Here is a 41,613-nt window from a genome sequence, read left to right as displayed (position 1 = left end):
GATCGCCGGCGTCGACCTCAGCCTTCTTCACCCACGTCCGCAACGCTTCGGGATGAATCCCGAGCTGATCAGCGATCCGCCGGATCGCCCCGACGCTGGATGCCGGATCACGGCGGGCCTCGACCGCCAGCCGGGTCGCCCGCTCACGCAGCTCATCGGGGTACTTCTTCGGTGCCGCCATAGCGAGATTCTCTCCCAGGTTTGGATGTCTCCATCAAACCCGGGGCGGAACAGAGACCGGTGCCGGAGCCTTTCGGTTTGGTGGTGTAGAACGGCTCGAAGGCCCGTTCGATGACCTCGGGTGGCATCCCACTGCCGGTGTCGCTGACGCGCAGGCGCACGTACCGGCCGGGTGGCAGGTGCCTGCCGGTGCTGTCGTCGTCGGCGATCTCCGCGTTGCTGGTATCGATGGACAGCGTGCCCCCGCCAGGCATGGCGTCGCGGGCGTTGACGGCCAGGTTCAGCAGGATCTGCTCGACCTGGCTGGCGTCGGCGTGGATCGGCAACAGTTGCCGGTCGAGGTTGGTGATCAGGTGAATGTGCTCGCCGAGGGATCGGCGCAGCATCTGTTCGACGTCCCCGATGACGTGGTTGAGATTGAGAACGGTGGCCTGGGTGATGTCACGCCGGCCGAAAGCCAGCAGTTGCTTGGTCAGCCGGGCGGCCCGTTCAGCGGCCCGGCCGACCTGGCCGAGATCGTTGCGGATGTCGGCGAACTCAGCCGGCTCCAGGCGGGGATCCTCCAGGACCATCTCGGTGTAGTTGCTGATCACGGCCAGGATGTTGTTGAAGTCGTGTGCTACGCCACCGGCGAGTTCACCGAGGCTTTCCAGCCGGCGGGCGTGCTGCAGGCGGCGTTCGCCGGCGTCGCGTTCGGCTTGGGTGATCAAGCGCTCCCGTTCGGCCTGGGCGATCAGGCGGCCGGTGACGTCGCGGATGGCGGTGGTCACGATCATGCCTTGGTCCGTATCGACTGAGGCGAGGCTGATCTCGGCGGGAAACTCGGTGCCGTCCTTGCGGACGGCGGTCAGCGCGGCACCGGCGCCCATCGGGCGGTTACGCGGATGGTGGAAGTAGCCGTCGCGTTGGTGCACATGGGTGGCGCGTAGCCGCTCGGGGACCAGCACGTCGACCGGCTGGCCGACCAGCTCGGCGCGCGAATACCCGAATAGTTGTTCGGCCTGCGCGTTGATCAGCGTGATGGCGCCGTCGCGGGTGACACCGATGATCGCGTCCGGAGCGGCTTCCAGCAAACCTTCGAACATCGCTTCGGCGCGTCGGCGTTCACTGATGTCCCGGGAGATCGAAGCCACTCCGGTGATCTGGCCGGCGACGTCGATGACGGGAGAGAGAGTGAGCGACACGGCGATCGCGGTGCCGTCCTTGCGACGGCGCGTCACCCGGCATTGGTCGATGTTCTCGCCACGGGTGATGCGCTGTATCAACTGTCCCTCGGCATCCTCGTGTCCCGGCGGGAACAGAAAGGACGCGTGCCGGCCAAGAGCCTCGTCCCGCGGATAGCCGTAGAGCTGTTCCGCTCCGGCGTTCCAGCTCGTGATCACACCGTCGAGGGTCTTGCCGATGATCGCGTCGTGCGAGGACTCCACCATCGCTACGAGATTCTCCCGCTCGGCCAGCGTCTGCGCCCGCCCGGCCAGCACCGCGGCATGACCAGCGAGTTCAGCGAACGCCTGCACGTCATCCTCGACGAACAAGCTTCGATAGCGATTGAGCAGGAGCAGCGCACCCCGCCCACAGGGAGCGTCCACCGGTCTTGCGATGACGAACCGGGTATCGCTGGCCTGAGCGAACGCCACAGCCGGCACCGGCGGACGCATCCACCCCGCCAGGGCGTCGATCGGGTCATCGGCGGCCAGCACCTCATCCAAGCCGGCCGGTGTGCACTCGATCATGGTCAGCGGCTCGGCGGCGCAGCCCACTACCCGCACCGACCGATCCGGTGACGGCATCAACACGACCACCGCATCGGCGCCCAGGACCGCCGAGGCATCGTCGCAGAAGCTGTGCCACGTCCGGCTCGATTCGTTCGCCGGCACAGCCAGCAACCGGCGCATCGGCGCGTGTGTCGCACCCTCCGACCACACCCGCCGCAAACCGCCCGGCGGCACGAACGCCACCAGATACACAGCGCCGGAGACCAAAGCCAGCAGCCGGGACTCCATCTCCCGGCCGGTTGCGGACACCGGCAAGGCGACGGCCAGCAGACCGGTGCCGAGCGCGGCGGACCACAGCCGTGCCCGCGCTGCCCCGCCACGCCGCTGGGCCTCGACGCCCAGCAACCACCCCGCAGAGGCTTCCACGACGAAGAACACGAGCACCGAAGGCCACACCACAGGTCGCGGCACCGGCCGTGTCTCCGACGCCAGCACCGGCACCGTAGTCAGCGCCCACGCGGCCGCCGCCACCGGCCACCACCACGCACGCAGCGGACGCAACCGGCCCATCAGCCGCAACGTGAACAACGGTTTCGCCAGCAACAACGCGATAGCGAAGGTCATCACGGACCGTGGCGGCGCACCGAGGAAAACCCTGATCAGCCCGATCAAGAACAGCATCGCCACCGACGCGAACATCCACATCACGTCACGCAGCAGTGGATCCCTGCGACGCAGGTACCGCCACGACACCCACAACAAGATCAAGGCGAACAGCGAAGTGACCACGATCAGCGCCATGAGAACCTCTGTCCTGCTGAAACGCGAACCGACTATCACGGCATTTCCGACCAGGATATGACAGAGCATCATGAGAGATGCTCGAAACAGCCGGCCGTTCGCCCAAGCTTCTGGCGAGCCGCACAGACTCGTTTCGATGGACCAATGCACTTGTCCCGGCAAATCAGTACGCGGCTCGACCTTCTCCCGCGGCCTTCCCCGAGCTTCGGGATCTCACGGTCGTACGCAGCCGCATCCGCTGCACGCCGTCGATCACGTGGTGGTGCTCCGCCGGGAGTAAGTGCCCCGTTTCGCCGCAGCTGGCCCAGCCGAGCGGCCCGCGCGCGCCGAGGCCCGTCGAAGCGATACGAAGGCGCCGTCCGAGTGGGTTCACTCGGACGGCGTTCCCGGATTGTCCCTGCGCTGCGGTGGCTTGGTGTCGCCGGCGCCGGCGGTGCGGCCGGCCGGTTCGACGATCGATGCGTGGCGCAGGCGACGGAGCTCATCGACGGTGATCGCGATGAAGTCATCTGCGCCTATTCGTGGTCAAGACGGTCGCGGCGCGATGAAGGCGCGAGCAGTGCTGGCCCTGGTGTTTTCGGTGCTGTGGGGCAGGGCGATGAACTCCCGGCCGTGGCAGGGGCGGCCCTCGGCCCTGCGCCCCGGCGGAGGAGCGCCGGCGACGTGCGTCAGTCGGCTGGTCTGCGGTTCTCGCGACGGATGACCAGTCGCAAACCCGACCATATCCCGTCGATGGCGCATACCTTGTTGTCGACCAGACCGGTCGGCAACGTCACTTCGCGGATGACGTCCCCGGTGACATCCGTGGGGACTTTCGACGCTCGCTTCGGCCAGGCGATCCAGAGGCCGCCGTTCTGGGCCATGCCGTGTCTGAGTTCGCCGAGGCGGGACTGCAACTCGTGGCGTCCGGTCACGAACAGCACGATCACGTCGATGGGTGCGGCGGCGGCCAGGCCGTGCAGGACGGTGACCTCGTCGGGCATACCGTCGAGAGCGGTCGCGAAGCCGACTGGTGCGTCGAGCAGCGCGACTCGGTGACCCGGTTCGATGCCGAGCTTGCGGTACAGCGGCGTGCCCGAGTAGCCGGCCATGTCAGCGTTCCGCCCTCGCCATTGTCAGGGGTTACCTACGGGGGAGGGTAGCCGTACGACCGAAGCTGATGCTGGTCCCGAGCCCGCCGGATGCGGTGCAACTTGCGGAAACGCGGAGTCACCAATCCGCCCGAAGGCGATGATGGGTGCGTGCCCGGTGCCCCGGCGGCGTGCCCCCGACCGGCTGACTTGTGCGCTGATGGTCGCGCCGCGCGTGCTGTGTCACGTTGAGTCGCGTGGTCCGACGGCGGAGAAGTCCCCGACGGCCGATGGGGGGATCTGACGATGTCGAACAGCATTGGGCGACGCCTGGCCGCGGGATTCGCCACACCGTTGGTATTGATGGCGATAGTCGGAACGATATCCCTTCTCAAGGTGCAGGCGGTCAATGAGAACCAGAAAAGGGTCGCGCACACCTATCAGGTGCTGGAGGCACTGAACACGGTGCTGTCCACGCTGAAGGATTCCGAGACCGGCCAGCGCGGCTATCTGATCACCGGAAAAGACGGCTACCTGCAGCCCTACACCGACGCGAAGAACAGCGTCACCGGCACCATCGATGCAGTAGCTACCTTGACCGCTGACAATCCGCGGCAGCAGGAGCGGATCGCCAAGCTTCGGCCCCTGGTGACGGCGAAGTTCGCCGAAATGCAGGACACGATCGACCTGCGCGGCTCCACGGGCTTCGAAGCCGCTCGCGCCGTGGTGCTGCAGGACAAGGGCAAAGCGGTCATGGATCAGATCCGCACACTGGTCGCTGAGATGGATCAGGAGGAGCGGTCCCTGCTCGGCGTTCGCACGCAGGCGAGCGAGTCGGCCACCCGGACAACCCAGACCGTCGTCGTCGTGGGCATGGCGGTGGGGATCGTGCTGCTGTCGGTGGTCGGGCTGGTCCTGACTCGCAGCATCACCCGGCCGGTGGGACAGGTCCGGGCCGCCTTGCGGGCGTTGGCGGCCCGGGACCTGACCGCGCCGGTCGAGGTGACCAGCCGGGACGAGATCGGCCAGATGTCCGACGACCTCAAACGAGCCCAGCAGTCACTGCGCGAGTCGATGCGCAGCCTCGCCGAGTCCTCCACCACGCTGGCCTCCAGCGCCGAGGAGTTCACCGCCGTGAGCAACCAGGTGTCCCACAGCGCCATCGCCACCTCGGAGCGGTCGTCCGGCGCGGCCGCAACTGCTGAGCAGGTGTCCCGCAACGTGCAGACGGTGGCCGCCGCCGCCGAACAAATGGGTTCCAGCATCCGTGAGATCGCGTCGAACTCCGCCGAGGCCGCCCGGATCACTCAGACCGCCACCGATGAGGCCGTCGCAGCCCAGCAGACGGTGGCCAAGCTCGGCGACTCCAGCCGCGAGATCGGCGAGGTGCTGAAGGTGATCACCTCGATCGCCGAGCAGACGAACCTGCTTGCGCTCAACGCCACGATCGAGGCCGCACGTGCCGGCGAGATGGGCAAAGGCTTCGCGGTGGTGGCCAGTGAGGTCAAGGACCTGGCGCAGGAGACCGGCCGGGCCACCGAGGACATCTCGCATCGGGTGCTCGCCATCCAGGACGACACCGAAGCCGCCGTGCGGGCGATCGAAAAGATCTCCGACATCATTTCCGGAATCAACTCGTACCAGGCCACCATCGCGGCCGCGGTGGAGGAACAAACCGCGACCACCGCCGAAATCGCGCGCAATGTCAACGAGGCCGCAGCCGGCTCGTCCGGCATCGCCGAAAACATCTCCAGCGTGGCCGCCGAATCGCAGACGACCACGGCCGGCGCCAGTGAAACGCAGAAGGCCGCAGCCGAACTGGCCCGGATGTCCGCCGAGCTGAAACAACTCGTCGACGCCTACCGCTACTGAGTGGTCGGACGCTGCTGCTCGGGCCAGGAGCCGGTTCGCCCGGCCGGCGGGTGTGCTCGGCGGTGGAAAATCTGTTGTGAAGCTGCTTCTTCGGGGGCATAACCTCTCAGGCGACGACTGACCGCGATCGGACGGGGAGCCTGTGCAGAACATCAGCACCGGGCTGGTGCGACGACTGGTCGACGACCAGTTCCCGGAGTGGGCGGGCCTCCCGCTGACGCTCGTCGACCCGGCCGGCTCCGACCACGTCATCCACCGGCTCGGCCCCGACCTGTCGGTGCGGCTCCCGCGGCACGAGGGCGCGATCGGTCAGGCCACCAAGGAGCTGGAGTGGCTGCCCCGGCTCGCGCCGCACCTGCCGCTCGCGGTGCCGGTGCCGGTCGCGGTCGGCCGGCCCGGCCTCGGTTATCCGTGGCACTGGGCGGTCGCCCGCTGGCTGGACGGCGAGCCCGCGACCACCGCACTGGACTCGGCCGAGACCGCGGAGACGCTCGCCGGTTTCCTGCGCGCGCTGCGGGCACTGCCGGTTGACGGTGCGCCCACCGGCAACGACGGCCTGGCCGCCCGTGACCCGTGGACCCGCGCCGCGATAACGAAGGCCGCGGACGCCTTCGACGCGGGGCCGATGACCCGGCTCTGGGACGAGGCCCTGGCCGCGCCGGGCTGGGAGCGTCCACCGGTCTGGTTCCACGGGGACTTCCACACCGGCAATCTGCTGGCCGGGAACGGCCGGGTCAGCGCGGTCATCGACTTCGGCGGCCTGGGTGCGGGCGACCCGGCGGTCGACCTGATGATGGCGTTCACGCTGATGTCGGCCCGCACCCGTCCGGCGTTCCGGGAGGCGCTCGCCGTCGACGACGCGACCTGGCTCCGCGGCCGTGGCTGGGCACTCTCCGCGGGCCTGATCGCCTACACCGCCTACGCCGCCACCGACCCGCACATCGCCGCCGTGACGACGTACCAGATAAATCAGGCCCTCGCCTGAGCTGCCCGGCGATCGATTCCAGTAGATTGCCGGGACGGACTCGGATCACGGGGAGATCTTCTTGGAATCGATTCATCCTGCTCGGAAGTACGGCTCGTTCCTGCTCGCCGGCCTGACCGCCGCCACCGCCTGGATCGCGCTGCCCGCCCAGGCGGCGTCGGCCGCGGTCGCGGTGACCGGCACGAAGACCATCGCTCCCGGGCTGACCTTGAGCACGGTGACCGGCACTGGATCGTCGCTTCCGGTCCAGGTCCTCGCGGCGGACCTGACGACGCCGACGCTCGGAGTGAAGTACCTGTCCGGGCCGACCGTCAGCCGCAGCATCGCCACCGTGCCGACCATGGCGCAGAACGCCGGCGCGGTGGCCGCGGTCAACGGCGACTTCTGGGACCCGAACCCGGACGGCACCAACGCGCCCAACGGCACCGCCATCAGCGACGGGACGCTGCGCAGCGCGCGTGCCGCCACCGCCGGCTACAACGGGGCGGCGGCTTTCACACCCAACGGCACGGGGACTCTCGCCGCGTACACGCAGCTGTATCTGAAGGCGACCGTCACGCCCGCCGGCGGCCCGGCCTTCACCGCGGACCAGCTCAACTCGCCGCTGCTGATCGCCAACGGCGTCGGGGTGTACTCCGAGCTGTGGGGCAGTTCGCCCCGCACGACCACCACCGGCACCGCCACGCGGGTCCGCGAGGTCGTCGTCAGCCAGGGCAAGGTCATCAAGGTCAGCGACACCGTCGGCAGCACCGTCGCGCCCGGCTCGGTCGCGCTCGTCGGGACCGGCACCGGGGTCGACCGGCTTGCCGGGCTCACCGAGGGCACCCCGGTCACCGTCGACTATCAGCCCGTCGACGGGTCCGGGCAACGGACGGCGGCCACGGTCGCCATCGGCGCGCACCCCGACTGGGTCCTGCTGGTGGACGGGAAACCGAGAACCTTCACGAACGTCACGACCCGGGCCCGTACGGCGATCGGGTTTTCCGCCGACGGCACGAAGATCTGGATGCTCGCCGCCAACGGTGACGAGGACAGTGGCATGACGTTCGCCCAGGCGGCACTGGCTCTCCAGCAGCTCGGGGCGGACGACGCGATCAGCCTCGACGGCGGCGGGTCGACCAAGCTGGTCGCCCGGCTGCCCGGTGCCACCGAGGTGTCGGTGGTCGGCGGGGCCGAGAACGAGCAGCGCCCGGTGCCGAGCGGCCTCGGCCTGACCTCGACCGCGCGCTCGACCGACTGTGCCACCAGCGCTTCCGTCTACGCCGTCGCCCCCGACGGCAAGCTGTACCTGTACGGACTGCACCAACCGGCCACCACCAGCACCACCTGGGAGTACGTGAACGACAAGAAGGCGATCGGCGCCGGCTGGAACCAGTTCGGCAAGGTGCTCGGCGGGCCGGGCGGCCGGGTCTACGGCATCAAGGCCGACGGGCTCTACCAGTATGTCTGGGGTGGCCTGACGGATCGCTGGACGTACCCGGTGCGCTCGCTCGGGGCGCAGTTCGGCCAGTACGCACAGCCCGGCTGGAGCGACCGGATCACCGTCGACCGGCAGGGCGACTTCTACCGCATCGACAGCGGCGGGAACCTGATCTGGTCACGGCTGGACGAGAGCACCTGGACCTGGCCGATCGAGCAGACCATCGACACCGGCTGGACCAAGTTCGACAAGGTGATCGCCGCCGACGCCGGGGTGCTCTACGCCCGGGCCGCCGCCGACGGCAAGCTTTATCGCTACCACTTCGACACGACGAGCCGTACGTGGAAATCGAAAGAGGTGTGGGCGGGCGCCGGATGGCAGCAGTTCACCGGCGGCGTGTTCTCGGTCGGCGGCAACACCCTGTTCGGCCTGCCGGGCAACGGTGACCTGCTGCAGTACCGGCACCGCGAGTGGGACAGCGCGTGGGCGATCTCCGGCCGCGACATCGGCGACGGCTGGCAGCAGTACTCCGACGTGGCCGCCTCGCCGGACACCTGCCGGCTCACCACCAGCGTCTACCGGCCCTGAGTGTCGGGCCGGGGCCCGGACCGTCCCGGCCCCGGCCCGCGCTCCGTCCGGCTGAGCACGGCGTAACGCAGCAACGGAAGGTAGATCCGCGCCGAATCGGTCAGCCCGCTGAAGTGCGAGCCCGCGTTACCGCCGAGATAGGTGGCCGGGATCGGCACCTCGTCGATCGGGTGACCGGTTGCCGCGGCGTCCAGCAGCACATTCATCTCGTACTCGAATCGCTCTCCCGGCACCTCGCAGAGCCGGCCGATCAGGTCGGCCGGGTAGGCACGCAGGCCGGTCTGGGTGTCGGTGACGGTCCGGCCGGTCGCCGCCCGGAACACGGCCTGGGTGACGGTGTTGCCGAACCGGCTGCGCGGCGGCATCCGGTCGAAGCAGCGCACACCCAGGACGATGCGGCCCGGTCGGACACGCTCGGCGACCGCGCGGATGTCGGCGACGCTGTGCTGACCGTCCCCGTCGGCGCAGACCACCGCAGAACCCGGAAATTGTGACCGTACATGCTGGAAGCCGGCCTTGAGGGCGACACCCTTGCCCTGGTTCACCGCAAGCCGCAGCACCGTGCAGCCCAGCGCCTCGATCTCGGTCAGCCGGTCGTCGGCGGCCGAGCCGGTGCCGTCGTCGACGATCACCACCCGGGCCGGCTCGGGAACCTCGGTGAGCAGCGCGGTGACCAGTTCGGACAGGTGCGGGCCGGGCTTGAACACCGGGAGCAGGACGATCGTCTTCTCGAGGCGTGGCACCGGTTCTCCTTCACTGCTGTTCAACGGTGCGGCGTCTATACCCCGGCCGGCCGTTGATCACCCGCCGAGCCAGCTGACCGGCAGCGACCATCCCCCGTTCGCGGTGCAGGAGCCGATCAGCGCGTACGCCGAGGAAGCCGAGCCGGGCCAGCAGCAACGCACCGCGGTCGTCGTGCACCTCCCCGCCGTACGCCGGCACGTCCAGCAGCGCCGCGCCGGTCAGCCCCAGAACCCGGCCGGCCAGGAACCGGACCCGCGGCAGGTGCCAGTCGTGCGTCACCAGGCCCAGCGGGGTGCGCGCGTCGAACGCGTACCCGCTCAGGAGCCCGTCCTCTTTCGTGTGCAGCAGGTTCTCCAGGGTGCTGCGCGAGCGCGTCTCGGCGTACAGATCGGCGTGCTCGCCCAGCCCCGCCGCGTGCGCGGCCCGCAGCATGAGGTCCCCTTCGCGCGCGCCGACCGGTGGCGGGGCCTCGCCGGTGCTCGCCTCCGGCCAGCCACCGCTGAAGACCACCCGGAACCGCTCCCCGCCGCGGTGCTTCGCCACGTAGTCGGAGGCCGCACGCACCCGGGCAGCCCCGCCCGGCGTCAGTCCGAAACCGTCCCCGGTACGCACGACGCCGCGCCCGAACACCAACAACACCCTGGCCGGTGCCGACATGGTCCCCCCTCGATCCGCGGGCGCACCCGGTCGCTCGATCCCGGTGTAATCGTGCCCGCGCCGGGTAGGCGGACGCCCATGCGTATCGGAAACATGCAAGTCCGGTTCCTGGGCGGGCCGGCCGGCTGCCTCGGCATGATCGTGGTCTCGATCCTGCTGTCAGTCGGCTTGACCTTACTGCTCAACCTCTTCCTACGATGACGCGACAGCTACACCGTCCGGGCCTCGATCATCGGCTGACGCGCGCCCGTTGGTTCACGGGATCGTCACCGGTGTGCCGGGCAGCACGATGCGGGTGGCGACGTGCGGCGCGAGGCGGGCCGGCGCGTCGGTGCAGTGGCGGGGGTCCTGGTCGCCCTTGGTGATGATCCGGTCGCCGAGCTGTCCGCTGTGGAACGCGTAGTGGTGCGGCAGCGCGACAGCCGGGTCGAGCGCCGCGGTCAGGACGGCGGCGGGCTTGCGCGGGACCCGCGCGCCGCCGCGATGGGGGACCCTGTAGGGCATGACCGACTACGCGTACGCGAGCGCAGCCCGACTGGCCACGGCGATGGAGAACGGTGAGGTGTCGGCGGTCGAGCTCACCACGGCCGCGATCGCCCGGATCGAACGGCTCGACGGCGACATCAACGCGATCTGCGTGCCCGACTTCGACCGTGCGCGTGCGGCGGCGGCCGCGGCCGACGCGGCGAGGGCCCGGGGCGAGGGCGGGCCACTGCTCGGCGTCCCGATGACGATCAAGGATTCGATCGACATCGCGGGGCTACCCACCACCTGGGGGTTTCCGCCCTTCAAGGACTACGTGGCAGCGGCTGACGCGGTCGTCGTCGCCCGGCTCAGGGCGGCCGGCGCGGTCATCCTCGGCAAGACGAACGTGCCGCTCGCGCTCGGCGACTTCCAGTCCTACAACGGGATCTACGGCACCACGAACAACCCGTGGGACCTGGGGCGTACGCCGGGTGGCTCGTCCGGTGGCTCGGCCGCCGCCCTCGCCGCCGGCTTCGGGGCGCTGTCGATGGGGTCGGACATCGGTGGCTCGCTGCGCGTGCCGGCGCACTTCTGCGGGGTGTACGCGCACAAGCCCTCGATCGGTCTGCTCCCGTTGCGGGGGCACACGTTCCCGGGCACCCGGCCGCTGCCCGAGCTCGGCGGCGACCTGGGCGTCGTCGGGCCGATGGCTCGCAGCGCGGGCGACCTCGCGATGATGGTCCACCTGCTCGCCGAGCCCGACCACGCCGGCCTCGGCCGGGTCTACCGGGCCGCCTTGCGCCCACCACGGCACGACGACCTGGGCGCGTTCCGGGTTCTGGTGCTGGAGGGGCACCCGCTCGTCCCGGTCTCGTCCGAGGTGCGCGCCGCGCTCGACGAGCTGGCCGAGCGGCTGGAGGGGGCCGGGGTGACGGTCCGGCGGCACAGCCCGCACCTGCCGGATCTGGCCGAGGGCGCCCGCTCCTACATGCGACTGCTCCAGTCGAGCCTCGCGGCCAACTTCCCGCCCGAGGTGTACGCGGCCGTGGTGACCGCCGCGGCCGCCCTCGACCCGGCGGACACGTCGTTGTCCGCCGAGCGGGCTCGGGGTATGGCGTTGAGCCATCGTGACTGGGTTGCGGCCGACACCGTTCGCGCCGTCCAGCGGGCCCAGTGGGCCGAGCTGTTCACGGACGTCGACGTCGTGCTCGCACCGGTGACCTCGACCCCGGCCTTCCCGCACGACCACAGCGAGCCGATGGCGGCGCGCACGATCACGATCGACGGCGAGGAGCACGACTACTTCGACCAGTTGGCGTGGGGCGGCGTCGCGACGGCGCCCGGTCTCCCGTCGACCGTCGTGCCGGTCACCCGGTCGGGGCAGGGACTGCCCATCGGTGTTCAGCTGATCGGGCCCCTTTTCGAGGACCACACACCGATCCGTTTCGCCGGGTTGCTGGAGCGTGAGTTCGGGAGCTTCACCCCGCCACCGGCCGCCCGGCCCGCCCGGCGGTGATCACGGCCGGGCGCCGCCGGGTGACTTCGACGCTGTGGGCCGGGTGGGGAGGCGCACCGAGAAGACGGTCAGGCGGTCCGCGGGGTCGCTGACCTGGATGGTGCCGCCGTGCTGCTCTACTACGGCCCGCACCAGGGTGAGACCCAGACCGGAACCGGGTATGCCGCTGTGCCGGATGGCGTCGCCGCGGAAGAACAGGTCGAACAGGCGGTCCCGTTCGTCCGCCCGGACCGGCTCGCCGCTGTTGGACACGCTGAGCACCGTGGCATGCGCGTCGGCGGTGATGCTCACTGTGATCGTGGAGGGTTCCGCCGCCCAGGTCAGCGCGTTGTTCAGCAGTTCGTCGGCGACCTGCCGCAGCCGTTCCGGGTCGCCGTGGATCGGCGCCGTGGCGGGCGCGTCGACGTCGATGCCCACGTTCCGGGGTGCGCGCTCCCGGGCCGCGTCGGCCGCCTCGCGGACGACCGACGCCAGGTCCATGGCCCGGCGGTGGATCTCGAGGTGGCCGGAGCGCAGCCCGGCGACGTCCAGCAGCTTGTGGACGATGATCGAGAGGATCCCGGCGTTGCGGTGCAGGACCTGCACCATGTCGTGGTGGTCGGCGGCGAGGCCGGGCTCGTCGAGCAGCAGCTCGGCGTACGCCTGGATCTTGGTCAGCGGGGTACGTACCTCGTGGCCGACCAACGCGGCGTACTCGTCCCGGGTCCGGTCCAGTTCGGCGGCGAGGTTGCCGAAGCGGCGGCGTTCGAGGAAGGCGCCCAGTTGCGCGCCGATCCCGGTCAGGATCGCGGTCCGGGTGTCGTCGGGCGCCTCGGTGGTGTCGCTGTAGCAGGTCAGTACGCCCAGCACGACCCCGTCGCTCGACATCGGGACGGCCAGCGCGGCCCGGTCGTCACCGGGGCCGGTGGCCCACAGCGGCTGGTTGCTCCGCCAGGCCCGGGTGGGAAGCTCGTCGCCGGACGGCACCGGTTCGCCGGCCGTCCAGCCGGCGGCCCGGCGCAGCACCTGTCCGACCTCGTCGACGATCCAGACCTCGGCCGCCACCCAGCCGATCAGCGAGCCGATCAGTTGCACCACGTCGACCAGCACGTCCTCAGTGGGTTCGGCGGTGGCGAGCAGTTGTGCGAGCTGCAGCTCGCACTCCTTGAGGCGGGCGGCGCGGCGCAGCGCGGTCACGTCGTTCATCGCCACCACGGCGACGACGTCGGCGCGGCCCTCGATCGGGCCGGCGTGCATCAGGAAGGTCCGTGCCGGGGTGTCCGGTATCCGCATGACGACCTCGGCGTCCTGGACGTGTTCCCCGTGCAGCGCCCTGACCAGCGGGTTGCCGGCCTCGGTGAGCGGCTGCCCGGCCGGGTCGTGCAGGTGCAGCCGCTGCGGCCACTGCGCGGCGGGGGCACCGTCCAGTCGTTCGCCGGCGAGCGCCCGCGCCGCGTCGTTGCACAGCACCGGCCGTCCCAGGGTGTCACAGCCGAAGACCGCGGTGGTCAGGCTGTCGACGAGCACCTGCATGGTCTCGTGCTGCTGTTGCTGCAACTGCCGGCGGGCCAGCATCTCGGCTTCGGCCTGCCCGATGCGCCGGCGCAGTTCCTCGGTGAGCCGGCCCAGTCGGCCGTCGGCGGTCTGGGCGATCATGAACGCCGTGACGTCCTCGGGGCGCTGCACGATGAACTCGAGGTCACCGTGGGCGTTGATCAGCGGGGCGTGCAGCGGCGCCCAGTAACGGGTGGCGAAGCCGCCACCGGGCTGCGGGACGTCGTACTTCTGGACCGGCATCACGTCGGGGGCGCGGTCGCGCAGTACCCGCTGCAGGGAGGCGTTGATCGCCGCGACGCCGTCAGCGCCCGGGTCGTCGGGGTTGTCGGGGAAGGCGTCGAAGATGTGCCGTCCGACGATGTCCTCGCGCCGGGTGAGGGTGGCCGCGAGGTAGGCGTCGCTGGCCTCGGCGATGATCAGGCCGGGATCGAGGACCAGCAGCGGCGTCGGCGCACGCCGGAACAGCAGCCGGTAGTCGATCACCTCACAATTTTAAGATAGTGCGAGTCATATGTCCGGTTGATACGGCACGTCGTGACGCCATCGGGATCGACTACCGTCGACGGGGTGACAGCGGATCTGTTCGACGCCACGGCCATGTACGACGACGACTACCTGCACTTCTTCGCCGGCGGCGCGACCCGGGTGACGCACGGGCCGGCCGTGCCCGCCGGCCATGACGGTGCCGGGCTGGCCTGGCGGCTGCTGGAGCTGGAACCCGGGACGAACGTGCTCGACGTCGGCTGCGGCCACGGCTCGATGGCGCGGGCGCTGACCGCGCGAGGCGCCCGGGTGACCGGTCTCGACTTCTCCTCGGTGTTCCTGGACCGGGCGCGCGCGGACGCTCCGGACGTGGAGTTCGTGCAGGGGGACATGCGGGCGCTGCCGGGGGAGTGGACCGGGCGCTTCGACCGGGTGGTGAACTGGTCGACCGCGTTCGGCTACTTCGACGACGCCACCAACCGCACGGTCCTCGCCGAGATGGCGCGCGTGCTCAGACCCGGCGGCCGGCTCGCCATGGACCTCGACAACCAGGTGAAGTTCCTGGCCTCGTGGACACCGTCACGGGTCACGGTCGCGAAGGAGAACGGGGACATGCTGGTCGATCGGCATCGCTTGGACGCGCTGACCGGCCGGTTCGAGGTGGAGCGCACGGTCATCCGGGACGGGCGGGTGCGGCGGTTGACGTTCCTGAAACGGCTCTTCGGCTTCCCGGAGCTGCGGGACTGGCTCGGCGCCGCGGGCTTCGAGCAGGTCACCGGCCACGGCGACGACGGTGAGCCACTGACCGGGGACCATTCCCGGATGATCGTGGTGGCTCACCGCCGTACGCGCCAATGATGTTGATCTTTTAGAGGAGCAACGACCGGCCGGCGTAACCGCCGGCGATGCGGGTGGCACCGCTCAGCTTGGTGCCACCGCCGCGCAGCAGCATGAGGTAACCGGTGCTGGCCTGCACGCCGACCACGTCGGGATAGCCGTCGCGGTCGAAGTCGCCGATGCCGGTGAGCTCACGCAGGCCCGGCTGGGAGCCGATCACGATGCCGGCCTGGAACCCGCCGGCCTTGCCCCGGTAGAGCATGACCTGACCGGTTTTGATCACCTTGCAGACGAGATCTTGGTAGCCGTCGCGGTTGAAGTCGCCGACGCCGGTGAACTCGTTGCGGTTCGACCAGTTGCCGGTCGCGACCCGCTTCGCCGAGCCGAGCTTCGCGCCCGCCTTGCCGGGGTAGAGGAACAGGTTGCCGGTGCCCTTCTGCTGAGCCAGCAGGTCGGGGTAGCCGTCCTTGTTGAAGTCGCCGATCGCGGTCAGCTCCCGCATCGACTTCATGTTGCTGAAGAGCAGCTTGCGGCTGCCCAGCTTGCCGGTGCTGCGGCCGGGGTAGAACCAGAGCGCGCCGGTCGACGTCTGCCGGGCGACGACATCCTGGATGCCGTTCTTGTCCAGGTCCATCCGCAGGATCTGGTCGAAGCCGCCGAAGCTGCCGATCAGCGTCCCGGCCGTCGCCAGGTAGTTGCCGTTGCCGGCGTAGGAGTAGAGCCGCTTGGAGCCGGTGGTGACCGCCAGCAGGTCCGACCAGCCGTTACGGTTCCAGTCGCTCTGCAGCGTGGCCGGCATCAGGCGGAAGTCGACGTAGTTGCTGTCGATGTTGATCGTGACGCCGCCGTAGGTCTCCTGGTGCCCGCCCTGATACTGCTTCATCCGGCGGTGACCGGTCCAGTACGTGCTCGGGATCGCCGCGTCGGAGACCGTCACCACGTTGTCCCAGCGGGCGAAGTCGACGTAGTCCGGCCGCGCGTAGCCCAGCTTGTTGTAGACCGCCACCTGGTCGGCGATGCCGCTCCCGGCGCTGCTGTAGAAGCCGGAGGCGTAGCTGAGCGTGTGCAGACGCGACGTCCACCCGTTCATGAACGCGAGCACACCGGCCTGACACGCGGCGTTCTTCGTGTCGTAGGCCTCCATGTCATAGATCAGCACGCTGTTCGGCGAAAGGCCAAGAGCCTTCGCCTGTACGACCGCATCGGTCGCGGCCGCCGTGCCCTGCGCGGCCGCCTTCGAGTTGTCGATCACGCTCTTCTTGGCCGACGTGCAGCTCGCCTGCGGCCCGACGTAGAGCGGGATCAGCTTCCAGCCGCGCGTGATCTGCTCGCGGACCCAGGCCGCGGTCAGGTTCGGCTGGGCGCAACCGCGGCTGGCACCACCGATGTAGATGCCGACCGCGCGGTACGGCGACGACTTCAGCCACGTCGCCATCGTCGCGCTGGACGGGGCGGCGCAGGCGTCGAAGGCCTTGCCGGCGAACGTGCCCGGCTGCGGTGGCAGCGCGGCCGCGGCACCCGCGGTGTTCATGAACACCAACGGGGTCAGGGACAGCAGCGCGACGGCGCCGCCGAGAAGGCGTTTGCGGTACTCCCGGATCCAGCTGATGCGCATCCGGTGACGCCCCGGTTTGGGCGTATCGCTCATGGGGTTCCTGACGTCGGCGATGTCACGGCACAGAGAACCTTCGGATCGAACCAGCCCGATACGATGCTGCCAAGATCTGTTCGGCCGATATCCGGCTGACCGAAGAGATGATCTCCGTGAGGTGGGCCACTCCGCGACGAGGCCGCGCCGGGAGAAGTCCTAGGGTCGACGGGTGGATCAACTGACCGGGCGGCAGCGGTGGACCGCGCTGATCGCGCTGGCCATGGGCGGTGTGGCGATCGGCCTCACCGAGTTCGTGGCGATGGGCCTGCTCCCCGACATGGCACGCGACCTGCTGCCCGAGGTGTGGGCGCGATCACAGGAGGACGCGCTCGCCCGGACCGGGTGGGTCATCACGGCGTACGCGCTGGGAGTGGTCGTCGGCGCGCCCCTGATCGCCGCGCTCTCGGCCCGGATGCCCCGCAGACGGCTCGTCCTCGCCCTGCTCGTGCTCTTCACCGCCGGCACCGTCGCGTCCGCCCTCGCGCCGACGTTCGGCCTGGTCCTGGTCGCGCGGTTCGTCGCGGCGCTGCCGCACGGCGCCTACTTCGGCGCGGCCGGTCTGCTCGCGGCCACCCTGATGGGCCCCGGCAACGAGGCGCGCGGCTTCGCGACCGTGCTCGGCGGCCTGACCCTCTCCAACGTCGTCGGCGTCCCGCTGATCACCCTGGTCGGGCAGTCGGCGGGGTGGCGGGTGGCGTACCTGGCGATCGCCGGGGTCTTCCTGCTCGCCCTCTTCGCCGTGCTCGCCACCGTCCCCGAGGTGCCGATGGTGGCCGGCGCGTCGATCGGCGCCGAACTGCGGGCGCTGCGCAAGCCGCAGGTCTGGCTGATCGCGGTCACCGCCGCGATCGGGTTCGCCGGGTTCTTCGCCGTCGACAGCTACATCGCGCCGGTCACCACCGAGGTGACCGGGCTGGCCGCCGGCATCGTGCCGTGGGCGCTGGTCGCGGTCGGTCTCGGCATGACCGTCGGCAACGCGCTCGGCGGCTGGTTCGCCGACCGGAACCTGCGCCGGGCCACGCTCATCTCGTTCGGCTCGGTCATCGTCGCGCTGGTCATCTTCGCGCTGGTCGCGGACACGACGGTCGGGCTGTTCGTCGCGTCGTTCCTGGTCGGGGCGACCAGCCTGTCCCTCGGGCCGGCCCTGCAGGCGCGCCTGATCACGCTGGCGCCGGAAGCTCAGCTGATGGGTGCGGCGGTCAACCAGTCCGCGATGAACATCGCCAACAGCCTCGGAGCGGCGCTCGGCGGTCTGGTCATCGCCCGGGGGTACGGCTATCTCGCGCCGGCCTGGACCGGGGTTGCCCTGGCCGGGATCGGGCTGGTGCTGGCCGCTACGAGCTTCGCCCTGGACCGCCGCCCCGAACGCGTGGCCGCCGAATCCGCGTGACCTGCGGATTCAGGTCATGCTCATGCCCAGTTCGGCTGTTGTTCACCATTCGCGGCCTACGCTTCGGCGATGACGGCCACCAGCGTCCTCACCCCGGTTGAGGTGTTCCCCGAGGGTCCGCTCAGCTCCGCCGCCCGGCTGCTCGCCGGCTCCCTGCTCGGCGGCATGGGCAACCGGTGGTTGCACACCCGGGGTGTTGCCGCCCGTGCGGCTCAGCTCGCCGGGCCGCTCGGTGTCGACGCCGACATGCTGACCGCCGCCGCGTGGCTGCACGACGTCGGGTATGCGGCGGAGACCGTGGTGAGCGGGTTCCACCCGCTCGACGGGGCCGACCACCTGACCCGCAACGGCTGGCCGGTCCGGGTGGCGGGCCTGGTCGCGTACCACTCGGGGGCCCGGTTCGTGGCTGCCGCCCGTGGGCTGAGCGAGCTGCTGGCCGCCTACCCCGACGAGCGTACGGTGCTGGCCGACGCGCTCACCTACGCCGACCAGACCGTGGGGCCGAGCGGTCTGCGGGTCGACCCGGCGTCCCGCTACGTCGAGATGCTGGAACGGCACGGCCCCTGCTCGTGGAATGCCCGGGTCGACGCCGACCGGGGGCCGTACCTGCGGGGTATCGCCCACCGCATCGAGTACCTGCTCTCCTTCGCCGCCTAGCTGGACATCACACCTAGCGGGGCAGAACCCGCCGCGCCCAGCGGGGGCAGAACCCGCCGCGCCCAGCGGGGCAGAACCCGTCGCGCCGCCTAGCGGGGCAGAACCCCCAGCAGGGTGGCGGACAGGGCCTGCCTCAAGTAGTCCTTCGGGTCCAGGTGGAAGCGGGCCAGGTCGGGCTCGGCCCGGTAGGCCGCCTGCAGGCTGGGTGGGGGTGTGCTGTACGCCGCCAGCGCTCCGGCCGTGAGCATGATCTGCAGGCTGCAGAACACCGCGGTCTCGCCCACTTCCGGCAGGTGGTCGTGGAGCAGGGCGGCCATGGTGGTCAGGCGGTCCAGCGAGGCGCGTTTGTAGCGCGTCACCACCTCGACCGAGACGTTGTGCTCCAGCACGCTGCCCTGGGCGCCGAACAGGTCGCACATCACCGGCCGGCGGGACAGTGAGCGGCTGAGGATCTCGGCCACCGCCGCCGCCCGCTCGGTCATGGGCAGGCTCTGGTCGATGCCGTCGGCCAGCTCGCCGCCCAGTTCCTCCAGCCACTGCTGCAGGAAGTGGTCCAGCAATTCCAGCAGCACCGCCTCGCGGGACTCGAAGTAGCGCAGCACGTTCGGTTTGGCCAGCCCCACCCGGCGGCTGAGTTCGTTGAGCGTGACCGCGGCCACCGGCATCTCGTCGAGCATCGCCGACGCCATGTCGAGGATTGCCCGCCGGCGGATCTCGCGCTGCTCTTCGGTCCGCGCCCGCTGGAAGCTCATGATCACCATCCTAACTTAGGTACCGGCGGTACGTTGACATCATACCGCCGGTACCTTAATGTCGGCCGTGCAAGATACCGGCGGTACCTAAAGGGAGTCAGTGATGAGCGACAAGTGGACGACGGCCGACATCCCGGACCAGCGCGGGCGGGTGGCCGTGGTGACCGGGGCCAACACCGGCCTCGGTTACGAGACCGCCAAGGCGCTCGCCGAGCGCGGGGCCTCGGTGGTGCTCGCCGTGCGCAATGTCGGCAAGGGCGAGCAGGCCGCCGCCCGGATGGCCGGCGACGTGAGCGTGCAGGCGCTCGACCTCACCTCGCTCGACTCCGTCCGGGCCGCGGCGGCGGCGCTGCGGTCCCGGCTCGACCGGATCGACCTGCTGATCAACAACGCCGGCGTGATGTACACCCCGAAGCAGGCCACCGCCGACGGCTTCGAGATGCAGTTCGGCACCAACCATCTCGGTCACTTCGCGTTCACCGGGCTGCTGCTGGACAAGATGCTGCCGGTGCCCGGCTCACGTGTGGTCACGGTCAGCAGCACCGGCCACCGCATCCGGGCCGCGATCCACTTCGACGACCTGCAGTGGCAGCGGTCGTACAGCCGGGCCGGAGCCTACGGTCAGTCCAAGCTCGCCAACCTGATGTTCACCTACGAGCTGCAGCGCCGCCTCGCCGCCCACGGCACCACCGTCGCGCTCGCCGCGCACCCCGGCATGTCCAGCACCGAGCTCGCCCGCAACTCTCCCGCCGCCCTCCGGCTCCCGCTCACCTGGCTCGCGCCGCTGATCACCCAGACGCCGGCGATGGGCGCGCTGCCGACCTTGCGCGCCGCCACCGACCCCGCCGCACTCGGCGGTCAGTACTACGGTCCCGGCGGCCGGTTCGAGATCAAGGGCCACCCCCGGCTGGTCACCTCCAGCGCGGACTCCTACCAGGTGGCCGTCCAGCAGCGGCTCTGGGCCGTCTCCGAGGACCTCACCGGGGTGACCTTCGCCGCCGCCTGACGCGCTCTGCTACCGGATCGCACCCGTGGGACAACCCGGCGGCACACCCGGGGTGATGTCCTGAAGGACGTCGTTGCCGTCACGGGGGAGAAACCATGGGCCGTCGCAGTGCGAAGCTGTACGGTGCGGTCACTGCGACGGCACTGCTCGCCTATCAGCTGATCCCGGAGAGCGCGTGGTGGAAGGCGGCCTGGCAGGTCGTCATCGGCTACGGCGCGGTCGCCGCCGTGCTGCTCGGCGCGTCCTGGCTGGCCCCGGGTCAGCGGGCGCCGTGGTTCTGGTTCGCCGCGGGCCTGTTCGGCAACGCGTCCGGCATCGCGGTGGCCATCTACTCCTCCGAGGTGCTGCACGTCGACGAGTCGCCGACGCCCGCCGACCCGCTGTTCCTGACGCTCTACCCGGCTTGCGCGCTGGGCCTGGCGCTGCTGCTCAAGCGGCGTGAACCGCGCCGGAACTGGGCTGCCATGGTCGACGCCGGCACCTTCGCCGTCGGGCTCGGCGTGCTCGCCTGGGTCTACGTGATCGCCCCGGCCGCGCACAGCGACGGCGCGACCCTGCTGGCCCGGGCCGTCTCCATCGCCTACCCGGTCGGTGACCTGCTGCTGCTCGCGATGCTGACCCGGCTGCTGCGTTCGGGTGGCACCCGCGGCGCGGCGTTCTGGTGGATCGCCGCGTCCTGTGCCGCCTTCTTCATCGGCGACACGACGTGGGTGGTGCTCAACAACCTCGGCATCGACATCAACGACCTGCGCGTGATCAACCGGGGCGTCGACATGATCTTCCTGGTCGCGTACTCGCTGTTCGGGGTGGCCGCGCTGCACCCGAGCGCCCGGGACCTGGACCGGGCCGGGGCCGGCGCGGCTCCGCGGCTCAGCCGTCCGATGCTGGTCTCGCTGGCCGCCGCCACGCTGATCGCCCCGGTCCTGTTCGGGCTGCAGATGGTGACGCACACGCTCGTCGACGGCCTGGCCATCGTGCTCGCCTCGGCGGTCCTGTTCCTGCTGGTCGTGACGCGGATGGCCCAGCTGGTGCGGGAGGTCGAGCGGCAGGCGGCGAAGGTGCAGACGCTGTCGCGCCAGGACGAGCTGACCGGGCTGCCGAACCGGCGGGCCTGGAACGACGACATCCCGCGCGCTCTCAAGCAGGCCCAGGCCTCGGGCACTCCGGTCGTGGTCGCGATGATCGACCTCGACCACTTCAAGAAGTTCAACGACACGTTCGGCCACCCGGCCGGTGACCGGCTGCTCGTCGAGGCCTCGTCGGTCTGGCGCGACTCGCTGCGCTCGGTCGACACCCTGGCCCGGTTCGGCGGTGAGGAGTTCATCGCGCTGCTGCCCGGCGTGACGGACGAGGAGGCCGTGGCGATTCTGCAGCGCACGCTCGGCGTCACGCCGCTGGGCCAGACGTTCTCGGCCGGTTTCGCCGCCTGGGACGGCACCGAGACCGCCGGCGAGCTGATCGCTCGCGCCGATGCCGCGCTCTACCGGGCCAAGCAGACCGGCCGCGGCCGGGTCGTGGCGGCCGGGACGGCGACGGAACCGCGGACCGACGACGCCCTGGTCGGATGACCGCCGGCGTCGCTACGGGGCCGACCTCAAGAACAGGGACAAGGCTTGCGCGTACGGCGTGAGCGACCCGATCTCCACGTATTCGCCCGGCCCGTGCTGGCCGTCACCGGCCGGACCGAAGATCACCGCGTCGACGCCGAGCGGGAAGTAGAAGCGACTGTCGGCCGCCCCGTGCTTGCGGAGCAGGTCACCGGAGTAACCGGCGGTGCGTGCCGCCTCCCGCAGCGCCCGCACCCGCGCGCTGCCCGGGTCGGCCCGGTGCGGCGTGCCGAGCGCGTCGACGCGTACCTCCAATCGGGTGATCGTCCGCAGGTGACGGGCGATCTCGTCGGGGGAGCGCCCGGTCAGGTCGGTGTCCTCGGGCGGGTAGCGGATGTCGAGCCAGGCGGTCGCGTCGGCCGGCACCTGGTTGACGGCCTCGTTGGACGTCTCGATCCGGGCCACGTTGACCGTCGTGGTCCACGCCTCCGCCGCGGGCACCGGATAGCGCTCCAGGAGCCGGCCGATGCCCGCCTGCAGGGTGAGCAGGGCGTTGGCGCCGAGCCACGGGTACGCCGCGTGCGCCGCCTGCCCGGAAGCGATCAGTCGTGCCCGGACCAGCCCCTTGGACTCGGTCACCACGCGGAGCGCGCTCTGCTCACCGATGACCACGAAGTCGCCGCGGACCCCCTGCTCGACCTGATGGCCCGTACCGTCGAAGCCCCCGACCTCCTCGTCGGTGACCAGTTGCAACGCGATCGGGTAGGGCAGCTCGGCGGCCAGGGACCGGAACACCGTGGCCAGCACGAGCGCGGCCACTTTCATGTCGTGCGTGCCGCGGCCGTAGAGGCGGTCACCGTCCCGCCGCGGCCGGAACAGCTCCGGCGTGCCCGGGACGACGTCCAGGTGACCGTTCAGGATCACCCGGGGCCGCCCCGGTCGCCGGGGGTGGGTGACCAGCGCGCTCGGCTTGCCGCGCGACTCGAAGCGGCGGACGTCGAAGCCGGGCCCGACCACGTCGAGCACCAGCGCGAGGGCCCGGCGCAGGTCGTCGGGCCGGTCGGCGGTGGATCGGATGGCGATCAGCGCCTCGGCGGACGCGAGCAGCGCGGGCAGGTCCTCCATGACCGCGACGTTATCGGGGAAGCTGCTCGCCCGCCTCCACCGCGATGGGCAGCTTGTTGCCGGCCGGCGGCAGCGGGCAGGTCGCGAACTCGGTGTACGCGCACGGCAGGTTCGTCGCCCGGTTGAAGTCCAGCGTCACCGTGCCGTCCGCGTCCGGCGCCGGGATGGCGAGGCTGCGGTTCGCGGCGTACGTCGTGACCCCCGAAGTCGCGTCGGTGAACAACACGAAGAGTGATCCGGGAGTGCCGCCGTTGAACGCGGTCAGCGCCAGATCCTGCCCGCCGACGGTGAACTCCACCTTGCCCGGTGACTCGTAGACGTGTTCCAGCCCCTCCGACACCGAGCCCACGGTCACCGGGACCGGCGCCTCGAACGGGACGAATCTGCCGGTCACGACCCACTTCTCGGCGGGCGTGTAGGCCGGCGTGCCGAGATACTTCACCAGCGTCTCGTGCGAGGGGTGCCGGGGACGCAGCACGTCGAACCCGCCGCGGCGAGCGATCTCCAGCTTCGCGTCGCCGTAACCGACAGTGATGTCACCGCGCTCGGGGATGGGGTCGAACCGGTGCTCGCCCGAGCCGATGCCCTCCAGCGACTCGCCCTCCGCGAGCGTGACCACCACGCCGTCCGGCCCGGTGCTCCACTCGCCCGGCGCGCCGGGGAACCGCTGCGGGTTCTCGTCCAGGAAGTGCAGCCCGGTGATCGCCAGGAACCCGTGCGGGTCGGCCCGCCGCTTCTCGTGCTGCTCGTGCCACTGGGCCCACTGCTGCTCGAAATCGCTCATGCCGCCACCTCCGCTGCGCTCCGGCGTCGGCCTGAGTTGATGACTGAGTTCGATGATTCGCTCGCAAGCTCGCTCATGCCGTCGACCCTAATCCCTACTCGCAGAATGGGATATGGCGTGCGGCTGTGAGGTCTGATAACTTCGTGGCCAGGTCATGAGTGTCAGCGCGTAGCCCCGGCTTGCTGACCGGCAACCCTTGCGTTCGCGATGGGGTGCCCCGGGTGAGGACCGGGCCGGTGTCGCCCGACGCCGGCAAGCGCGGACCCGTGGGGTCCCTGACCTCGGCGGAGGCATGCCATGTCGGCTCTCGACATCATCGGCGACGACCTGAAGACCGAACTTCGCACCGGCGAGACGGTTCGTTTCGCGCACCTCGACTACGCCGCTTCGGCTCCCTGTGCGGAGGCCGCGGCCCAGGCCGTGGCCGAGTTGCTGCCGCGTTACGGCAGCGTGCACCGGGGGACCGGGGTGCGCTCGCAGACCTCGACGGTGGCGTACGAGGTGGCCCGCGACGTGGTGGCCGAGTTCGTCGGCGCCCGCCCCGGCGACGAGGTGATCTTCACGCGGAACACCACGGATGCGCTGAATCTGCTGGCCCGCGCGTTGCCGGCGGGTGTCACCACGATCGTGTTCGAGGGGGAGCACCACGCGAACCTGCTGCCGTGGCCGAACCCGTTGCGGCTCCCTGCGCCTGAGTCGCCCGACGAGGCCGTGAATGCGGTCGCAGCGGCGCTCGGTCAGCTCGACGGCCCGGCCGTCCTCACCATCACCGGCGCCGGCAACGTGACCGGCGAGGTGTGGCCGATCAGGGAGATCTCCGACCTCGCCCACGCTCACGGCGTACGCGTGATCGTTGATGCGGCCCAACTCGCGCCGCACCTGCCGGTGAACCTGACCGACCTCGGCGCCGACTATCTGGCTTTCTCCGGACACAAGTTGTATGCCCCGTTCGGCGCCGGAGTCCTGGCCGGAAGATCGGACTGGCTGGACGCGGCCGAGCCCTACCTCCACGGCGGCGGCGCGAGTGCCACGGTCGGTGACCGCCCCGGCGACCTGACCTGGGCCACCGGCCCGGCGAGGCACGAGGGCGGCACCCCCAACCTGCTCGGCGCGGTCTCGATCGCCGCGGTCTGCGCGGCCCTCCTGACCGCCGACCGCGACGCCCTCCACCAGCACGAACAGCTCCTGCTGACCCGGCTGCGGGCCGGCCTGCCCGAGGGCGTCCAGGAGGCCGGCCTCTTCGGCCCCGGCCATCCGCGCGTCGGCATCGTCTCGCTCGCGCTGCCCGGCCACGATCCCGCGCAGGTCGCCCACCGCCTGGGCCGGGAATACGGCATCGGCGTCAGGGCGGGCCAGTTCTGCGCGCATCCGCTGGTGCGACGGCTGACCGGAACCAGCGCGACGAATGCCTGTGACACCGACATGTCCGGTCTGCTGCGCGCCAGCTGGGGTCTGGGCAGCACCGAGGACGACGTCAACCGCTTCACCCGGGCGCTGTCCGACATACTCCGCTCCTGACCGGCAACCCGAAGAGCCTCCGCCCGGGGCCCCGCAGTCCGATGTTCCAGACTGTGGGGACCTGGCTGATGAGGCTGCGGGACCGTCTACCGACCGGTGGCGGCCTGCGCGACGAGGACTGGGCGACGCGGCACCGGCTGCTGACCGTGCTGCTCGGCGTGGTCGTGCTCGTGGTGACCGTGTTCGGCGCGCTGCGCCCTGATCACGGGCCCGCTCTGCTCGGGACCGTCCTGACCGTGCTGCCCTGCCTGGTCGCCGGGACCCGGCTGAAGGGCCGGCGGCTGCGCTCGGTCGCGGTCGCGCTCGGTTTCACCGTCGCGTGCGCAGGGTTCGTGTCGCTGAGCAACGGCCTGACCGAAGCGCACTTCTCGTTCTTCGTGGCGGTCGCCGCGCTCGCCCTCTACCGCGACTGGGCGCCGTTCGGCGTGTTCCTGGTCGCCACCACGGTCCACCACGGCCTGTTCGGCGTGCTGACCGGCACGCACACCTACGACCACCACTCGGCGCGGGCGCACCCGCTGGTCTGGGCCGGGCTGCACGGTTTCGCGGTGCTGCTCGCGGCCGGTTTCCAGGTGGTCCAGTGGGGGCTCACCGAGGCCGAGGAGGCGCGCGCCGCCGACAACCTGCAGGAGAGCCAGGCCCAGCTCAGCGTCGCCTTCGACGAGACGCCGGTGCCCATGGTCATGTTCGCGCCGGACGGGCGCGTGCTGCGCACCAACGCGGCCTACCGCCACTGGCTGCGGTTGCCGGAAAACCTTCCACCCGATTTCTCCGTACGGGACCTGCCGCTCGTCGCGCTCGGTGGGGAGGGCAGCCTGTTCCCGCAGATGTCGGTGTCACCGGATCCGATCATGATGACGCGCCAGTACCGCCGTACCGACGACGGGTCGTTGATCTGGGTCGAGGTGCACAGCACTCCGCTCTACGACAAGCAGGGCACCCTGCGGTTCGTCTTCGCGCACTGCCTCGACGTGACCAGCGTCCGCAACCACGAGGAGGAGCTGCGCCGGCAGGTCCGGCACGACTCGCTGACCGGGCTGCTGTCCCGCAAGGCGTTCGAGAACGACCTGGGCGAGATGCTGCGCGGCCGTCCCCCGGTGAGCGTCATCTACCTGGACGTGGACCGGTTCAAATCGGTCAACGACGGTTCCGGGCATGCGACCGGCGACGACGTGCTGCGCGCGCTGTCGGCCCGGCTGACCGCCGTGGTGCCGCCCGGTGCGCTGCTGGCCCGGCTCGGCGGGGACGAGTTCGTCGTCGCGGTGGCCGGCCCGGGCGGTGCCGGCCTGCGCGTCGGCCGGGAGATCCTGGCGTCGATGGCCGAGCCGCTCGCCGTGGCCGGCAACCCGCTGCCGATCTCGATCAGTATCGGCGTGGCCACCGAGCACGGCGCCGAGCACTCCGACGACGTGGTGCTGGCCGCGGACACGGCGATGTACGCCGCGAAGCGCGCCGGTGGCAACCGGCTCGAGGTGTTCGCCGAGGACATGCGGGTGTCGGTCAACGAGCGGCTCGCCGCCGAGGCCCGCCTGCGCCGGGCGCTCTCCGGGCACCTGCCGTGGACGCTGCCGCTGTGGTTCCAGCCGGTGGTGTCGACCGTCACCGGGCAGATCATCGGCGCCGAGGCGCTCGTGCGGATGCGGATGCCGGACGGGAAGATCCTCAGCCCGTACCACTTCATCGGCGCCGCCGAGGAGACCGGCATGATCGTGCAGCTCGGCGCGCACGTGCTGCGCTCGGCGGTGGATCACCTGATCTACTGGTCGGGTCAGCTCGGCTACGTGTCGGTCAACGTCAGCCCGCGGCAGCTCGCCGAAGCGGACTTCGTGCCGATGGTGGCGAGCCTGCTGGCCGCGCACCCCGGGCTCGACCCGTCCCGCCTCGTCCTCGAGATCACCGAGACCGCCCTGCTGGCCTCGTCGGTCGACGTGACCGAGCGCCTGGCCGCCCTCAAGCAGCTCGGCGTGCGGATCGCGCTGGACGACTTCGGCACCGGCTACAGCTCGCTGACCTGGCTGAAGTCCGTCCCGGCGGACATCGTGAAGCTGGACCGCTCGTTCGTCGCCGGCCTCGCCGTGGACCAGCGCAAGTCCTCGATCATCCAGGCGGTGCTCTGGCTGGCCCAGTCCCTGGGCATGTCCACGATCGCCGAGGGGGTCGAGGAGATCGACGACTGGGCCGCTCTTCAGGCCGCCGGCTGCCCCGCCGTGCAGGGCTACTTCTTCAGCGAGCCACGCCCGCCGGAGGACTTCCAGGAGATGTTGATCAACCGGAAGTGTGTCACTCCTCTGGCGCAGTTCACCTGATTGAAACCACAGAGGGCCGTGCGGCCGGTTAGAGTCCCGAAATCCTGGACAACGTTGATCCCTTCATCGGCACCGCGGCGACCGACCTGCCTCGCGCACACGGTCTGGCCGCTACTTGGTGGTGGCCGAAGCCGCAGGTCGGCAACACGCACCCCGGCGCGACCTCGCCCCTGGGCATGGTCTCCGCCTGCGCCTACTCGGGCGCCTACCCCACCGGTTACGGCCGGTACGCGAAGAACACCGAGGGCGTGCCCGAGGAGATGTTCACCCGTACCGAGGCCTCCGGCTTCACCCACTTCCAGCAGTCGGGGACGGGGGCGATCCGCAAGTACTACAACTACGTGCGGGTCACCCCGATGGTCCAGCCGCTGGACGATCTCGGCCAGTCCTGGGCGCTGCACGACGAACGTGCCGAGCCCGGGTACTACGCCGCGAACCTCGACACCGGGGTGCGCAGCGAGATCACCGTGGGGGAGAAGGTCGCCGTCCACCGGTACACCTTCCCGGACCATCACTCCGCCCGGGTCGTCATCGACCTGTCGTGCGGCGGCCTCGCGATAGACCTCGGACGCACGGTTCCGCTGCGCGCCCAGGTGGAGAGCATGGGCCACGGCTGCGCGCAGGGCACCGTGGTGATGGAGGGCGTGCCGCTCTCGGTCTACCTGGAGGCCGACACCCCCGGGTGGCGGCAGATGCTCTGGTACGACCGGCGCCTGATCCCCGGCGGCACCCGGCTCGACTTCGACAGCATCCGCAGCACCACGCTGCGGCCGTTCGGGCTGCTCTTCATGGGCTCGGCCAGAGCGGGGCAGACCATCGAGGTCCGGATGGGGTTCTCGCTGCGCGGCCACGAGCAGGCCCGACGCAACCTGCACCGGGAGTGCGGGACCGACGCCGAGCCGGCGTTCGAGCGCGTCCGGGCCGGCACCCGCCACCGCTGGCGCGACCACCTCGACCGCGTGCAGGTCGAGGGCGGCACCCCGGCCCGGCGTACGGTGCTGGGCACCGCCCTCTACCACTCGCTGATCAAGCCGTGCTTCGCCGACGACGAGAGCCCGTTCTGGCCCAACTCCGGGCCGTACGCGTTCGACATCTGCACCATGTGGGACATCTACAAGACGCAGATCCCGCTGCTGCAGGCGATCGCCCCGGACCGCGCGATGGACCTCCTCGAATCGCTGATCCGGGTCTGCGAGGAGGAGGGCAACTTCCCGATCGGCTATCGGATGGCCCGTGGCGCCGACCGGTTCTTCCGGCAGGCCTCCGCCCTCGCGCACACCGCGATCGCCGACGCGCACGCGCTCGGCCGCTCCGGCGTCGACTGGGGCTGGGCGCTCGTTCACATGGTCGACGACCTGCGCCGGATGTACGGCGAGGACTTCTTCGAACACGGCCTCGTCCACCCGATCACGCACACCCTGGACCTGGCGTACGCCCACCACTGCACGGCCAAGGTGGCCCGCGCGCTCAACGACCGCAAACTCGCCGACGACCTGGAACGCCGCAGCCACCAGTGGGTGAACGCGTTCGACCCGTCCACCGGCCTGCTGCGCGACTCCGAGTTCTACGAGGGCGGCAAGTGGAACTACTCGTTCCGGCTGCTGCACGACATGGCCGCACGGATCGAGTTGTCGGGCGGCGACAAGGGGTTCATCGAGCAGCTCGACCGATTCTTCGGCTACGGCGCGGATCAGGTCGAACAGCCCGGGATCAGTCCGCAGCCGGCGGAGATGGCCCTCGGGTATGCCCTCAACCGGTTCGAGGGCCTGAACAACGAGCCGGACATGGAAGCCCCCTGGGCCTACCACTACGCCGGCCGGCCGGATCGCACCGCCGAGATCGTGCACGCGGCGCTGACCTGGCAGTTCGGCACCGGTCCGGGCGGTCTGCCGGGCAACGACGACTCCGGCGGCCTCAGCGCCTGGTACGTCTGGGCGTCGCTGGGCCTGTTCCCGGTCGCCGGGCAGAACCTCTTCCTGGTGAACGCCCCCGCGTTCGCCCGCGCGGCGCTGCGCGTCGGCGACGAGGAGTTCATCATCGAGACCAGCGGGCACAAGGAGACCCCGATCGGCGTCGACGGCCTCGACCACGATCCGCCCGTTCAGTACGTCCAGTCCGCCACCCTCAACGGCAAACCCCTGGACGCGGCCCACCTGTCCGCGACCGACGTGCATCGCGGGGGCCGGCTGCACCTCAAGCTCGGCCCCGAACCATCGACGTGGGGACACGGGCACCGCCCGCCGTCCCACTCCTTCACCCTTCACCCCCCTGCGACATAAGAAGGAATGACCATGAGCCGTCCTACTCGGAGACTCGTGATCGCGGTCCGCGCCGACCCGGTTATCTGTGGACACTCGGGCGAAGCACGCAACCTCGCCGAAGTCGCCCTCACCCGGGGCTTCGACGACGTGCGCCTGCTCACCTGGCCGATCCCGACGCTGCAGGCCGCCGGTCTGCCGTTGAAGCCGCTCGACCGGCTGCTGCCGTACAGCGACGGCATCACCGTCGAACGCCCCGAAGCGGTCGGTGACTACCGCGTGCCGGACGGCCGCCACCTCGCCGGGCTCACCGGCCGCCTCGTCGAACTGCTCAGCGACGGCGTACCCACCGTCTGCCTGTCGATGTACCTGGTCCCGCACACGCAGGTGATCAACGACGCGGTCAACGCGGCCCGGGCGGCCGGCTTCAACCCGCAGGTGCACACCATCGCCAAGGCGGTCGGCTCGGACGTCACCAACGTCATCCGCTCCTGCCTGCGCGAGGGCCGGGTCGGCGCGGCCACCGTCCTGATGACCACGTTCCTGGCCAGCGACGAGGTGGTCGCCGTCTCCGAGTACACCAAGGACGAGATCATCGCCTCGGCCGAGGAGGTCGACCGGCACTGCGGCACCACGTTCGCCCAGCAGTGCCGGGAACGGGTCACGGTCAGCTACCCGCCGATCGACTCGTCCGCCTTCCTCGACCTGGACGAGGACACCCTCGACGCGGCGTTGCAGAAGCGCGGTCTCGAACGCGGCAAGTACATCCTGTTCCTGTCCCGGGTCGCGCGGGCCAAAGGCATCTACGACCTGGTCATCGCGTACGGCCAGATGCAGTCCCGGGACGAGGTGCCGCTGGTCATCGCCGGCAACGGCCCCGCCCTCGAACACGTGCGCGCGATGGCCAAGGAGGACGACCGCATCATCTTCCTCAACGACGTCGACGACGACGAGAAGCCGCTGCTGATGGCCGGCTGCGCGGCGTATGCGCTGCCCACCAAGCCGGAGCCGGACTTCGTCGAGACGTTCGGCATCGCCCTGGCCGAGAAGATGCTGGCCGGCGGCGGCCCGATCGTCACCACCCTGACCGGCGGCACCGGCGAAGCGGTGGGCGACACCGCCGTCATCGTCGAAGCCGGCGACATCAACGCCCTCGCCGAGGCCCTCGACCGGGTCATCCTCGACATGCCCGAGTCGGAGAAGCGCGCCATGGAGACCCGCGCCCGAGCCCACGCCATGTCCTTCGACCGAGTAGCCGTCTTCGACGACCTCTTCTAGGCCGCTTCTCTCTCCCGCTCCGCTCCGCTCACCCTCCGACTGCCGCAGTACGCCGGTGCACCCGCCCCGCGCCCGCACGCGCGAGGGCCGGCCCGGCCTCGGCTCGTGGCTGTTCACTCGCATGCCGGGCGGTCCCACGGCTGGTCACGACAGTTGCCGCCGGTCTGGCAGTGCGAGCCGGCCTTCAGGGGTGCGTCAGGCGTGCTGATACGCCGCTGAAGGCCGGCTGGGATCGGGGGTGTCGAGCGTGATCGAAGCCCGAGCCGTGGCGACGCCGTCAGACGGTGCCGGTGGCGAGGAGGGCGTCGAGTTTGGCGTAGCCCTCGTCGACGCCTGTCTCCATGCCGCTCTTGAGCCAGGCGTCGCGGCCTTCGAAGCTGTCGACCAGCGACTGGGCGTGCAGCCGGGTGCGGCCGTTGCCCAGGTCCTCGAAGGTCAGCGTCTCCAGCGCCACCCCCTCCGGCGCGCCCTCGAAGGTGAAGGTCTGGACGATCCGGTCCGGGCCGACCGAGTGGAAGCAGCCGCGGAACCTGTATTCCTCGTCGCCGCGGACGGCGGTGTAGCGCCAGGAGCCGCCGTCGCGGGCGTCCCAGTGGTCGATGCGGGTGATGGTGGAGTCCGGCCCGGCCCACCGGGCGAACAGTTCCGGGTCGGTGTGCGCCCGGAGCAGCTGCTCCGGCGTGCCGGCGAAGTCCCGGGTGATCCGGATGACCGGTACGTTCTGGTCGGCTTCGATCTGTGCTTCGCTCATGGTCGCGCTCCGCTCTCGTCGTCGTCCTGCATGGTCCGCAGCACCGCGTCCAGACGCTGGTAGCGCGCCTCGGCCCGGCGCCGGTACTGCTCGATCCATCCACCGATCTCGTCGAACACGTCGCGTTCGAGTCGCACCGGGCGTGGCTGCGGCCCGGGCGGGCGGCTCACCAGGCCGGCCTCTTCGAGCACCTTGAGGTGCTTGTAGACGGCTTGGAGCGACATCCGGTACGGCTCGGCGAGCTGGTTGACCGTCGCGTCGCCCCCGGTCAGGCGCGCCACCATGTCGCGGCGCGTCGGATCGGCGAGGGCGGCGAACACCCGGGACAGCTCATCGGCCGGCATCGCGTTCCAACTTTCAACTCATCGGTTGAAAGTAACCGTAGACCCTTCGGTGAGGCGCGTCAACCAATTCGTTGAAAGGGCAGCTCACGGCGTACGCGCAAAGAGGTTTTTCATCGATCGGCGAGGACCGCGACCATCGCGGCGCGGGTGGAGACGTCGAGTTTGGCGAAGATCCGCCGCAGGTGCGTGGAGACCGTCCACGGGCTGACCGACAGCTTGCCGGCGATCGCGCCGGTGGTCAGCCCCATCGCGACCATGTGCGCGACCTCCCGTTCCCGGGTGGTCAGCCGGGAGACACCCTTGCCGCTCTGCGCGCCGAGGCGGGTGAGCAGGCATCGCAGGCCGTCGACCTCCAGGTCGAGCAGCACGTGCACCTCCGGTGGGTCGCCGGCCGCGGGCGCCTGGCACCGCCGCAGCAGGCGGGCCCCCTCGGCCAGCCGGCGGACCAGGCGGCGCAGTTCGAACTGGATCTCGGCGGGCGCCAGCAGCACGAGCTCGGGGCTCGCCTCCGGCTCCGGCTTTCCGGCGGGCGTTTCGCCGATCGGATCGTCCCTGGTTTCGACGGCAGTCATCCGGGGCACCCCCTCCCAAGACGGGCTCGTGCTCGCAGCGTATTCCGGGCCGGGGCCCGCGATGTCGCACATTCGAGCGACCCTCGTCCACGGTCCCCTGGGGTGGGTGCCCCCGACGCGCGACCCGATCGAGGGCAGCGCCGTCGTGGACGCCGCCTCGGGTGACTGTCCGCGGCCGTCGAGCGCGCCGACACTGCCGGTACATGACCACCATGACGACCACCCTCAGCCCTTCCCTGCTCGCCGAGCACCGGGTCACCCACGCCCTCGTCGAGTACTGTGACCTGCTGGCCTGCCCACTGGACGAGGTCCGGCAGCGGGTCGAGCGGGAGCTGGAGCGCAACCCGGCGCTGGACGCCGCCGATCCGGCCGGCCCCGCGCGCGACGCTCGCGGACCGCTCGGCGGCGCTTCTGATACACCGCGGACGGGTCCGGCAAGTGACCGATATCTGTCAATGGACGTTATTGATCCGGGATCGGCCGCGCCGGCCGGGGTTCTGGCTGACGCGGCGGCGCATCTCGGCGACTCGGACCGGGCGCTGGCCGCCTGGATCCTCGGCGATCTGGACTCGCGCGGCCTGCTGGAGGGCGGCGTGGACGGGGTCGCCGACCGGCTCGGCATCCCGGTCGAGCGGGTGGCCCGGGTCGTCGGCGTGCTGCGGGCAGCCGGCCCGCCCGGATTGTGTGCCGCCGACGCCGCCGAGTGCCTGCTGCTGCAACTGGCCGTCCACGAGCGCGCCGGCCAGGCCCCGCCGCTGGCCCGCCGTCTGATCCGCGACCACCTGGCCGAGCTGGGCGACGACCGGATCCGGCGGCTGGCGGCCGTGGCCGGCGCCCCGGTGCCGGAGGTGGCGGCGGCCCGCGACTTCATCCGGACCCGGCTGCGGCCGTGGGCGTCCCTCGACGATCCCGGCCCGGCGATGACGGTGGCCGCGGTCGACCTGGTGGTGCGTTTCGCCGACGACGGCAGCGGCGCGGTCGAGGTGGAGCTCGTCGGTGATCCGGCGAGCCGGTTGCGGGTCGACCCGCTCTGGGCCGAGCTGGCCGAGACCGCGGTGCTGCCCGCGTCGCAGCGCCGTACCGTCCGGGATCACGCCGGGCAGGCCCGGTCGTTCCTGGACGCGCTGCGGGAGCGGGCCGAGACGTTGCGGCGGATCGCGGGCTACGCGGCCGGGCGGCAGAGCCGGTTCCTGCGTGAGGGGGCCACCGGCCACGTGCCGCTGACCCGGGCCGAGGTGGCCGGCGCCCTGAATCTGCACGAGTCGACGGTGAGCCGGGCGGTCGCCGGCAAGCGCCTGCGGCTGCCGGACGGCCGGGTGATCGCGTTCAGTGCGCTCTTCGGCGCGGCCGGGCCGGTCCACGCCGTCCTCAAGGCGGTGGTGGCAGCCGAGCAGCGCCCGTTGTCCGACACGGATCTCGCCGCTGAGCTGGACCGGCGCGGCTATCCGGTGGCCCGCCGCACGGTCGCCAAGTACCGGCGGCAGCTCGGCATCCCGGCCTGCGACCGCCGAAGCTGACTTCGCCGCGGGCCCTCGCGGGGCGAAGCGCGGTTCGCGGTCCGGCGCCCGCCGACCTCCGTTCACCAGGCAGTCGCCGGCTGGCACGGAACTTGCCAGGGGTGGGTGGAGAGACATCCACCCGCACAGGCGAGGAGCACGCCGATGCACAACCTGGACCGCACACTCTTCGAGGCCGGCGAGCAGGAGACCGGTCCGTACGAGTCGGATCAAGAGGACTTCCTGGGCATCCTCGGTTCGATGCTCAAGGGCGAGAGCGCCCCGACGGGCGAGTACGGCTACGAGACCGAGGGCGAGGACGAGGGCGAGCTGGAGGCCGCCGCCCGTCTGCTCGAGGTCCGCGACGAGGCCGAACTGGACCGCTTCCTCGGTGACCTGTTCAACCGCGCGGCCGGTGCGGTGAAAACCGCGGCGGGCGCGGCCAGGAGCTTCGCCGGCTCGCCGACCGGGCAGGCGCTCGGCGGCATCGTCAAGAAGGCGACCAAGGAAGCCCTGCCGGTGATCGGCCGCGGCATCGGCGGCTGGCTGTCACCGGACTACGCCGGCACCGGCGCCCGGGCCGGCACCGCCGTCGGCGACCTGCTCGGCCTGGAGCTGGAGGGCCTGTCGAACGAGGACCGCGAGTTCGAGACCGCTCGCGCCCTGATCCGGTTCGCGCAGGACGCCTGCCGCAAGGCCGCCCAGGCCTCGTCCGGCGCCCCGCCGCGCGAGGTGGCCCGCCAGGCGGCCGCCTCCGCCGCCCGTCAGCACGCCCCGGGCCTGCTGGCCGCACCCACCTCCACCCCCGCCGCGGCGAGCAACGGCCATCGCCGGACGCCGGCGGCGACCACGCCGTCCGGCGGCGCGAAACGTCCGGCGGCCGGCTCCGGCCGCTGGGTCCGGCAAGGCAACGCGATCCTCATCCTCGAGAACTGAAAGGCAGAAGACCATGACGACGTACGAGACGAGCAGCGAGTGGGAGACGCCGGAGCTGGAGTTCGGTGAGGCGGAGTCGGAGTCGGCGTACGAGTCGGAGGGCGAGTCCGAGAACTTCCTCGGCGGCCTGCTGAGCTCGGTGCTGGGTGGGCTCGGCGGTGAGGTCGCCGAGTCGGAGAGCCCGCTCTCCGAGGTGCAGGAGATGGAGGCGGCCAACGCGCTGCTGGAGACGCAGAGCGAGGAGGAGCTGGAGCAGTTCCTGGGCAGCCTGGTCAAGAAGGTCGCCTCGGGGGTCGGCGGGTTCCTGCGCTCGGGGACCGGTCAGGCGCTGACCGGCGCGCTGAAGAACGTCGCGAAGAAGGCGCTGCCGATGGTCGGCGGGGCACTCGGGTCGTTCGTCGCGCCCGGCGTCGGCACCGCGCTCGGTTCGAAGCTCGGCAGCATGGCCTCGAACCTGTTCGAGATGGAGTTCGAGAACATGAGCGAGCAGGAGGCCGAGTTCGAGGCCGCCCGCCGCTACGTGCGCTTCGCCAGTTCCGCCGCCGCGAACGCGGCCAAGGCCCCGCGCAACGCGCCGCCGCAGGCCGTGGCCCGGGCCGCGGTGGTCACCGCCGCCCGCAAGCACGCGCCCGGACTGGTCCGCGGCACGCCGTACCAGACCCAGCGCCGCCCCGGCACCGGCCCGGCGAAACGGCCCGGCGGCCAGCAGCCGTCCCGGGGCCGGACCGGCGGCCGGCGGCGCCCGGCCGGCGGGGCCTACGGCTACCCGGTGGAGGGCCCGACCTTCGTCTTCGACGGCGACCGGTCCGGCGACCGGTCCGGCGACCAGTCCGGCAATCAGTACCGCGACCAGGACGACGACGGCTACGACGACCAGGGCTACCACGACGAGCCGGTCCGCCGTCGCCGCCGGGCGCAGAGCGGTCGCTGGGTCCGCCGGGGCCACAAGATCATGATTCTCGGGTCCTGACCATGAGCGGCTCGGCCATCGCCTCGGGGCTCATCGAACAGGAGGCCCGCGCGCTGCTGACCCGGCTCGCCCGGGTGCGCCCGTTCGCCCTGCACGAGACGATGGTGCCGGCGGCCGCGCCGGCCCCGGCCGCCCAGGTGCGCATCGAGCGGTTCCTCATCGACGGCCGCGCGCACCTCGGGTGCCAGGTCGTGACCTTCCTGCGCTGGATGCGCGGACCGGGGCGGCAGGCACCGGTGCCCGAGAAGCAGCGGCGCCTGACGCTCATCCGGTTGCGCTTCAACGACGTACTGTCGCAATTCGATCTTTTCACCGAAGTGATCACGCAGCGTAGTGAACACGAGACCGGTGTCTGGTTGTCCGGGCTGGACGTCCTGGCGCGCGACGCGCTCGGCCTGCCCGGCGGCTACTTCGAGCCACCGCCGGTGATCTGCTACCTGGCCCGCGGGCCGGGAGCGGCGATCCGGCGGGCCCGGACCCGGCTGCCCGGCGGCGACGAGAACCCGGTGGCGATCGTCCGGGTGCCGCGCGAACGCATGGTCGGTCACGGCATCGGCGCGTCGCTGGTGCACGAGGTCGGTCACCAGGGCGCGGCGCTGCTCGACCTGGTCCCGTCCCTGCAACCGGTCCTGGCGCACGCCGCCGAGACCGGCCGGGGCGCCGACCGAGACGCCTGGCCGTGGTTCGGGCGCTGGATCTCCGAGGTGGTCGCCGACCTCTGGGCGGTGGCGCAACTGGGCATCGGCGCGCCGATGGGACTGATCGGCGTGGTGAGCCTGCCCCGCTGGTTCGTCTTCCGGTTCGGCGGCGAGGACCCGCACCCGGTGCCGTGGATCCGGGTGCTGCTGAGCTGCGCGCTCGGCGACGCGCTCTACCCGGACCCGCAGTGGCGGGCGCTCGCCGACGCCTGGCGGGCGATGTACCCGCCCGACGGCCTCGACGCCGAGCACCGGGCGCTGCTGGATCGGCTCGTCGAAGCCCTTCCCGCGTACGTCGATCTGCTGCTCGCCCATCGGCCGGGAACGTTGCGCGGTGCCCGGCTGGGTGAGGTCCTGCGCCGGCCCGACCGCACCGCCGGCGCGCTGCTGCGGACGTTCGGCACGTGGCGTGACGACCCGGGCCGGCTCTACGCCGCGGCGCCGTCGGTCACGTTCGCCGCGCTCGGCCAGGCCCGGGCCGCGGGCCGGCTCACCCCGGAACGGGAGAGCCGGATGGTCGGCGACCTGCTCACCCAGTGGGCGCTGCGCAGCACCCTCGACACGTCGGCGATCTGTGCCGGCCGCGACACGACGCCCGCGCTTCCGCTGCGGGTACCCCTGTCCATCACCTGACCCGCCGGAGGCGCGGACGCCATGGCGTACCAAGGAACGTACGACTATCACACCATCTGCGAACACAAGCGTCCGGTCGTGGCCGGCACGGTGGTGAACTTCGCCATCGACCCCGAACCGGACTCCCGCAACCACACCTTCGAATGGCAGGTCGAGGGACCGTTCACCGGCATGGTGCAGCGGTACCCGGGCCGCCGGACCTTCGACTGGGACACCGACGGGCTGCGGGCCGGGACGTACCGGATCTCCGCCCGGCTCTTCCCGGTCCTCGTCGAGACGAACTCCGCCGACGGCGGCAGCAACGGCACCACCGGTTCCACCGGCGCCTTCGACCTGCCCGGATCGGGCGGCAACCGGGGCTTCTCGGCGGTGTCGGTGTCCACCCCGCCGACCGGCACGACCCCGCCGCCCGGCGACATCGAGACCGAGCCGTGGAGCATCCAGCTGACCCCGGCCCCGGCCGGTCAGGACGGGCCGCTGCCGGTCAGCCTGCAGCGCACCGCCAACGTCGAGACCATCGACCAGGCGCTGTGGGTGATCATCCGGGACCGGACCAACGCCATCGGGTTCCGGCCCTACAAGGCGTTCATCGACGCCGTGATGGGCACCGACAAGGACGTCGTCACCGGTGCCGTCACCGGGTCGCTGCCGTTCCGCGGCGGCGACGCGTACGCGCTGCTGAAGTTCGCCACCGACGCGTTCCTCATGCAGGAGGTCGGTGTCCTCGACCCGCTCGGGGTGGTGCGCGCCGGGCTGGTCCAGCCGTCGGCGCTGTCCCGGCTCAACTCCGACCTGGCCCTGCAGAGCATCTCCGACCAGCTCGACGACCCGACCCAGGCCGAGGCGCTGCGCCTGCAGGAGGAGCGCCGGCTGGGCCGGCCGTTCAACCTCAACGAGCTGCGCCGGCTGCGGGACAACTACTTCGTGGCGCTCAAGGGCGAGATCCCGGACCCGCGGGTGCTGCCGTACCTGCAGGTCATCCGGGAGCGGCTGGCCGACATCCCGCTCAAGCCGCCGGGATCGGTGCCGGACAGCTCGTACGGCATCCTGCGCTCACACCTGACCGCGCCACTGGCGATCGAGCTGTTCTGGTCGTACTGGCTGGAGGAGGGCATGCTCGCGCAGGCGATGAACGCGATCCTCGCCCGCTTCGAGAACCGCCGGATCCGCGCCGACGGCCGGCCGGACCCCCTCGCCCGCTACGACATCGACCCGCTGCGCCCGCTCGGCAACATCTTCTGGGGCTTCGCCCAGGACGAGGTGCACCGGCTCACCGTCCGGCGCCGCCACCTGGAGTACGAGCACGAGTACGGCCTGCCGCTGCACGGCCGCGCCCTGCGCGACGCGCCCCAGCCGGTGGACCGCCGCTCGCGGTTCCTGGAGTCGTTGCACAACCTGCTCTACCTGTGCCACGACTACTTCCGGCAGGACGACGACACCACGATCATCGCCGACGGCTTCCCGATCCTCAACGCGCTGCGCGAGACACATCTGCTGCTCGCGGAGGGCGCGCACAACCAGTTCGGGGACCTGCCGTCGACGGCCCGCTCCGAGATGATGATCATGCAGTGGCTGCTGGCCCGGCCGGAGATGCGCGACTTCCTCGGCGGCCGGACCATGGTGCCGTACGAGGAGGCGTGGATGGACCGCGTCGACTCGATGAAGTCCATGCAGGAGTGGACCGACGTCAGCATCACCCACTTCCGGGACCTCGCGGTCTTCGGCGAGCAACTGCTGATCTCCGTCCGGTACGGCAACTGGAGCGTCGAGAACGACCCGCAGACCGCCGCGAACTGGGCCCGCTACTGGCGGGCCGAGATCCAGCGGTACGTGCACGCGTACCGGGCCGCCACCGGCGTGGACCTGACCGAGGAGATCGACGCCACCCCGCCGGCCGTGCTGCTGCGCCGCAGGCAGGGTGACGGCGGCCGCCCGCAACTGGACGGCACGCGCCGCCCCGCCCTGGACGGCTCCCGACGGCCCGCGCTGACCGGCCGGCGCGAAGGAGGTCAACCGGCGTCGCGGATGCGCGCACCGGCGGGCGAACTGGAACACGGGTGAACGTCGTCGACTTCACGTCGGCGCTCTACCTGGACCTGCGGCACCCGAGCCGCTGCCTGGCACCCTGGCAGCGGCTCACCACCGGGGTCCCGGCCGCGCTGGCGGAGGCCCCGGGCGTCGCGGAACTGTCGGCCGGGCTGGCCCGCCTGCTCGGCCGGCCGGCCGCGACCCCGGCCCGCTCCGGCCTGCACGCGATGCTGGACGTGGTCGGTGCGCTCGGTGACGGCGCCACCGTCTGGTGTGACGCCGGGGCCTACCCGACCGCCGTGCAGGCGGCCCGCGCGGCGGGACGCCGGCCACGCACGTTCACCCACCACGACCCGGCCGACCTCGCCCGCCGGATGACCGCCGGAACGGGCCGGCCCCTGGTGCTCTGCGACGGATACTGCCCCGGGTGCGGGACGGTCGCGCCGCTCGACGCCTACCTGCGGGTGGCCGGACGGGCCGGTGGGCTGGTGGTCGTCGACGACACGCAGGCGGCCGGGGTGCTCGGCCACGGGGCGGGCAGCCCGGCCTGGCTGGGCGTGACCGGGCCGGGCCTGGTGACGGTCGCGTCGCTGGCCAAAGGGTTCGGCGTACCGATGGCGGTGGTGGCCGGGGACCCGCACCTGGTTGCGCGGGTCCGGGAACGCGGGCCCGCCCGCATGCACGGCAGTGCTCCTTCGGCGGTCGATCTGAGGGCGGCGGATCATGCCGTACGCCGGAACGGGTTCGACGGTGATCGCCGGCGGGAGCACCTGCTGACCTCGGTGCGCCGGTTGCGGGAGGGGCTCGGCGCGCGTGGCGTGCGGCTGACCGGGGGACTCTTCCCGCTGCAGTCGACGCCGGCGCAGTCGGTGCCGGCCGCTGCCGCGCTCACCTCGGCGCTGCTCGAGCGCGGTGTCCGGGCCGTGGCGCACCGGCCGCAGTGCCGTCCCGCCGCGGCCGTGGTCAGCCTGCTGATCACGGCGGCGCACCGCGCGGGGGACATCGACCGGGCCGTTGCCGCGCTCGCCGCCGAACTGCCCGCGGTCCGCAACGGACACGGCGGACTCCTGACCGGAGTACGAGCATGAACGCCGGTCGGAGGCACGCGACTCGTCGAGGCTCTCAGCCGGGAGGCGATCATGAACACTGACCGGAGCGAGATCCGGCGCCGGGTGTGTGCCGCGGTCGACGCGCACGGCCGCGACCTGATCGCCTTCTCCCACGACCTGCACGCCCACCCCGAGCTCGCCTACCGGGAGCATCGCGCGGCGGCACGCCTCGCCGACCGGTTACGCCGTGGCGGGCTGACCGTCACCGCACCCGCCTACGGCCTGCCCACCGCGGTGGCCGGGCACGCCGGCGAGCGCGGCCCCCGCGTGGTCCTGTGCTGCGAGTACGACGCGCTGCCCGGCATGGGACACGGCTGCGGGCACAACGTCGTCGCCGCGGCCGGCCTGGGCGCGGGCCTCGCCCTCGCCCCAGTGGCCGGGGCGCTCGGCGGCCGGGTCACGGTGCTCGGCACCCCGGCCGAGGAGGGCGGCGGTGGCAAGATCCTGCTGGCCGGGCGCGGCGCGTTCACCGGGGCGGCCGCGGCGATGCTGGTGCACCCCGGGCCGTGGGAGACGGTCCGCCCCCACATCAACGCGATGGCCGGCCTGCACGCCGTCCTGCGGGGCCGGGCCGCGCACACCGGCATGGACGCCGAGCACGGCGTCAACGCGCTCGACGCCCTGGTGCTCGGCTACCTCGGCGTGTCCGCGCTGGCCCAGCGCCTGCCCGGCACCGAACGGGTGCACGGCGTGATCCTCGACGGCGGCCGTACCCCCGGCGTCGTACCGGCCCGCGCGTCGGCGGTGTTCCTGGCCCGCGCCCCGTCGATCGGTCAGGCGCGGGAGTTGCGACGCCGCGTCGTCGCCTGCCTGGAGGGTGGCGCGCACGCCGTCGGCGCCCGGCTGGCCGTCCGGCGGCTGTGGCCCGAATACCGGGAGATGCGGCCCAACCCGCCGCTGGCCGGGGCGTTCGCGGCCAACCTGCGGCGGCTCGG

The 41,613-nt window shown here is 71.3% G+C and carries 35 protein-coding genes and 1 riboswitch (1 of these 36 running past the window's edge); of the genes, 21 read left to right on the top strand and 14 right to left on the bottom strand.

The window, feature by feature from the left end; all coding sequences use genetic code 11:
- The 3 genes from ACH442_RS32585 to ACH442_RS32575 all read right to left on the bottom strand — a co-directional run.
- A partial coding sequence (locus tag ACH442_RS32585) for a transposase (protein WP_396341973.1) occupies positions 1–181 on the bottom strand: 181 nt, incomplete at its 3' end.
- Positions 153–2,846 carry a PAS domain S-box protein gene (locus ACH442_RS32580; RefSeq protein ID WP_396341972.1) on the bottom strand — a complete coding sequence of 898 codons (2,694 nt, stop codon included), beginning with the start codon at positions 2,844–2,846 and terminating at the stop codon, positions 153–155. The genes ACH442_RS32580 and ACH442_RS32585, both read right to left, overlap by 29 nt.
- A 518-nt stretch (positions 2,847–3,364) precedes the next feature.
- Entirely contained in the window at positions 3,365–3,787 is a 423-nt protein-coding gene (locus ACH442_RS32575) for a DUF3052 domain-containing protein (RefSeq protein ID WP_396341971.1), read from the bottom strand.
- A gap of 375 nt (positions 3,788–4,162) precedes the next feature.
- Between ACH442_RS32575 and ACH442_RS32570 the strand changes: the two genes are divergently transcribed.
- The 3 genes from ACH442_RS32570 to ACH442_RS32560 all read left to right on the top strand — a co-directional run bounded on the left by ACH442_RS32570 (position 4,163) and on the right by ACH442_RS32560 (position 8,631).
- Entirely contained in the window at positions 4,163–5,638 is a 1,476-nt protein-coding gene (locus tag ACH442_RS32570) for a methyl-accepting chemotaxis protein (RefSeq protein ID WP_396341970.1), read from the top strand.
- A 142-nt stretch (positions 5,639–5,780) separates the two neighbouring features.
- Positions 5,781–6,623 (top strand): aminoglycoside phosphotransferase family protein, encoded by an 843-nt coding sequence (locus ACH442_RS32565; protein ID WP_396341969.1) that lies wholly within the window; start codon positions 5,781–5,783, stop codon positions 6,621–6,623.
- 61 nt (positions 6,624–6,684) lie between these two features.
- On the top strand, positions 6,685–8,631 hold the full coding sequence (locus ACH442_RS32560; protein WP_396341968.1) for a phosphodiester glycosidase family protein: 1,947 nt from the start codon (positions 6,685–6,687) through the stop codon (positions 8,629–8,631).
- On the opposite strand, the gene ACH442_RS32555 is transcribed toward ACH442_RS32560, so the two are convergent.
- Both ACH442_RS32555 and ACH442_RS32550 read right to left on the bottom strand, forming a co-directional pair.
- Positions 8,619–9,374 carry a glycosyltransferase family 2 protein gene (locus ACH442_RS32555; RefSeq protein ID WP_396341967.1) on the bottom strand — a complete coding sequence of 252 codons (756 nt, stop codon included), beginning with the start codon at positions 9,372–9,374 and terminating at the stop codon, positions 8,619–8,621. The two genes, ACH442_RS32560 and ACH442_RS32555, sit on opposite strands and share 13 nt — an antisense overlap.
- 10 nt (positions 9,375–9,384) lie before the next feature.
- Entirely contained in the window at positions 9,385–10,005 is a 621-nt protein-coding gene (locus ACH442_RS32550; protein WP_396341966.1) for a YdcF family protein, read from the bottom strand.
- A gap of 105 nt (positions 10,006–10,110) precedes the next feature.
- Between ACH442_RS32550 and ACH442_RS32545 the strand changes: the two genes are divergently transcribed.
- A complete protein-coding gene (locus tag ACH442_RS32545) occupies positions 10,111–10,233 on the top strand; it encodes a hypothetical protein (protein ID WP_396341965.1) in 123 nt (40 codons plus the stop codon).
- Between the two features lie 54 nt (positions 10,234–10,287).
- Here the strand turns inward: ACH442_RS32545 and ACH442_RS32540 are convergent, their stop codons facing one another.
- On the bottom strand, positions 10,288–10,536 hold the full coding sequence (locus ACH442_RS32540; RefSeq protein WP_396341964.1) for a hypothetical protein: 249 nt from the start codon (positions 10,534–10,536) through the stop codon (positions 10,288–10,290).
- Between ACH442_RS32540 and ACH442_RS32535 the strand changes: the two genes are divergently transcribed.
- Positions 10,535–12,013 (top strand): amidase, encoded by a 1,479-nt coding sequence (locus ACH442_RS32535; protein WP_396341963.1) that lies wholly within the window; start codon positions 10,535–10,537, stop codon positions 12,011–12,013. The genes ACH442_RS32540 and ACH442_RS32535 overlap by 2 nt on opposite strands.
- Here the strand turns inward: ACH442_RS32535 and ACH442_RS32530 are convergent, their stop codons facing one another.
- On the bottom strand, positions 12,014–14,032 hold the full coding sequence (locus ACH442_RS32530) for an ATP-binding protein (RefSeq protein ID WP_396341962.1): 2,019 nt from the start codon (positions 14,030–14,032) through the stop codon (positions 12,014–12,016). It lies immediately after the preceding gene.
- Between the two features lie 84 nt (positions 14,033–14,116).
- Between ACH442_RS32530 and ACH442_RS32525 the strand changes: the two genes are divergently transcribed.
- Positions 14,117–14,890: a class I SAM-dependent methyltransferase gene (locus ACH442_RS32525; RefSeq protein ID WP_396341961.1), complete on the top strand. Its 774-nt coding sequence runs from the start codon at positions 14,117–14,119 to the stop codon at positions 14,888–14,890.
- Positions 14,891–14,900: 10 nt separating this feature from the next.
- On the opposite strand, the gene ACH442_RS32520 is transcribed toward ACH442_RS32525, so the two are convergent.
- Positions 14,901–16,517 carry a glycoside hydrolase domain-containing protein gene (locus tag ACH442_RS32520; RefSeq protein ID WP_396341960.1) on the bottom strand — a complete coding sequence of 539 codons (1,617 nt, stop codon included), beginning with the start codon at positions 16,515–16,517 and terminating at the stop codon, positions 14,901–14,903.
- A gap of 172 nt (positions 16,518–16,689) precedes the next feature.
- Here ACH442_RS32520 and ACH442_RS32515 point away from each other — a divergent pair, with 172 nt between their 5' ends.
- Entirely contained in the window at positions 16,690–17,910 is a 1,221-nt protein-coding gene (locus tag ACH442_RS32515) for an MFS transporter (protein ID WP_396341959.1), read from the top strand.
- Positions 17,911–17,979: 69 nt separating this feature from the next.
- A complete protein-coding gene (locus ACH442_RS32510) occupies positions 17,980–18,567 on the top strand; it encodes an HD domain-containing protein (RefSeq protein WP_396341958.1) in 588 nt (195 codons plus the stop codon).
- 89 nt (positions 18,568–18,656) lie between these two features.
- On the opposite strand, the gene ACH442_RS32505 is transcribed toward ACH442_RS32510, so the two are convergent.
- Positions 18,657–19,319 (bottom strand): TetR/AcrR family transcriptional regulator, encoded by a 663-nt coding sequence (locus ACH442_RS32505; protein ID WP_396341957.1) that lies wholly within the window; start codon positions 19,317–19,319, stop codon positions 18,657–18,659.
- A 103-nt stretch (positions 19,320–19,422) separates the two neighbouring features.
- Between ACH442_RS32505 and ACH442_RS32500 the strand changes: the two genes are divergently transcribed.
- Positions 19,423–20,325, top strand: a complete 903-nt coding sequence (locus tag ACH442_RS32500; protein ID WP_396341956.1) for an SDR family NAD(P)-dependent oxidoreductase — start codon at positions 19,423–19,425, stop codon at positions 20,323–20,325.
- Between the two features lie 95 nt (positions 20,326–20,420).
- The gene (locus ACH442_RS32495; protein ID WP_396341955.1) at positions 20,421–21,893 is read left to right on the top strand and encodes a GGDEF domain-containing protein; all 1,473 of its coding nucleotides are present in this window, start codon (positions 20,421–20,423) and stop codon (positions 21,891–21,893) included.
- Positions 21,894–21,905: 12 nt separating this feature from the next.
- On the opposite strand, the gene ACH442_RS32490 is transcribed toward ACH442_RS32495, so the two are convergent.
- Together ACH442_RS32490 and ACH442_RS32485 are read right to left on the bottom strand one after the other, a co-directional pair.
- A complete protein-coding gene (locus ACH442_RS32490) occupies positions 21,906–22,997 on the bottom strand; it encodes a M20 family metallopeptidase (RefSeq protein WP_396341954.1) in 1,092 nt (363 codons plus the stop codon).
- 10 nt (positions 22,998–23,007) lie between these two features.
- Positions 23,008–23,781 carry a DUF1684 domain-containing protein gene (locus tag ACH442_RS32485; protein WP_396341953.1) on the bottom strand — a complete coding sequence of 258 codons (774 nt, stop codon included), beginning with the start codon at positions 23,779–23,781 and terminating at the stop codon, positions 23,008–23,010.
- Between the two features lie 150 nt (positions 23,782–23,931).
- Positions 23,932–24,046: riboswitch (SAM riboswitch) on the top strand.
- A gap of 32 nt (positions 24,047–24,078) precedes the next feature.
- On the opposite strand from ACH442_RS32485, the gene ACH442_RS32480 reads away from it, so the two are divergent.
- From ACH442_RS32480 to ACH442_RS32465, 4 genes are all read left to right on the top strand, one after another.
- Positions 24,079–25,299: an aminotransferase class V-fold PLP-dependent enzyme gene (locus ACH442_RS32480; protein WP_396341952.1), complete on the top strand. Its 1,221-nt coding sequence runs from the start codon at positions 24,079–24,081 to the stop codon at positions 25,297–25,299.
- Between the two features lie 68 nt (positions 25,300–25,367).
- Positions 25,368–27,605: a putative bifunctional diguanylate cyclase/phosphodiesterase gene (locus ACH442_RS32475; protein WP_396341951.1), complete on the top strand. Its 2,238-nt coding sequence runs from the start codon at positions 25,368–25,370 to the stop codon at positions 27,603–27,605.
- 41 nt (positions 27,606–27,646) lie between these two features.
- On the top strand, positions 27,647–29,884 hold the full coding sequence (locus tag ACH442_RS32470; RefSeq protein WP_396341978.1) for a glycoside hydrolase domain-containing protein: 2,238 nt from the start codon (positions 27,647–27,649) through the stop codon (positions 29,882–29,884).
- 12 nt (positions 29,885–29,896) lie between these two features.
- Positions 29,897–31,141: a glycosyltransferase gene (locus ACH442_RS32465; protein ID WP_396341950.1), complete on the top strand. Its 1,245-nt coding sequence runs from the start codon at positions 29,897–29,899 to the stop codon at positions 31,139–31,141.
- A 277-nt stretch (positions 31,142–31,418) separates the two neighbouring features.
- Here the strand turns inward: ACH442_RS32465 and ACH442_RS32460 are convergent, their stop codons facing one another.
- From ACH442_RS32460 to ACH442_RS32450, 3 genes are all read right to left on the bottom strand, one after another.
- The gene (locus tag ACH442_RS32460; protein ID WP_396341949.1) at positions 31,419–31,892 is read right to left on the bottom strand and encodes an SRPBCC family protein; all 474 of its coding nucleotides are present in this window, start codon (positions 31,890–31,892) and stop codon (positions 31,419–31,421) included.
- On the bottom strand, positions 31,889–32,236 hold the full coding sequence (locus ACH442_RS32455) for an ArsR/SmtB family transcription factor (protein WP_396341948.1): 348 nt from the start codon (positions 32,234–32,236) through the stop codon (positions 31,889–31,891). Before ACH442_RS32455 ends, ACH442_RS32460 begins: the two co-directional genes overlap by 4 nt.
- Before the next feature lie 110 nt (positions 32,237–32,346).
- Complete coding sequence (locus ACH442_RS32450) at positions 32,347–32,808, bottom strand: LuxR C-terminal-related transcriptional regulator (RefSeq protein ID WP_396341947.1); 462 nt, start codon at positions 32,806–32,808, stop codon at positions 32,347–32,349.
- Positions 32,809–33,011: 203 nt separating this feature from the next.
- On the opposite strand from ACH442_RS32450, the gene ACH442_RS32445 reads away from it, so the two are divergent.
- The 7 genes from ACH442_RS32445 to ACH442_RS32415 all read left to right on the top strand — a co-directional run.
- The gene (locus tag ACH442_RS32445; RefSeq protein WP_396341946.1) at positions 33,012–34,325 is read left to right on the top strand and encodes a hypothetical protein; all 1,314 of its coding nucleotides are present in this window, start codon (positions 33,012–33,014) and stop codon (positions 34,323–34,325) included.
- A 144-nt stretch (positions 34,326–34,469) separates the two neighbouring features.
- A complete protein-coding gene (locus tag ACH442_RS32440) occupies positions 34,470–35,240 on the top strand; it encodes a hypothetical protein (protein ID WP_396341945.1) in 771 nt (256 codons plus the stop codon).
- 13 nt (positions 35,241–35,253) lie between these two features.
- A complete protein-coding gene (locus ACH442_RS32435; RefSeq protein ID WP_396341944.1) occupies positions 35,254–36,210 on the top strand; it encodes a hypothetical protein in 957 nt (318 codons plus the stop codon).
- Positions 36,211–36,212: 2 nt separating this feature from the next.
- Positions 36,213–37,541: a hypothetical protein gene (locus tag ACH442_RS32430; RefSeq protein WP_396341943.1), complete on the top strand. Its 1,329-nt coding sequence runs from the start codon at positions 36,213–36,215 to the stop codon at positions 37,539–37,541.
- A gap of 21 nt (positions 37,542–37,562) precedes the next feature.
- Complete coding sequence (locus ACH442_RS32425) at positions 37,563–39,602, top strand: hypothetical protein (protein ID WP_396341942.1); 2,040 nt, start codon at positions 37,563–37,565, stop codon at positions 39,600–39,602.
- Entirely contained in the window at positions 39,599–40,657 is a 1,059-nt protein-coding gene (locus tag ACH442_RS32420) for an aminotransferase class I/II-fold pyridoxal phosphate-dependent enzyme (RefSeq protein WP_396341941.1), read from the top strand. The genes ACH442_RS32425 and ACH442_RS32420 overlap by 4 nt, the downstream gene beginning before the upstream one ends.
- A 51-nt stretch (positions 40,658–40,708) precedes the next feature.
- Positions 40,709–41,613 carry the 5' portion of a M20 family metallopeptidase gene (locus tag ACH442_RS32415; protein WP_396341940.1) on the top strand. It continues 391 nt past the right edge of the window, so the window shows 905 of its 1,296 coding nt (coding positions 1–905); its start codon is at positions 40,709–40,711; its stop codon lies beyond the right edge, outside the window.

It is taken from the genome of Actinoplanes sp. NPDC020271 (assembly GCF_044388125.1).
Taxonomy (GTDB): Bacteria; Actinomycetota; Actinomycetes; order Mycobacteriales; family Micromonosporaceae; genus Actinoplanes.
The sequence above is the reverse complement of the archived record's forward strand: the minus strand, read 5'-3'. Positions and strand labels throughout refer to the sequence as shown.

Coding starts and splice junctions, on each gene's coding strand:
- ACH442_RS32490 (WP_396341954.1), bottom strand. CDS start 22,997: ATGGAGGACCTGCCCGCGCTGCTCGCGTCCGCCGAGGCGCTGATCGCC.
- ACH442_RS32545 (WP_396341965.1), top strand. CDS start 10,111: ATGCGTATCGGAAACATGCAAGTCCGGTTCCTGGGCGGGCCGGCCGGC.
- ACH442_RS32475 (WP_396341951.1), top strand. CDS start 25,368: ATGAGGCTGCGGGACCGTCTACCGACCGGTGGCGGCCTGCGCGACGAG.
- ACH442_RS32465 (WP_396341950.1), top strand. CDS start 29,897: ATGAGCCGTCCTACTCGGAGACTCGTGATCGCGGTCCGCGCCGACCCG.
- ACH442_RS32430 (WP_396341943.1), top strand. CDS start 36,213: ATGAGCGGCTCGGCCATCGCCTCGGGGCTCATCGAACAGGAGGCCCGC.
- ACH442_RS32440 (WP_396341945.1), top strand. CDS start 34,470: ATGCACAACCTGGACCGCACACTCTTCGAGGCCGGCGAGCAGGAGACC.
- ACH442_RS32540 (WP_396341964.1), bottom strand. CDS start 10,536: ATGCCCTACAGGGTCCCCCATCGCGGCGGCGCGCGGGTCCCGCGCAAG.
- ACH442_RS32505 (WP_396341957.1), bottom strand. CDS start 19,319: ATGAGCTTCCAGCGGGCGCGGACCGAAGAGCAGCGCGAGATCCGCCGG.
- ACH442_RS32485 (WP_396341953.1), bottom strand. CDS start 23,781: ATGAGCGATTTCGAGCAGCAGTGGGCCCAGTGGCACGAGCAGCACGAG.
- ACH442_RS32445 (WP_396341946.1), top strand. CDS start 33,012: ATGACCACCATGACGACCACCCTCAGCCCTTCCCTGCTCGCCGAGCAC.
- ACH442_RS32495 (WP_396341955.1), top strand. CDS start 20,421: ATGGGCCGTCGCAGTGCGAAGCTGTACGGTGCGGTCACTGCGACGGCA.
- ACH442_RS32425 (WP_396341942.1), top strand. CDS start 37,563: ATGGCGTACCAAGGAACGTACGACTATCACACCATCTGCGAACACAAG.
- ACH442_RS32460 (WP_396341949.1), bottom strand. CDS start 31,892: ATGAGCGAAGCACAGATCGAAGCCGACCAGAACGTACCGGTCATCCGG.
- ACH442_RS32520 (WP_396341960.1), bottom strand. CDS start 16,517: ATGAGCGATACGCCCAAACCGGGGCGTCACCGGATGCGCATCAGCTGG.
- ACH442_RS32575 (WP_396341971.1), bottom strand. CDS start 3,787: ATGGCCGGCTACTCGGGCACGCCGCTGTACCGCAAGCTCGGCATCGAA.
- ACH442_RS32455 (WP_396341948.1), bottom strand. CDS start 32,236: ATGCCGGCCGATGAGCTGTCCCGGGTGTTCGCCGCCCTCGCCGATCCG.
- ACH442_RS32450 (WP_396341947.1), bottom strand. CDS start 32,808: ATGACTGCCGTCGAAACCAGGGACGATCCGATCGGCGAAACGCCCGCC.
- ACH442_RS32510 (WP_396341958.1), top strand. CDS start 17,980: ATGACGGCCACCAGCGTCCTCACCCCGGTTGAGGTGTTCCCCGAGGGT.
- ACH442_RS32480 (WP_396341952.1), top strand. CDS start 24,079: ATGTCGGCTCTCGACATCATCGGCGACGACCTGAAGACCGAACTTCGC.
- ACH442_RS32500 (WP_396341956.1), top strand. CDS start 19,423: ATGAGCGACAAGTGGACGACGGCCGACATCCCGGACCAGCGCGGGCGG.
- ACH442_RS32535 (WP_396341963.1), top strand. CDS start 10,535: ATGACCGACTACGCGTACGCGAGCGCAGCCCGACTGGCCACGGCGATG.
- ACH442_RS32435 (WP_396341944.1), top strand. CDS start 35,254: ATGACGACGTACGAGACGAGCAGCGAGTGGGAGACGCCGGAGCTGGAG.